The sequence below is a fragment of the Brenneria sp. g21c3 genome, from assembly GCF_040240345.1.
In the GTDB taxonomy this organism is placed as follows: domain Bacteria; phylum Pseudomonadota; class Gammaproteobacteria; order Enterobacterales; family Enterobacteriaceae; genus Brenneria.
Window position 1 is genome coordinate 57672 of the sequence record NZ_JBEIAB010000011.1, and the last position, 57538, is coordinate 115209.

Genomic DNA, 57538 nt, shown 5'->3' on the forward strand with positions numbered 1-57538 from the left:
GTGTTATCCACGGCATCGACGATGGATGTCGCTATCGCGGCGTCGGTATCGGAAAAAGGCGTCAGCTCGACCTGCCACATCAGATAGTCCTGAAGGGTCTGGGTGGTTTCACCCTGGTAGATCGGCAATTCCTCATCGCGATAATCGGTGCCGGTGCCGGACGGCGTGCCGGCGGAATAGATTTCATCCCAGGTCGCGTCAAGCGGCAACTCTTCCGGCATATCTTTTTGTTCGAGGGCTTCACCGGTATCCAGTGAATCGCTGTCCGTGGTCTCAAATGACTCTACTTCTTCGTGATTGTCCGTCTGCTCAAGTAACGGATTGCTTTCCAGCGCCAGTTGAATCTCTTGTTGCAGTTCAAGCGTGGACAGTTGCAGCAGACGGATTGCCTGCTGTAGCTGTGGAGTCATGGCCAGTTGCTGGCTAAGCCTGAGTTGCAAACCTTGCTTCATAAGTTGCGCTAAATTCCTTATATTCCGTTGTGTTTTCCGGTTATAGCGGCGCGTGTTCCGGTCTGAAATCCTGGAAAATCATGCGGTTGTCGCCTTGTTATACCTTGAAGAAAACGCCGGGAGCATTTTTTAACAACGCGCGGCGTCGGCCCCAGAAGACGGGCAGGGCAGCCCGCCATAGGACATGCAATAAAAACTCTACCCTATCAGAGTCTGAAGCCTTCGCCCAGATAGACGCGTTTTACCTGCTCGTCGGCCAGTATCTCCGCCGGTGAACCGTGAGCGATCAAATGGCCCTGACTGACGATATAGGCGCGCTCACAGACATCCAGCGTTTCGCGGACGTTATGATCGGTGATCAACACGCCGAGTCCGCTGTCACGCAGGTGTTCGATTATTTTTTTTATATCAATCACCGAAATGGGGTCAACACCGGCAAAAGGCTCATCCAGCAGAATGAATTTCGGATTCGCCGCCAGCGCCCTGGCGATTTCCACCCGGCGCCTTTCCCCACCGGAAAGCGATTGTCCCAGACTATCGCGCAAATGAATAATATGGAATTCTTCCATCAGTTCGTTGGCGCGATCCTGCTGCTGCTCGGCGGTCAGATCTTTGCGGATCTGCAATACCGCCATGAGGTTGTCATACACGCTTAAGCGGCGAAAAATCGAGGCTTCCTGCGGCAAGTAGCCGATCCCTCTGAGCGCGCGATCGTGCAGCGGAAGCAGACTGATGTCTTCGTCGTCAATCACGATCCGTCCTTCGTCGCGCGGAACGATGCCCACGACCATATAAAACGTGGTGGTCTTCCCGGCGCCGTTCGGGCCTAACAGGCCGACTATCTCACCGGAGTTGACGGTCAGGCTGACATCTTCCACCACCCTACGGCCTTTATACGCCTTAGCCAGGTTTTCTGCGATTAATGTTGCCATAAGTTATTCGGTGACTCGTGGTTTCTGTTGTTGAGAGTTGGGCGTTTGTCCCTTGTCGTCTTTCTGCTGCAACTGGGAAGGAACCAATACCGTGGTAACGCGTTTGCCCTTGTCGCTGAACGCCTCCATCTGCTGCTGCTTCACCAGATAGGTGATGCGATCGCCTTTGACGTTGCTATCCATCTGCTCCAGATAGGCGTTGCCGGTCAGGATCAGAAAATCATTGGCCAACTCGTAGCGAATCTTCTGGGCGCGGCCTTTTACCGGCTTGCCGTTGTCCTGCATTTGGTAAAAGGTGACCGGATTGCCGTAGCCTTCCACCACTTCGCGCCCCTGCGCGCCCTGCGGACGGGTGACCACCACCTTATCGGCTTTGACCTCAATCGTTCCCTGTTTGACCACCACGTTGCCGGTAAAGGTTACGGTGTTGCCTTGCATATCCAGAGATTGCTGCTCTGAATCAATGTGAATCGGCTGATTGCTATCTCCCGTCACGGCGAAGGCTGAAACGCTGGCGGCCAACAGCGAGCTGGCGAGCAGGGTGTTGCGCATCCGGTTATTTATTGTTTTGAATTTCATAAGAGGTTTTTACCTTTTCGATCAACTCGGCGGTCTTCTCACGCAGATTACCACGCATTTTCATTCCGTTAGAGGTGAAACTCGCGCCATACAGGGTGACCTCGTCGTCGGAAGAGACATCCTGCGTCGCCAGATTGACCTGAGCGTTGTCGGTTTTAATCCGCTCCAGTTGCGAATCATTCGTCAGGCTGTTGACCTCGACGTGACCATACAGATAGAGCATTTTGTCTTTGGTCAATTTGGCGCGATCGGCCCGCACCGACCAGGTGGCGGCGCCCTGTTCGTTAAACAGCGTGGCGACGGGCGTCGTGAACCAGCTCAACTGCTCTTCATCGAAGTACTCCGCTTTGTCGGCAATCAGTCGGTAGCTCAGCCTCCCGGCCGGGCTGTAAACCAGCGTGGTGGTTTTTTCGCTGGTGTAAACCGGTTTGACGTTAGCCGGGGTTTCCGGCGGCGACTCCGCATCCTGCCCGCTCAGATTCAAGCCGATCAAAATCAGCACCAGCAGTGCCAGCAAGGCCGTCAGCCAACGCTTTGCTTTACTCATATCGACAACCCTTTGGCATCTTCCAGCTTATCCTGCGAGAGCAGAATCAAATCGCAAAGTTCACGCACGGCGCCGCGTCCGCCGGCGATACGCGTGACATAATCGGCACGCGGCAGCAGCATCGGGTGCGCATCGGCCACGGCGACGCTTAAGCCCACCTGGGACATCACCGGCCAGTCGATCAGGTCGTCGCCGATATAGGCAACCTGAGCGGCTTGCACCGACAGTTTATCCAACAGATCGTTGAAGGCCAAAATCTTGTCCGACTGCCCCTGATAAAGATGCGTGATCCCCAGGGTCTTGCAACGATCGTCGAGCAGCTTGGCCGAACGGCCGGTAATGATGCCGACTTCGATCCCGGAAGTCAGCAAACAGCGGATGCCGTAACCGTCACGGACGTTGAACGCTTTCAGCTCTTCGCCCTGATTGCCCATGTAAATTAAGCCGTCGGACAGTACGCCATCCACATCGCAGATCAACAGACGAACATCACGGGCCTTATCCACTACCCGACGATCGACAGGTCCGTAACAGGTATCGATTTGCGCCCCGGTTTTACTCATTCAGGTTTATCCTTGGTTGTTTTTTATACGGCCGGGGCATCACACTACGCCGGCGCGCAGCATGTCGTGCATATGAACGATACCCAGCAGCCGGCTGTTCTCGGCGACCAGCAACGATGTAATATGGCGGGATTGCATCAGATTCAGGGCATCTACCGCCAGCGTTTGCGGCGTAACGCGAATGCCGCCCGCGGTCATCACATCAGCAATGCGCGCGCTGTTCAAGTCTATATTCATGTCGAAAATCCGGCGCAGGTCGCCATCGGTGAAGATCCCCTGAATGTTCATCTCCGCATCGCAGATTACCGTCATCCCGAGATTTTTGCGCGTAATTTCCAGCAGCGCGTCGCGCAGGGAGGCGTCCAGGGGAACGTGCGGGATCTCGTCGCCCGAGTGCATAATATCGCTGACGCGCAGCAAAAGTTTGCGTCCCAGCGCGCCGCCGGGATGGGATAAGGCGAAATCCTCCGCGGTGAAGCCGCGCGCCTGCAAGAGCGCCACCGCCAGGGCATCGCCCATCACCAGCGTGGCGGTGGTGCTGCTGGTCGGCGCCAACCCCAGCGGACAGGCTTCCTGCGGAACGTGAACGCATAAATGGATGTCGGCGGCTTTACCCATGGTGCTGTCGGGATTGCCGGTCATACAGATCAGGAATATTTTCTGGCGTTTCAATACCGGGATCAGCGACAAAATCTCATTGGATTCGCCGGAGTTGGAAATGGCGATCACAATATCATGCGGGGTGACCATGCCCAGATCGCCGTGGCTGGCTTCCCCTGGATGAACGAAAAAGGCCGGAGTGCCGGTGCTGGCGAAGGTGGCGGCCATCTTGCAACCGATATGGCCGGATTTCCCCATGCCCATCACCACCACTTTCCCCTGACAGTAGAATATCTTTTTACAGGCCTGGGTGAAGTTGTCGTCGATGTAGCGATCGAGCTGCGCCAGTCCGTCGCGTTCGATGTTCAGAACCTGTTTGCCCGCCTGTTGAAAATCAAAACCGGGTTGTAGTTCAAAATGTGACATAGCTGGATAATCCTGCTTGTTTTGATGTTCTGGTTAGGAAAAAAAGAACAATACCGAAAGGTAAACGACGAAAGCGCACAATAAAAGCGCGCCGGCGCCCTGTCCGATGCGGCGTTTCCTGCTGAGGCAAAGCGCGGTCAGCAGCGCGCTGGCCCCCAGCATCACCCAGTAATCGCGCTGGAATGCGAGCGGATTAAGCACGCCCGGAGAAAGCAGCGCCGGTACGCCCAGAACGATCGCGATGTTAAAAATATTCGAGCCGATCAGATTGCCCAGCGCAATATCATCTTCTTTTTTCAGCGTACCAACAATCGCCGTCGCTAACTCCGGCAGGCTGGTGCCGATCGCCAGCACGGTCAGGCCGATGGTCAGTTCGCTGATATTGAAATGGCGGGCGATCACGGTGGCGTTGTCGATCACCATGCGGGCGGCCATCGGCAGAATAATCAAGCCGAGGATGAGCCATAAAATGGCGACCGTCTGATTACTGTCTTCCTGCGGCAGCTCCGCCATTTGCTCCCGGGTCAGGCTGTCGGATCCTTCCTGCTGGGCCAGACGCGTCATTCTGAACATCAGCAAGACGAACAGCGCGGCGGCGATCAGCAGTATCACGCCGTCGATGCGGCTCAGGTAGCTATCATGCAGCAAAAAACCGCACAAGACGGTGACCAACAGCATAAGCGGGAATTCGCGGCGCAACAGCTCGGAATGAACCGTCAACGGACGAATCAGCGCCGCGCTGCCGAGGATTAACAGAATATTCGCTATATTTGAACCCAGAACATTTCCCACGGTCATATCGATCTGCTGGTTTAACGCCGCCGTGACGGACACAATCAGTTCGGGCAGGGAAGTGCCGAAACCCACGATGGCGATGCCGATAATCAGCGGGGAGATACCCAGGGAACGCGCCAGCACCGCGGCGCCATAGACCAGACGATCGGCACCATAAACCAGTAAAACTAAACCAACTATCAAGAGTACTGTTGCAAAAAGCATGCAGCGTCCTTTATTGAGGTATAATCACCGGTTTATTAGCCATATAAACCAGCCGTTCTGGACGAAATCTGAACGAAAAGGGTGCTTCTCATCATTAGCGCTAATTCTGACTGTGTGAGACGGAAAAGTAAAACCTATGGCGGTTTTGTTCCGCTCCTTTGGACAAGAACGCGCCGTAATTTTTTGTAAAACTCGGCCCACAAACAAGGTCAGCCGTTACGCTTTACAGTGGCGTTCACATTACAGTTATTCGTCAAACAGCGACGAATATACGTAACATGCTGATTGGTAAGGAACATAAGATAATGGACCATGAGATTACTAATCTGGTTGAAATTCGCGGTCTGAGTTTTCGTCGCGGGAAACGACAGATTTTCACCGATATCACGCTCAATGTCCCCAAGGGGAAGGTCACCGCCATTATGGGGCCGTCCGGTATTGGTAAAACCACGTTGCTGCGTCTGATTGGCGGGCAGATACCGCCGGATAGCGGCGAGATCTGGTTCGACGGCGACAATATCCCGGCGCTTTCGCGCTCGGCGCTGTATGAGTCCCGTAAAAAAATGAGCATGCTGTTTCAGTCCGGCGCGTTATTTACCGATTTGAACGTGTTCGATAATGTCGCCTGGCCGCTGCGCGAGCACAGCCGTTTGCCGGAGCCGCTGTTACGCAGCACCGTGCTGATGAAGCTGGAAGCGGTGGGCCTGCGCGGCGCGGCCGACCTGATGCCCGCGGAGCTGTCCGGCGGGATGGCGCGCCGCGCCGCGCTGGCGCGGGCGATTGCGCTCGATCCGCAACTGATTATGTTTGACGAGCCTTTCGTCGGGCAGGACCCGATAACCATGGGAACGCTGGTGAAGCTGATCGATGAGCTGAATCACGCATTGGGCGTCACCTGCATCGTGGTTTCACATGATGTGCCGGAAGTGATGAGCATTGCCGATTACGCCTACATCATTGCCGATCGGCAGGTCATCGCCGAAGGCACGGCGGCGCAGTTGCAAGTGAACGACGATTCGCGCGTTCGCCAGTTTCTGGACGGCGTTGCTGATGGGCCCGTTCCTTTTCGCTATCCGGCGGGTGATTATAAAACCGCGCTGTTAGGTTCGGTTGGGGGTTAAAAAATTCATGTTTTTACAGGCATTGGCGTCGCTCGGACGTCAGGGAATAGCGACCTGCGCTTCTTTTGGCCGCGCCGGACTGATGCTGTTTAATGCATTAGTGGGCAAGCCTGAATTCAGGCGGCAGTGGCCGCAGTTGATCAAACAGCTTTATAGCGTGGGCGTGCAGTCGCTGCTGATTATTATGGTGTCCGGCCTGTTTATCGGTATGGTGCTGGGGCTGCAAGGTTATCTTATTTTGAACACCTACAGCGCCGAGGCCAGCCTGGGCGTGATGGTGGCCTTGTCGTTGCTGCGGGAACTCGGCCCGGTGGTGACGGCATTATTGTTCGCCGGTCGCGCCGGGTCGGCGCTGACGGCGGAGATCGGCCTGATGAAGGCCACCGAGCAGTTGTCCAGTATGGAAATGATGGCCGTCGATCCGCTCAGGCGCGTGGTCGCGCCGCGCTTCTGGGCCGGCGCGATCAGCATGCCGCTGCTGTCGATCATCTTCGTCGCCATCGGCATCTGGGGCGGGGCGCTGGTCGGCGTGAACTGGAAAGGCATAGACAGCGGGTTTTTCTGGTCGGCCATGCAGGGAGCGGTCGAGTGGCGGCAGGACATACTGAACTGCGTGATTAAAAGCGTCGTTTTCGCCATTACCGTGACCTGGATTGCGCTGTTTAATGGTTATGATGCGATTCCTACTTCAGAAGGGATCAGCCGTGCAACGACCCGTACCGTCGTGCATTCATCATTAGCGGTATTGGGATTGGATTTTGTGCTGACAGCACTGATGTTTGGGAACTGAGTCGATGCAAACGAAAAAAAGTGAAATCTGGGTTGGCGCATTTATGTTGATTGCGCTGTGCGCCATCATCTTTTTGTGTCTGAAAGTCGCCGATCTCAAGTCAATCGGCAGTGAGCCAACGTACCGTTTATACGCGACGTTCGACAATATCGGCGGCCTGAAAGCCCGTTCGCCGATCAAGATTGGCGGCGTGGTGGCCGGCAGAGTCGCGGATATTTCGCTCGATGAGAAAACCTACCTTCCTCGCGTGGCGATGGACATTGAGCAACGTTATAACCATATTCCGGACACCAGTTCGCTGGCGATTAGGACATCGGGTCTGTTGGGCGAGCAATATCTGGCGCTGAATATCGGTTTTGAGGATGAAGAGATGGGAACCTCGATCCTGAAAGACGGCGGGGTTATTCAGGATACCAAGTCCGCTATGGTGCTGGAGGATCTCATCGGCCAATTCTTATATAAGAGCGGCGGCAATAACGAAGATAATGCCGGTCAGGAAAATTCTGCGCCGGCCGCTACGGCGACGCCGGCGCCGCAGAACCAACCCGTTACTTCACATCCATAAGAGGATAGCTGTATGTTTAAACGTTTACTGATGGCAGCTCTGCTGGTGGTTGCGCCGTTAGCCAACGCCGTGGATCAAACCAACCCTTATCGTTTGATGAGCGAGGCGGCGCAAAAAACCTTTGATCGCCTGAAAAACGAACAGCCGCGTATCAGACAAAACCCGGATTATCTGCGCAGCGTGGTGCGTGAAGAACTGCTGCCGTATGTGCAGATCAGATATGCCGGGGCGTTAGTGCTGGGCCGTTACTATAAAGAGGCGACGCCGGCGCAGCGCGATGCCTATTTCAAAGCGTTTGAAGCCTATCTGGAGCAGGCATACGGTCAGGCTCTGGCGTTATATCACGGGCAGACCTACCAGATCGCCCCCGATCAGCCGCTGGGCGACGCCAATATTATTTCTATCCGCGTCACCATTATCGATCAAGGCGGCCGCCCGCCGGTGCGTCTTGATTTCCAATGGCGTAAAAACAGCCAATCCGGCAACTGGCAGGCTTATGACATGATTGCCGAAGGCGTCAGCATGATCACCACCAAGCAAAATGAATGGGCGGCGACACTGCGTCAGAAAGGCGTCGACGGCCTGACTCAGCAGTTGGAAGCCGCTGCAAAACAACCGATTACGCTGGATAAGCAAAACTGAGCAGAGTAAGAACGAATGGATAATGCACTGAGCTGGCAGTCGCAGCAATCAACGCTGGTTTTAACCGGCGGGCTGGATCGTGAAACGTTGTTGCCGCTCTGGCAGCAACGCGACCCGTTACTGGCCGATAAGACAACGCTGGATGTGTCCGGGCTAAGCCGCGTCGACTCCGCCGGCCTGGCCTTGTTGATTCATTTTTATTATCAACGTTCCCAAAACGGGGGAGAATTGAAAATTATCGGGGCGGGCGATCGGTTAAAAACGCTGATAGCGCTGTATAACCTGAAAGAAATCATCCCTGTCGAGCCGGTTGCATAGCCAGTCTCTTATGCGTATCTCCTTCAGGCGTTAGACATCTATCCCATCGCTTTCAAGCCGCTGGCGGCCGACCCGCCTGCGGCTTGAAAGATGAAGGGGCGGGGCTTTTTCTTTGTTTAAGATAGCGCCGGTTTCATCTAATATACCAACCTGTTTATCATCCCCCCCAGACATAGAAATCGAGAGCGATGGAAAATAATGAAATTAAAGACGTGCTGATGAATGCATTGGCACTGGACGAAGCCCACGTATCGGGCGACGGCAGCCACTTTCAGGTGATTGTTGTGGGTGAGCTGTTCGCCGGAATGAACCGGGTGAAGAAACAACAGGCCGTTTATGCTCCGTTGATGGAATATATCGCCGATAACCGTATTCACGCTCTGTCGATCAAGGCGTATACGCCGGAAGAATGGCAGCGTGACCGCAAGCTTAATGGTTTTTAAGCCAGTGGCTTGTGATGCAATATTGAATTTAGAACACTGAGAAACAGCCGCTATGGATAAATTTCGTGTGCAGGGGCCAACCCGGCTTACTGGTGAAGTCACCATTTCCGGAGCCAAGAACGCTGCTCTGCCCATCCTGTTTGCCGCCTTGCTCGCGGAAGAGCCGGTGGAGATCCAGAATGTACCAAAGCTGAGAGACATTGATACGACAATGAAACTGCTCAGCCAACTGGGCGCGCGTGTTGAACGTAATGGTTCGGTACATGTCGACGCCGGCAAGGTTAATGTATTCTGCGCGCCCTATGATTTGGTAAAAACCATGCGCGCATCCATTTGGGCGTTGGGACCGTTGGTGGCGCGTTTTGGTCAGGGGCAGGTGTCATTACCGGGCGGATGCGCCATCGGCGCGCGTCCGGTTGATTTGCATATCAACGGCCTTGAGCAGTTGGGCGCCGAGATTGTGCTGGAAGAAGGCTATGTCAAGGCCTCGGTGAACGGTCGTCTGCAAGGGGCGCACATCGTCATGGATAAGGTCAGCGTGGGCGCCACGGTGACGATTATGAGCGCGGCCACGCTGGCCGAAGGCACCACCGTGATTGAAAATGCGGCGCGCGAGCCGGAAATCGTCGATACGGCAAATTTCCTGAATACGCTGGGCGCCAAAATCAGCGGCGCGGGTTCGGATAAAATCATCATTGAAGGCGTCGCGCGTTTGGGCGGCGGCGTATACCGCGTTTTGCCCGACCGTATCGAAACCGGAACCTTTCTGGTCGCGGCGGCGATTTCCGGCGGTAAGGTGATCTGTCGCCATACTCGTCCCGACACCCTGGATGCGGTGCTGGCGAAACTGCGTGAAGCGGGGGCGGATATTGAAACCGGCGAGGACTGGATCAGCCTTGATATGCACGGTCAGCGTCCGAAAGGCGTGACGATCCGTACCGCGCCTCATCCCGGTTTCCCGACGGATATGCAGGCGCAGTTCAGCCTGCTGAATCTGGTTGCCGAAGGAACCGGCGTAATCACCGAGACGATTTTTGAAAACCGTTTTATGCATGTGCCGGAGCTGATCCGCATGGGCGCGCAGGCTGAAATCGAGAGCAACACGGTGATTTGCCACGGCGTGGAAAAACTGTCCGGCGCGCAGGTGATGGCGACGGATTTACGCGCCTCCGCGAGCCTGGTGCTGGCCGGCTGTATCGCCGACGGCGTGACGGTGGTCGATCGTATTTATCATATCGATCGCGGCTACGAGCGTATCGAAGATAAGTTACGCGCGTTGGGCGCCAATATCGAACGCGTCAAAGAAAGCGACTAGCCAATGAAAGCGGACCGGGCGGCTTATCGCTACCCGGTTTTTTTCTGATTATCTGTCTATCCACGCGGTAAACGCGGTTAATTGACCGGAAACTCCTGGATCGTCATATTCAACGTTATCGATTTCTTATCTCTCTCGATAGTCACCGGAATGACGGTACCCGGATGTAATTCCGCCACCTGATCCATGGTTTCAATAACCGAGCGGGTGGGTTTATTGTTGACGCTCAGCAGAATATCATTCACCTGGATACCCGCTTTATCCGCCGGGCCGCCCGGATCGATGGTTTTAACCAGGATGCCGGCAAACCGGCCCTGACCGATGCCTTTCCTGTCGATATTTTCCATTTGTATACCATTGACGCCCATATAACCGCGGATGACGCGGCCATCGCGGATAAGTTTGCCCATGACCTTGGTCGCCAGGGCGACGGGAATGGCGAAGCTGATCCCTTCCGGCGTTTCTCCGTCGCTGCTTTTATCAAAAGATAAGGTGTTGATGCCGACCAGTTCGCCCAGCGTATTAACCAGGGCGCCGCCAGAGTTGCCGCGGTTGATCGATGCATCGGTTTGCAGCAGGTTTTGCCGACCATTCTGGCGGTTATCCTCGCCGGCGCCGCTAAGCCCGACGCGGCCGGTGGCGCTGATAATGCCCTGCGTAATGGTTTGTCCCAGATTGTAGGGGTTGCCGATAGCCATCACCACATCCCCGATATGCGCCGTGCGGTCTGGATTAATCGGAATGACGGGCAGATTGACGCCGTCAATTTGCAGTACGGCGAGATCGGTCAGGCTGTCTGACCCCACCACCATCGCCTCAAAGAGTCGGCCGTCCTGAAGTGCGACCAGAATTTGTTGCGCGTTATTAATTACGTGCTTGTTGGTCAGAATGTAACCTTTTTCACTCATGATCACGCCGGAGCCAAGCGTCTGGACATTGAGTTCTTTTGACTGTTCCGGATTGGGGACGCGGTTATAAACATTGACCACGGCGGGCGCCGCCCGGCGCACGCCCTGATAATAGCTTAACGGCGCGCTCTCGGCGGCGTTGTCGTTATTATCGTTACTGGACTTAAACAAAGCCGAACCTGTTCGCAGTACCGGAAGCGCGAACAGCAGAAGGCCGGCGACGATCACTCCAATCAGTATGGAACGGGATAATTTAACAAGCATGGGCATGTTTTTACGATAAAAGGAATATGACGTGAGAATATCATGAGATGATTGGATGCCGCATGATGCAGTACCCGATTTTTTACTCCGGCGTCGGGCCGTTTAATCAACGCGCCCGACGCCGGTTGGGTTAAAAAGAGCTTTTGGGGTTAACGCAATAACAGATAAATCGTATCGTCGCCGCGCACGATGTTGAGCGCCAGCACGGAGGGTTTCGCTTCCAGAATCTTGCGTAATTGCGTGATGTTTTCTACGCGTTCACGGTTAACGCCGACGATGATATCGCCTTTCTGCAAGCCCAACTGAGCGGCCGGCGAATCTTTGACGACGTTATCGATCTGGATACCTTTGCCGCCATCTTTCAACTGACCGTTAGTCAACGATGCGCCCTGTAAAGCCGGGTACAGCGTTTCCGCACTGGTCGTGGTCGTGCTGCTGTTATCCAATACCACGCTGACTTCCAACGGCTTCCCATCGCGCAGCAAACCCACTTTTACGGTTTTACCGGGCGCGGTGGTGCCGATTTTGGCGCGCAATTCAGCAAAGCTGCCGATCGGTTTGCCATCCAGCGAGGTCAGAACATCGCCTGCCTTGATACCGGCTTTGGCGGCGGCGGACTGTGGCAGCACTTCACTGACAAAGGCGCCGCGCTGGACGTCAACCTTAAAGGCTTTCGCCATTTCGGACGTCATTTCGCTGCCGCGGATACCCAGTACGCCGCGCCTGACTTCACCAAACTCCACTAACTGCTGAGCCAGGTTTTGCGCCATATTGCTGGGGATGGCAAAGCCGATGCCGATATTCCCGCCGCCGGGCGCCAGAATGGCGGTGTTAATACCGATCAGTTCACCGTTCAGGTTAACTAATGCGCCGCCGGAGTTACCCCGGTTGATTGAGGCGTCCGTCTGGATAAAGTTTTCCAGCCCTTCCAAGTTTAGCCCGCTACGGCCAAGCGCCGAGATAATACCGGATGTCGCCGTTTGTCCAAGCCCGAAGGGGTTGCCCACGGCAACGGCGAAATCGCCGACGCGCAGACGATCGGAGTCCGCCATTTTAACTTCGACGAGGTTTTTGGCATCGACTAGCTGAATCAAGGCGATGTCGCTCTGCTCGTCGCGGCCGATCAGTTTTGCTTCGTATTCACGTCCGTCATTCAGCTGCACGCGGATCTTGTCGGCATTGTTAATGACGTGGTTGTTTGTCAGAACGTAGCCTTTCGCCGCATTGATAATGACGCCGGAGCCCAACCCGGCGAAGGGACGGGCGCTTTGCTTGTCTTGCGGGATGTTGGGACCAAAGAAGAATTTGAACTCTTCCGGTATGCGTTGGTTCTGCGTTCTGGTGCCTTCGATATGCACGCTGACCACGGCGGGTAACACTTTTTCCAGCATGGGGGCCAGACTGGGAAGCTGCTGCTGCCCTGGAACGACCGCAGGCAGCGCGGCGTGCGCCATCGGGAGCGATAACAGACTTAAGCTTATGCTCATTGCCAATGCATTAAATAATAAAGATTTTTTCTTCATTGCTGATCAACTCTCTCACAACCTGCGGATGAATAAAATGATGATATATAAACTTAAACCTATGGTGAAGAGTCAGACGGGCAATCAATGTGTAAAGTTCACTGATGTTTCGTCAGTAGATTGTAACTATAGACGAGGCGATGGATTTTTATGGCTGGCGACGTGAGGCCGGACATGCCTCACGCAGTAAATCACAGGCGGGTTTACTTGCGGACCGGCGGTTCGCCGCGCAGCAAACCGGATGCGCCATCGGAGTAATCACGCGGCGGCATATCCACCGGCGCCTGATCGTTATCCGCTTCCGCCTCGGTTAAGCGATATTTAAAGGGATTATCCTGACCGGGAACGTCCGGCAATAAGTTGTTGGAGCTTTTGGCCATATGCTGGTAAAGCTGACGGTAATCATGCGCCATGTTGTCCAACAGCTCCGCGCTGCGGGCGAAATGCCCGACCAGTTCCTGACGATACTCTTCCAGCTCCGCTTTGTTTTTTTCCAGTTCATGTTGCAATGCCTGCTGTTGCCGCATCTTCCGATTGCCAAAACGCATGGCGACAGCGCCAATGATAATACCGGCAATTAAACCAATCAGCGCATACTCCCAGGTCATAATCACTCCTATTTTGACTTCATTGTTCCGTAGGGTTTTTCACTTACATAATAGTCACTATAACCGCTAACCTTGTCTGAGTGGAATCCTGAAGCGTGATGAGTGAGAGGAATGTTGACTCATCTCTGGCATCAAGGTAGTTAACTGCTACGATTACGGCTCAAATCGACGGCAACGCGCGACAAAACGCCATTAAATTTTTTCTCAGGGATAGCGACATTATGCAGCAAACGACACCGTTAGCGCTTTATCAGCAGGCTCTGTCAGCCGGAGAGTATCAACCCGACGACGTACAGCATCAGACGATGGTGCAGTTGGACAAGGTCTATCGGGAGTTGTGCGCGCGTTCTGCCGGCGATACCGCCGGACGCCAGGGAAAATGGCGCGCGTGGCTGGGCATGGGCGAAAAGCGCGCCCCGGTTCCTGTGCAGGGCTTATACCTGTGGGGGGGCGTAGGACGCGGCAAAACCTGGCTGATGGATCTGTTTTTTCACAGTTTGCCGACCGAGCGGAAATTACGCCTGCACTTCCACCGTTTTATGCTGCGGGTACATGAAGAACTGAACGGGCTTCAGGGGCAGGAAAATCCGTTGGAAAAAGTGGCCGATGGATTTAAAGCCGAAACGGACGTGCTGTGTTTTGACGAGTTTTTCGTTTCCGATATTACGGACGCCATGCTGCTGGCCGAGTTGTTGCGAGCCTTATTTAGCCGCGGCATCACGCTGGTGGCGACCTCTAATATTCCGCCGGACGATTTGTATCGTAACGGTTTGCAACGGGCGCGCTTTTTACCGGCGATCGCGTTGATTAAACAATATTGCGATGTGCGCAATGTCGATGGCGGCATTGATTACCGGTTGCGCACGCTGACGCAGGCGCATCTTTACCTGACGCCGCTGGACGAGAAAACCGAATCCGCAATGCGGCAGATGTTCACCCGCCTGTCGGGGCAGCAATGGGCGACGCCGGGGCCGACTCTTGAAATAAACCATCATCCGTTGCCAACCCTTGGCGCGAGCGAGGGCGTGCTGGCCGTCGATTTCGCCGCGTTGTGCGCGCAGGCGCGCAGCCAGAATGACTATATTGCGCTTTCCCGCCTTTACCACAGCGTATTGCTGCACAACGTGACGATCATGGGCGGCGCCGAGGAGAACACCGCGCGCCGCTTTTTGGCGCTGGTCGATGAGTTTTATGAACGGCGGATAAAACTGATTATTTCAGCACAGGTTTCCATGTATGAAATTTACCAGGGCGAGCATTTGAAGTTCGAATACCAGCGTTGTTTATCGCGCTTACAGGAGATGCAGAGCGAGGAATATTTGCGCCAGCCGCATTTAGCCTAAGCGGGCGCGGCTTCCTGGTGGAAATTAAGAAGAAAAAAGGTCGATTTTTGATAGCGACTTCTCTATAATCTTGCGACCCCACGTTACAACGAAGTTTTTTTCCCAAAAACTTTATAGTGCCGGCAATGGCTATTCGAAGGGGTAGGTTTGCTGGACTTGATGGTCGTGTGAGCCTCAACTGTTTTTGAGCGTTTGGGTGTTCACCAACGTGTAACTAATTATTGGGTAAGCTTTTAATGAAAACTTTTACAGCTAAACCAGAAACCGTAAAACGCGACTGGTACGTTGTTGACGCGAGCGGTAAGACCTTAGGTCGCCTCGCAACTGAACTGGCTAGTCGCCTGCGCGGCAAGCATAAAGCGGAATATACTCCGCACGTTGATACCGGTGATTACATCATCGTTCTGAACGCAGACAAAGTTGCCGTAACCGGTAACAAGCGCGCAGACAAAATGTATTACCACCACACCGGCCACATCGGTGGTATCAAACAAGCGACCTTTGAAGAGATGATTGCCCGCCGTCCTGAGCGTGTGATTGAAATCGCGGTTAAAGGCATGCTGCCGAAGGGCCCGCTGGGTCGTGCAATGTTCCGTAAACTGAAAGTTTACGCGGGTACTGAGCACAATCACGCGGCACAGCAACCGCAAGTTCTGGACATTTAATCGGGATTATAGGCAATGGCTGAAAATCAATACTACGGCACTGGTCGCCGCAAAAGCTCCGCCGCTCGCGTATTTATCAAACCGGGCAGTGGTAACATCGTTATCAACCAGCGTAGTCTGGAACAGTACTTTGGTCGTGAAACTGCCCGCATGGTAGTTCGTCAACCGCTGGAACTGGTAGACATGGTTGAAAAACTGGATCTGTACATCACCGTTAAAGGTGGTGGTATCTCTGGTCAGGCTGGTGCGATCCGTCACGGTATCACCCGCGCTCTGATGGAGTATGATGAGTCCCTGCGTGGCGAACTGCGTAAAGCTGGTTTCGTTACCCGTGATGCTCGTCAGGTTGAACGTAAGAAAGTCGGCCTGCGTAAAGCACGTCGTCGTCCTCAGTTCTCCAAGCGTTAATTTCTTGCTGCAACTGCTGCGAAATCAATGCGAAAAACCCGGTGCTTGTCGCCGGGTTTTTTTATGCCGGTCTCTCCCTGAGCGCCATCTTGCGGATCGCAACCGGCGATGTTGAAAATTTATGGCGGCATGTTGCCTCTACCCTTCGGCCGAGGCGGAAATTGTCTGGCCGCAAAGATTATCTTCATCGAAAAAAAATAGTCTTTATTTTCTGTGTGTTAATGATGAAGTTACGCTACCAGCCCCACAGAACGAACAAAATCTGATAAACTGTTCGCCGATTTTATGCCTGTTTGCCAGCAAGTGGTTTTTTTCTAAAACGACTAATTTTGCCAAGTGGTTTTTTATCCCGAATGACAAAATGTAAGAGATGGGTTTGCAGGATAATAGCAGATCGGCTATTCGCCGTATTTTTCGATAAACTTGGAGGTTTTCATGGCTGTCGCTGCCAACAAACGTTCGGTAATGACGCTGTTTTCTGGTCCGTCCGACATTTTTAGCCATCAGGTCCGCATTGTCCTGGCGGAGAAAGGTGTGAGTGTCGAGATTGAGCAGGTAGACATGGATAATCTGCCGCAGGATCTTATTGACCTCAATCCTTATGGTTCAGTTCCGACCCTCGTCGACCGCGAACTGACGCTCTATGAATCACGCATTATCATGGAGTATCTGGATGAACGTTTCCCTCATCCGCCGCTGATGCCGGTTTACCCGGTTGCGCGCGGCAACAGTCGTCTGATGATGCACCGTATTGAGAATGACTGGTACTCTTTGCTGAGGAAAATCATGCGTGGCAGCGCACAGGAAGCCGACGCCGCTCGCAAACAACTGCGAGAAGAACTGCTGGCGATTGCGCCGGTGTTCAACGAAGCGCCTTACTTCATGAGCGAAGAGTTCAGCCTGGTAGACTGTTATCTGGCTCCCCTGTTATGGCGTTTGCCGCAATTAGGGATTGAGTTAAGCGGTTCCGGCGCGAAAGAACTGAAAGGTTACATGACACGCGTATTCGAGCGTGATGCGTTCCTGGCTTCCCTGACGGAAGCTGAGCGTGAAATGCGTTTGCAAACCAGAGGTTAAACGACATGGCGTTGTCTCAACTGTCTCCGCGTCGTCCGTATTTATTGCGGGCTTTCTATGATTGGTTACTCGATAACCAGTTGACGCCTCACCTGGTGGTCGACGTGACTCTGCCGGGGGTTATGGTTCCGATGGAGTTTGCTCGTGACGGGCAGATAGTGCTGAATATCGCCCCCCGAGCCGTCGGCGGTCTTGAGTTAGCAGATGACAGCGTTCGTTTTAACGCCCGCTTTGGCGGCGTGCCGCGTCAGGTTTACGTACCGATGGCGGCAGTGCTGGCCATTTACGCTCGTGAAAATGGCGCAGGCACGATGTTTGAGCCAGAACCCGCGTATGAGTCGGCGGGAGAGTTTGACAATTTCCAGGATGAAACTGCCACATCCGGCACGGTGATGTCGATCGTCGATAATAATCCGCCAGTCGTGACGGATGAAGACGGTAATCCTGATGATGAACCTCCCGAGCCTCCCAAGGGGGGAAGACCCTCGTTGCGGGTCGTTAAATAGTTCATTCAAACAAGGGCACAGCGATTGTGCCCTTTCTACATCCTGAGTTGACGATCTACATTGTCAGATTATCATTGTTACCCTGATCTCTATATTCTGTAACGGAGGATATGATGAATAGGGGAACCTGCTTATGCGGCGGCGTGACGATTACGACCACGAAAGCGATTAAAGGGGTAACGGCCTGCCATTGCGGTATGTGCGAGAAGTGGAGCGGCGGGCCTTTTATGTCGGTGGATTGTCAGAATGATATATCGATAGCAGGTGAAGACAATATCACGTCATATCGCTCTTCAGAATGGGCTGAGCGGGCGTTTTGTAAGGTATGCGGCTCGCATCTGTTTTTTAGACTACTCTCGCCAGAGAACTATTTCGTGCCGGTTTCACTGTTTGACGACAATACCGAGAAAAAACTTGTCGCTCAGATCTATATCGACAAAAAACCCAACTATTATTCGTTTGCGGAGAAAACTCTGGAAATGACGGAGCAGGAGGTTGTGGATTTATACAACACCTGACGCTTCAGATAAGGCGCGGCGGGGAACAACCGGGCCTGCGGCCCGGCTACGCATCGATATGCGAGTCAGCGATTAGCTGAACACCATACCGCCATCGATCAGTAAGGATTGTCCCGTCATATAGTCAGAGTCAGGGCCGGCGAGATAAGACACGCAGGCGGCCACATCTTCCGGTTCGGAAAGACGGCCCAGCGCGATTTGCTTGGCAAATTCGCTAGTCGCATAACCTGCGGGCTTGCCCGCTTCTTCTGAAACGATGCGATCTCGTTCCCGCCACATCGGCGTATTCACTACCCCAGGGCAATAACCGTTTACGGTAATGCCATATTTCGCCACCTCGCGCGCGACGCTTTGCGTCAGGCCGCGAACGGCGAATTTACTCGCGCTGTAGACCGCCAGGTCAGGGTTGCCCAGATGGCCGGCCTGTGAACAGGCATTAACGATTTTTCCGCCGTGTTTGAGGGATTTAAAGGCTTCAATCGCGGCCTGCATCCCCCAGATAACGCCGTTGACGTTGATTTTATTAACGCGCTCAATGATTTCCGGCGGCGTCACTTCAAACTGCATATTGGGGGCGATACCGGCATTGTTGACGATGACATTGAAGTCGCCGAGCTGTTTCTTCGTTTCTTCTACTGCGGCAAAAACCGCATCGCGATCGGAAACATCAGCCTGAACAGCGATCGCTTTTCCGCCGGCTTGATTGATCTCTTCAGCCACTTTCTTCGCGGTATCGGCATTGTAATCCACGACGGAAACGGCAAAACCGTCTTTTGCCAGTCTCAGGGCGATAGCCTGACCAATCCCTTGTCCTGCGCCGGTTACCAGCGCTACTTTAGCTGTCATGTGATCTCCTTAAGATAAACTAAACTTATAGTTAATATCGATATAAAGCCATATAGCCATACTGGCTACTATGATAGCAGATGACAACTAGTTGATTATGATGATTAATGGCTATTAAGTGAGATAATGTAGCAGGATGTTACCTGAGCCGGAGAATCGGCTCAGGTAAGGGGAGGTTATACTTCCAGGTAGTTCATGATACCGTCGGCGGCTTTACGTCCTTCGGCAATGGCGGTCACCACCAGATCGGAACCCCGTACGGCATCGCCGCCGGCAAAGATTTTGGGATTACTGGTCTGGAAGGCGTTTTCAATGCTTTCCGGCGCGATAATGCGACCTTGCCCGTCCAGCTCCACGCCGTATTCCGCCAGCCAATCCATCTTATGCGGACGGAAACCGAATGCCATGACGATAGCGTCCGCTTCCAGCACATGCTCTGAACCTTCAACGATTTCAGGACGCCGGCGGCCGTTGACATCGGGCGCGCCCAGCGCGGTGCGCGCCATCCTGACGCCGCAAACCTGACCGGCGCCGTTGATTTCAATGCTCAATGGTTGCAGGTTGAATTTGAATTCCACCCCTTCCTCACGCGCGTTTTTCACTTCGCGTTTGGAGCCCGGCATGTTCGCTTCATCACGACGATAGGCGCAGGTAACGTGCGTCGCGCCCTGACGAATTGACGTCCGTACGCAGTCCATCGCGGTGTCGCCGCCGCCCAACACCACCACACGCTTGCCCTGCATGGAGATATAGGGTTCTTCAACCGATGCCTCAAAGCCCATCAATTGCTTGGTGTTGGCGATCAGGAAGGGCAGCGCGTCATAAACGCCGGACGCGTCTTCGTTTTCCAACCCGCCGCGCATGGATTGATACGTCCCCACGCCGAGGAATACGGAATCATATTCATCCAGCAGCTCTTTCATCTGCACATCTTTACCGACTTCGGTGTTCAGACGGAATTCAATGCCCATGCCGCTGAAAATCTCACGGCGCTTGACCATGACTTCTTTACCCAGCTTGAATGCCGGAATACCGAAGGTCAGCAGACCGCCGATCTCAGGATGACGATCGAACACCACCGCCTGTACGCCGTTGCGCGCCAATACGTCGGCGCAGGCCAGTCCCGCCGGGCCGGCGCCGATAATCGCCACGCGTTTGCCGGTCGGCTGCACGTTGGAAACATCGGGCTTCCAGCCCATCTCCAATGCCTTGTCGTTGATATAGCGCTCAATGTTGCCGATGGTGACGGCGCCGAATTCGTCATTCAGCGTACAGGAGCCTTCGCACAGGCGATCCTGCGGACACACCCGGCCGCAGACTTCCGGCAGGCTGTTGGTCTGGTGCGATAGCTCGGCCGCTTCGATAATCCGGCCTTCATTGGCCAGCTTCAGCCAGTTGGGAATATAGTTATGGACCGGGCATTTCCACTCGCAATAGGGGTTGCCGCATGACAGGCAGCGGTCCGCCTGCGCCTTGGACTGACTTTCCGAGAACGGCTCGTAAATTTCAACAAATTCAATTTTACGAATTTTCAGCGGTTTTTTGGGCGGATCAACGCGCTGTAGGTCGATAAATTGATACACATTCTGACTCATGATGACCTCTTACTGCGCCAAAACCCGCAGCTCGGCTGCGGAACGACTACGGTGACCCAACAATGCCTTCACATCACTTGACTTCGGTTTCACCAGAGCAAATTTCGATGCCCATGCCGGCCAGTTAGCGAGGATCTCTTCTGCGCGTTGCGAACTGGTATGCTGCACATGCTCGGTAATCAGTCCGCGCAAATGTTCTTCATGAATAGCCAGCTGTTCTACATCCAGCACTTCCACCAGTTCAGGGTTGACACGCTTACGGAATTCGCCGTCTTCGTCCAGCACGTAGGCGAAACCGCCGGTCATGCCCGCGCCAAAGTTGACGCCGGTGCGGCCCAGTACACACACGATACCGCCTGTCATGTACTCACAGCCGTTATCGCCGATACCTTCCACCACGGTGATGGCGCCGGAGTTACGTACGGCAAAACGTTCGCCCGCCCGGCCGGCGGCGAAGAGCTTGCCGCCGGTGGCGCCGTACAGGCAGGTGTTGCCGATAATGCTGGCTTCATGGCTGCGGAATGCCGAACCGACCGGCGGACGAATGGCGATACAGCCGCCCGCCATGCCTTTACCGACGTAGTCATTGGCATCGCCGGTCAGCGTCAGTTCAACGCCGCCCGCATTCCAGACGCCGAAGCTCTGTCCGGCGGTGCCGGAGAAGTAGACTTTAATCGGATCGCTTGCCAGCCCCTGGTCGCCGTGCCGTGCGGCGATTTCGCCGGACAAGGTCGCGCCGACCGAACGGTCGGTGTTGCGGATATCAAAGTAGAGCGCTTTGCTCTGTTTGGCTTCCACATGAGGCAGCGCCTGCGTCAGCAGCTCTTTGTTCAGCAGCCCCTTATCGAAGGGCGGATTGCTCTCGGTGCAGTACAGCGCTTTACCGGGCTGAGGCTGCGCGGTGTGCAGCAGCGGCGAGAGATCCAGTTTGTTCTGTTTGGCGGTGAAACCATCCAGTTCGACCAGTAGGTCGGTGCGGCCGATCAAATCCACCAGACGGCTTACGCCCAGTTCCGCCATCAGCGTACGGGTTTCGTGCGCGATAAAGCGGAAGTAGTTGGCGACCAGTTCCGGCAAACCGTGGTAGTGCTCGCGACGCAGCTTTTCGTCCTGGGTGGCGACGCCGGTCGCACAGTTGTTCAGGTGGCAGATGCGCAGGTATTTACAGCCGAGCGCGACCATCGGGCCGGTACCGAAGCCGAAACTTTCCGCGCCCAGTATCGCCGCCTTGATGATGTCCAGCCCGGTTTTCAGACCGCCATCCACCTGTAGACGGATTTTGTGGCGCAAACCGTTGGCGACCAGCGCCTGCTGCGTTTCCACCAGCCCCAATTCCCACGGGCAGCCGGCATACTTCACCGACGTTAGCGGACTGGCGCCGGTACCGCCGTCGTAACCGGCGATAGTAATCAGGTCGGCATAGGCTTTCGCCACGCCGGTGGCGATGGTGCCGACACCGGGTTCGGAAACCAGTTTTACCGAAATCATGGCTTTCGGATTGATCTGTTTCAGATCGAAAATCAACTGCGCCAGGTCTTCGATTGAATAAATATCATGGTGCGGCGGCGGTGAAATCAAGGTTACGCCCGGCACCGAGTAACGCAGTCTGGCAATGTACGGCGTGACCTTATCGCCAGGCAACTGTCCGCCTTCGCCGGGCTTGGCGCCTTGCGCCACTTTAATCTGAATGACGTCGGCGTTGACCAGATAGGCGGGGGTGACGCCAAAGCGGCCGGACGCGACCTGTTTGATACGGGAAACCTTGTTGGTGCGGTAACGCGCCGGATCTTCCCCGCCTTCCCCGGAGTTGGAGAAACCGCCCAGGCCGTTCATCGCTTCCGCCAGCGACTCATGCGCTTCCGGGCTGAGAGCGCCGATTGACATCGCCGCGGTATCAAAGCGTTTGAACATTTCTGTCGCGGGTTCGACATCATCGATGGAAATCGCGGCGCCTTCCTGTGGTTTCAACGCCAGCAGATCGCGCAGGGTGGCGGCCGGACGCTGATTAACCAGCTTGGCATAGTGTTCGTAATCGCCGTACTCGCCGCTCTTCACCGCGGCTTGCAAGGTGGTGACCACATCGGGGTTGTAGGCGTGGTACTCGCCGCCGTGTACGAATTTCAGCAGTCCGCCCTGATCCAGCGTTTTGCGCTTCAGCCAGGCGCGCTTGGACAGGTTCAGCAAATCCTGCTCGAAATCGCTGAAGTTGGCCCCGCCGATACGGCTGACCACCCCCTGGAAGCACTGGGTCGAGACATCCTGATGCAGGCCGACGGCTTCGAACAACCGGGAGCAACGGTAGGATGCGACGGTGGAGATGCCCATCTTGGACATGATCTTGTACAGCCCTTTGTTGATGCCGTTACGGTAGTTCAGCATCACCGCGCGATGCGGTTTTTCAATGGTGCGGTTATCCACCAGACGCGCCAGCGTTTCGTAGGCGAGATAAGGATAAATCGCCGTGGCGCCGAAGCCCAGCAGCACCGCGAAATGGTGCGGATCGCGCGCGCTGGCGGTTTCGACAATGAGGTTGGCGTCGCAGCGCAGGCTCTTCTCGACCAAACGGCGTTGAATGGCGCCGACGGCCATCGGCGCCGGCACCGGCAGGCGTTTTTCGCTAATGCCGCGGTCGGAAAGCACCAGCAGCACCGCGCCGTCGCGCACCTTATGTTCGGCGGCGTCGCACAGCGTATCAATGGTCTGTTGCAACGTTTGTTTTTCAGGCTCGAACGTCAGATCCAGCACATCCGCGCGATAGTGCTGTTGATCCTGAGAGATCAACTGCTTGAAATCGGAGTAGAGCAGGATCGGCGACTTAAAGCTCAGACGGTGCGCCTGACCTTCCGCTTCGCAGAAGACGTTCATTTCACGGCCGATACAGGTCGCCAGCGACATCACGTGCGCTTCGCGCAGCGGATCGATCGGCGGGTTGGTCACCTGGGCGAACTGCTGGCGGAAATAGTCATAAATAATGCGCGGACGGCTGGAAAGCACGGCAAACGGCGTGTCATCGCCCATGGAGCCGGTGGCTTCCTGGCCGTTTTCGCCCAGCACGCGCAGGATTTGATCCAGCTCTTCGGCGCTGTAGCCAAACTGCTTCTGATAGGTTTCCAGCAGAGTATCGTCGAATTCGCGGCTGCCGACCTGATCGTCCGGCAGATCTTCAAACGGCACCAGGCGCTGGACGTTTTTCTCCATCCACTCTTTATACGGGTGACGGCTTTTGAGATCGTCATCGGTTTCGGCCGAGTGCAGAATGCGCCCATGGCGGGTGTCGATAACCATCAATTCACCCGGCCCGACGCGGCCTTTTTCCACCACTTCATCCGGTTGATAATCCCAGATGCCCACTTCGGAGGCGCAGGTGATTAGCTTATCTTTGGTGATGACGTAGCGCGCCGGGCGCAGACCGTTACGGTCCAGGTTACAGGCGGCGTAGCGCCCGTCGGACATCACGATGCCGGCAGGGCCGTCCCACGGCTCCATATGCATGGAGTTGAAGTCAAAGAAGGCGCGCAGTTCCGGATCCATATCCGGGTTGTTCTGCCAGGCCGGCGGCACCAGCAGACGCATGGCGCGGATAATATCCATCCCGCCGCTGAGGAACAGTTCCAGCATGTTATCCAGCGAACTGGAGTCAGAGCCGGTTTCGTTGACGAACGGGGAGGCATCTTGCAGGTCGGGGATCAACGGGGTTTTGAATTTATAAGCACGGGCGCGCGCCCATTGGCGGTTGCCGGCAATGGTGTTGATCTCGCCGTTGTGCGCCAGATAGCGGAACGGCTGCGCCAGCGGCCAGCGCGGCACGGTGTTGGTCGAGAAACGCTGATGGAACAGACAGATGGCGGATTCCAGACGCAGGTCGGCCAGGTCGAGATAGAAGCGCGGCAGATCCGCCGGCATGCACAGGCCTTTATAGATCGTCACCAGATTGGAGAAGCTGCAAACGTAGAACTCTTTGTCCTGAATCCGTTTTTCGATGCGGCGACGCGCCATGAACAGACGGCGTTCCATATCGCTTTGCAGCCAGCCGGCCGGCGCGTTGACGAAGATTTGTTCTATACGCGGCAGTGAGGAAAGCGCGATTTCACCCAATACGTCAGGATTGGTCGGCACTTCACGCCAGCCAAGGACGGAAAGCGTTTCGTTTTGCAGCTCTTCTTCGACAATTCGGCGGGCGGCCTGGGCCAGCTCTTCATCCTGATTGAGAAACATCATGCCGACGGCGTAATTTTTGGCTAAGCGCCAGCCACGCTCTTCCGCCACCATCCGGAAGAAACGATCGGGTTTTTGCAGCAATAAGCCGCAGCCGTCGCCGGTCTTGCCGTCAGCAAGGATCGCGCCACGGTGCTGCATGCGGGCAAGTGCGTGAATCGCGGTACGCACTACCTTGTGGCTCGGCTCGCCTTCTATATGGGCGATTAAGCCAAAGCCACAGTTGTCTCTCTCTTGAGATGCATCGTACAACATAATAGTGAACCTCCCCGGGCTCTGTATGACTCTCGTAACCTACCGCAAGAAGGCGCTGTGGCGTCGAGCTGCGTATGCCTGCCGCTCTCTTTCTTTGGCCTCTCGTGACGGTCTCACAAGTGATGAATGACTTGTTTTAGAGGGAGTCTTCATTTACTGCATAAATATGACGAGTCGATGACTCATCGGGAAAGCTTCCAGCGGATCCCCAAATTAGCGAGAAAGCCTGTTCAGGTCAAATACCCGTGCAAAATAGGTTATTAAGGAATAATTTTTAGTTATATCTATGAAAGCTAATGATTTTTTTAGTTAAAATCTGCCGGCGGGGGATTGTCGGATTTGCCAGGACTGTGAGCTGTATCACTATACATATATCATAATATCTCCCCGACATGCTGCAATATTTCTGCTTTTTGGAATCTTATACTGCTTTGATTAAGTATTATAACTTATGCCACTGTTTTTCATTTTCGCGTCATCTTCTAATGAATCCCGGTGGGAAGATTAGAAAAATTAATCAAGGAAAATATGCGTTTATTTGCATTAAAACCGAATAATAATTCACTTTGTTCTAAGAAAGGGGATTGATCGGCGTCATCGCGACAAAGGAGGCGAAGGAGTAGGCTGCTCTTCCTAAAGAGGGCTAATCAGAATATGCAATTACAAAAATTAATCAACATGTTTGGTGGAAATCTTCAACGTCGCTATGGACAGAAGATCCACAAACTCACGCTGCATGGCGGTTTTAGCTGCCCGAACCGGGACGGCACGCTGGGACGGGGAGGCTGTACGTTTTGTAATGTCGCGTCGTTCGCCGATGAACAGATGCAGCAGAGCAGTATTGCGCAGCAGCTGGCCGCCCAGGCCGGGAAAGTAAACCGGGCGAGCCGCTATCTGGCCTATTTCCAGGCCTATACCAATACCTACGCCGAAGTGAATGTCTTGCAAAGCATGTATCAGGCGGCGCTGGATCAGGCGGATATGGTGGGGCTGTGCGTCGGCACCCGGCCTGACTGCGTGCCGGACGCCGTACTGGATTTATTGTCCGGCTATCATGAACGCGGGTATGAGGTCTGGCTGGAGCTGGGGTTACAGAGCGCCAGCGACAAAACGCTGCGCCGGATAAACCGCGGTCATGATTTTGCCTGTTACCAACAGACGGTTCGGCGCGCCCGCGAGCGTGGTCTGAAGGTTTGCTGTCATCTTATCGTCGGTTTGCCGGGAGAGGATGCGCAGTGCTGTTTCTCCACGCTCGATCGGGTGGTTGAAACCGGCGTGGAGGGCATCAAGCTTCATCCGCTGCACATTGTCGACGGCAGCATTATGGCGAAAGCCTGGCGTGCGGGCCGCTTGTCCGCGCTGTCGTTGCAAGAGTATGTGTCGACCGCCGGCGAGATGATCCGCCGTACGCCGCCGGAAATTATCTATCACCGCATTTCCGCCAGCGCCAGACGCCCGACCCTGCTGGCGCCGCTCTGGTGCGAAAATCGCTGGACCGGCATGGTGGAGCTGGACCGTTATCTACAGCAGTTCGGCGTTCAGGGTTCGGCGCTGGGTACGCCTTATCAGTACCAACCCATTTAGCGCCGTCGGGCGCGCAGGATAAAACGCAAATTCACCCGGCGGCGGGCAAACTATATGTGGCGCCGCTACCGCATGCGTCGCCATTTTACGATATGATTCGGTGGTTCGCGTTTAAGGAAACCACTATGAAGCAAATCCGCCTGTTAGCTCAGTACTACGTTGATTTAATGGTAAAACTGGGACTCGTTCGTTTTTCACTGCTGCTGGCTTCGGTGCTGGTGTTGCTGGCGATGGTGGTGCAGATGGCCGTCACCCTGCTGCTCAGCGGGAAAGTGGAAAATATTGACGTCGTGCGCTCGGTCTTTTTCGGCTTGTTGATTACCCCGTGGGCCGTCTATTTCCTTTCCGTTGTGGTGGAGCAGCTCGAAGAGTCGCGTCAGCGTTTGTCGAAGCTGGTGGAGAAGCTGGAAGAGATGCGTCATCGCGATCTTGAATTGAACGAACAGCTTCAGGAGAACATCGCTCAGCTTAATCAGGAAATCGCCGATCGCATCAAATCGGAAGAGGCGCGTTTGCACGTGGTGAGCAAGCTGAAAGAAGAAATGTCCCGCCGTGAACAGGCGCAGATTGAGCTGGAGCAACAGTCCGCGTTATTACGATCCTTCCTCGACGCCTCGCCGGACCTGGTTTATTACCGCAATGAAGAAAAAGAGTTTTCCGGCTGCAACCGCGCGATGGAGTTGCTGGTGGGTAAAAGTCAGAAACAGCTGATCGGCCTGACGCCGCAGGACGTTTATCCGCAGGATATCGCTGAAAAAGTGATGGAAACGGATGAGAAAGTGTTCCGCCACAACGTTTCGCTGACGTATGAACAATGGCTGGTGTATCCGGACGGGCGCAAAGCCTGTTTTGAGTTGCGCAAGGTGCCTTTTTACGATCGCACGGGCAAGCGGCACGGGTTGATGGGATTTGGGCGCGATATAACGGAACGTAAGCGTTACCAGGACGCGTTAGAGAACGCCAGCAGGGAGAAGACCACGTTTATCTCAACGATCAGCCACGAGCTGCGTACGCCGCTTAACGGCATTGTCGGACTAAGCCGTATTTTACTGGATACGCAGCTTGACGCGGAACAGCAAAAGTATCTGAAAACCATTCACGTCAGCGCGATTACGCTGGGCAATATCTTTAATGACGTGATTGAAATGGATAAACAAGAGCGTCGCAAGGTGCAACTGGATAACCAGCCGATAGATTTCACCGGTTTTCTGGCCGATCTGGAGAATTTGGGCGGTCTGCTGGCGCAGCCGAAAGGGCTGAAGTTAATCATGGAGTTGCACCAGCCGCTGCCGCAGAAAATTATTACCGACGGCACTCGTCTGCGGCAGATTTTGTGGAATCTGCTCAGCAACGCCGTGAAATTCACCCCGCAGGGAAAAATCGTGGTGCGCGTATGGCATGAGCAAGGCGACCGCCTGCGCTTCGACGTCGAGGATTCCGGCATGGGGATCCCGGCGGATGAGTTGGAAAAAATCTTTGCCATGTACTATCAGGTAAAAGACCAGAACGGCGGCAAACCGGCGACCGGCACCGGAATCGGTCTGTCGGTGTCAAAACGTCTGGCGCAAAACATGGGCGGAGATATCCACGTGACCAGCGTTCAGGGCAAAGGTTCTTGCTTTACCCTGACGGTTACCGCGCCGGGCATTGAAGACGAACTCGGCAATCCGGATGATGATGAAATGCCGCTGCCGGCGCTGCATGTGCTGCTGGTGGAGGATATCGAGCTGAATGTGGTGGTGGCGCGTTCGGTGCTGGAAAAACTGGGCAGCAGCGTGGAAGTGGCGATGACCGGGCAGGAAGCGCTGGATATGTTCGATCCCGATGAGTTCGATTTGGCGCTGCTGGACATTCAGCTACCGGATATGACCGGGTTGGACGTCGCCCGTGAAATCCGCAGGCGTTACGCCAACCGCCGATTGCCGCCGCTGGTCGCGCTAACGGCCAACGTATTGAAGGATAAAAAAGAGTACCTGAACGCCGGCATGGACGACGTGCTCAGTAAACCGCTGTCGGTGCCGGCGCTGACGACGGTCATTAAACAATATTGGGATCATCAGGTTAGGGATGACGATGCGCCCGTTGCCGAAAAAAACCGCGTCGCGGCAGCGGCTAACGAAGATCTGCTGGATATTGCGATGCTGGAACAGTATCTGGAGCTGGTCGGACCCAAATTGATTTACCAGGGCCTGGATATGTTTGAACAAATGATGCCGGGGTATCTGGCTATTCTTGATTCCAACATGACGGCGCGCGACCAGAAAGGGATTACCGAAGAAGGACACAAGATTAAAGGCGCGGCGGGATCGGTCGGGCTTCGTCATTTGCAGCAGGTGGCGCAACAGATACAAACGGATACGCTGCCGGCCTGGTGGGATAATGTCCAGGAATGGATTGACGAACTCAAGCACGACTGGCGTCATGATGTTCAGGTGCTGAGAGATTGGGTGGCGTGTAAAAACAGCGGGAAAGAGGGTTAACGGTCAGAGAAGCCAGGGATGGCGGTCATGAAAAAAAATGACCCCGACCGAAGCCGGGGTGCGCGAATTATGCGCCAACACCAGGGAAAACAGGCACCTGCATTTAGATATCAGGGTTTGTGGACTCGCAAGTGCGGATATTCATACCTTAATTATTCTACATCTTCATCAAGCAACAAAATAGCAAAAGCGGCAACGTTAGTTAGAAGAATCATTAAAATGTGTGATGTAGATTAGTGTTTGTCAATTAAAAAATCAATTAGTTGATGTAATGAAATGAGGGAAAAGATCATGAAAAGAGTCGGCATTGTTCTCAGCGGGTGCGGTGTTTATGATGGTTCGGAGATTCATGAAGCCGTGCTGACGCTGCTTGCATTGGATAGAGCCGGGGCTGAAGCGGTTTGCTTTGCGCCGGATAAGCCGCAGTCTGATGTGGTGAATCACCTGACCGGCGACGTAACCAATGAGAATCGCAACGTTTTAGTTGAATCGGCGCGGATCGCCAGAGGGAAAATCCAACCGCTTTCCGCCGCTGATGCGCAACAACTCGATGCGCTGATTGTTCCCGGCGGTTTCGGTTCAGCAAAAAATTTAAGCGACTTCGCCGCTCAGGGAGCGGCCTGCGACGTTGATGAAAACCTGGAAATACTTACTCGTGAAATTCATAAGCAAAATAAACCAATTGGTTTTATTTGCATCAGTCCCGCGCTGTTGCCGCGGTTATTGGGCGAGCCGGTAAGAATTACAATTGGTAATGATATTAATACTGCTGAAATCATTGAAAAAATGGGTGGTATTCACGTTGCTTGCCCGGTTGACGACATTGTGGTCGATGCGGAACGCAAAATTGTCACCACGCCCGCTTACATGTTGGCCAACTCAATCAGTGAGGCGGCAAAGGGCATTGATAAGCTGGTCGCCCGCGTACTGGACTTGATTGAATGAGATCGAACCGCCGCGGCAACGGCCTTCTGATGCGCGTCAAACGTTGGGTCGTGCGCTGCCTGCTGGCCGTATTGGGACTGTGGCTGGCCGGCATACTGCTGTTCTCTTTCTTGCCGGTGCCGTTTTCCGCGGTGATGGTCGACCGTCAGATAAGCGCCTGGTTGCGCGGCGATTTTTCCTATGTCGCCCGTTCCTCCTGGGTCGGCATGGATGAGATTGCCCCCTCGATGGCGCTGGCGGTCATCGCCGCCGAAGATCAGAAATTCCCCCAGCACTGGGGCTTTGATTTTGATGCCATTAATTCGGCGCTCAGGCATAACGAACGCAATACGCAACGGATCCGCGGCGCCTCGACGCTGTCTCAGCAAATGGTGAAGAATTTGTTTTTGTGGGATGGCCGCAGCTGGCTGCGTAAAGGTCTCGAAGCCGGCATCACTTCAGGGGTCGAATTGGTATGGAGCAAACGACGTATCCTGACGGTATATTTGAATGTCGCGGAGTTTGGACCCGGTACCTTTGGCGTGGAAGCCGCGGCGAGGCGTTATTTCAATAAATCCGCCCATAGATTGACCGCCAGCGAAGCGGCCTTGCTGGCGGCCGTATTGCCCAATCCGATCCGTTTTCGCGTCGATGCGCCGTCCGGGTATGTGATTCAGCGCCAGCAGTGGATTTTACGTCAGATGCGCCAGATCGGCGGTGAAGAGTTTTTGCGTTCCAATGGGCTGAACTGAATGGGCCGGCTCAACTGATGAAGCTAAGCCGGCCTTACGCCTGTTTACCGCGCTCAAGGCGAGTCGCGTCGCTCCCCGCGACCTGATCGACGGCTTACCCTGAATTCGGCGTGGAAACCGCTGATGTCGCCATCAGCGGTCAGATTGTCGACTAAACCGGCGCTTATTGCAGGTAAGTAAATGCGGTGGTGACGTGTTTCACGCCGCTGACTTTACTGGCGATTTCAGCCGCGGACGCGCCTTCGCGCTGGGTAACCAGACCTAACAGGAAGACTTCGCCGTTTTCGGTGGTCACTTTCACGTTGGACGATTTAACCGTATCGCTTGCCAGGATCTGGGAACGAACTTTGGTGGTGATCCAGGTATCCATTGAGGCCGTTCCCAGCGAAACCGGGTTGCCCTGACGTATTTCGTTATACACTTCGCTCGCGCCTTCCACGCCTAGCGCGATTTGTTTGGCGCGGTTTGACAGTTCGGTGGTGGGCGCTTGCCCGGTCAGCAGAACTTTCCCCTGATAAGCGGTGGCGACGATGCGGGCGTCTTTTTTCAATTGCTCATCTTTGCCGATGGCATTGGTCACCCGCAGTTCCAGGGTGCCGTCATCGACCTGGGTTCCCACCGTGCGGGGGTCGGTGGCGGTTTTGGTGGCAACCGCGGCACTGCCAACAACTACCGCGCCAACACAGCCTTGTAACAAGAGGGCGATAGACAGCACGGCAAATGCAGAACTTATCCTCATGTAGTGCTCCTTAATCGTTCTGGTGTGGGAAAAGTGTGTTATCAATTAAATCGCACAGACAGTTGACTGTCAGCATGTGCATTTCCTGAATACGGGCGCTACGGTGGGAAGGAATGCGAATTTCCACATCCTGTGGACCCAGTAGCCCGGCCAGTTCGCCGCCATCATAACCGGTCAGGGCGACAATGCTCATGTCCCGGGTGACCGCCGCTTCCACCGCTTTGACGATATCCCGACTGTTTCCGCGGGTGGATATCGCGAGTAATACGTCGCCGGTTTGTCCCAATGCGCGAACCTGCTTGGCGTAGATCTCTTCATGCAGCCGGTCGTTGGCAATCGCAGTTAAGACCACATTATCCGCATTAAGTGCAATCGCCGGCAAACTCGGGCGTTCCGCTTCAAAGCGATTAATCATGCTGGCGGCAAAATGCTGAGAATTGGCCGCTGACGTTCCGTTGCCGCAGCACAGAATCTTATTGCCGTTCAACAGGCACTGCACCAGTACGATAGCCGCACGAGAGATGGCATCCGGCAGGGCTTCCGCCGCCGCAATCTGCGTCTGAATACTCTCAGTAAAACAAACTTTTATTCTATCCAGCACGTTAATTTAACCTACTTTAATTAGAGTCCGTGAATTAAGCGCCCCCGTGGCCGGACAATGTCGCCATAACGGGCTGACGCGGCCGCTAATCATGCGCTGTCCGTAGGCGGCGGCTTGCGGGATTATCAATGGCATCTCTCATCCCTGCGCGTTGAAAGCGTTAGGCAACCAGTTAATCTGGTCGCCGGTCATCGCCACTACGTCGAAACGGCAGTCCGCCGTCTCGAAACTGGCTCCGCGTTGCGCCAGCCAGACGGCGGCGGCATGAAGCAGGCGCTGCTGTTTTCGTCGGGTGACGCTGGCGGCGGCATCGCCAAAGTCGGCATTGCGCCGATAGCGAACCTCGACAAAAACCCAGGTTTGCCGGTCGCGCATAATTAAATCCAGCTCGCCGCCACGCAACGTGACATTGGACGCGGCAAAGGTCAAGCCGGCGCGTTCAAGATAGCGCCGGGCCTGACGCTCATAATCCGCGCCTGTCGCCCGGGTGTTCAGGATGCCGGCACCAACTGACCCTGGCGATATTGCAGCCAGGTCATTTGTCGGTTAATTACGCAGTCGGTCGTTGCGCTCAGCGTACCGGTCGCGCCGGCGACCTGATGGCCAGGCATCTGGCGCAGTTCGGCAAAGTGGCTGGATAGCTTCCAGGCGTCCATGCCCATGGCATAGAGGCGCACCAGTGAGTAATCATTTTTGAACTGGTTGCTTACCTGCTGCATCAGGGCCGGGTTGGCGCCCGCCAGCAACGGGATCTCGCTGAATTGCAGACCTTCCATTTCCAGACGGAAATCAGGGCCGCTGCCTGCCTGGAAGCTGCGCGAACTGGCATAGAGCGCGGGGCGCGAGCGTGAGGTGGTGCGCATATCGATCATCGGTTTAATCAATGACAGTTCATCCGGGGTGGCAATGATGTAGACCGCATCAATATTACCGCTGATGGATGAATCGATCACCGGCTCCACCTGAGACGGAATGGTTAAACCGCCTATGGTGGCGCCCGACGGCGTCGTCTGCGGCGTCAGGTTGACGGGTTGCCCGCTGAGTCTCAGACCGGCGCCGCTGTTGATCGCCTGTTTCAGCTCAATAGTGCTGCCCAGACGCTGTTGCAGCAGGGTGCCGCCGCCTTGCTGGCTCCAGGCCTGCGCAAACGCATTGACGATACGATCGCCGAGGTTTCCGCGTGGAACCAGCAATAACGGCTGCTGTTTGCCTTGCTGATGAATAAACTTGGCGGCGTCCCTGGCCTCATCTTCCGGCGATAAGGCGAAGTAGCAGATATTAGGGCTATTCTGCACGTGTTCAGGCTGGTTGAGCGCCAGAATACTCAAGGGAGAGTGGTTGGCGGCCAGCTGTTCCACTTCGTTTTTCAATAACGGCCCGATGACGAGAGACGCGCCGTCCTGCTGCGCCTGAGTCAATACGTTCGCTAAAGGCTGTGATGATGTGTCATACACTTTGACCGGCAGCGAACTGGGCAGGGGCGTAGACGACTGCGCGGCGGGCGGATTAATCTCACCGCTGTATTCCGCCGGAGGCTCCGCGTTTTGTCCATATTGGTCGTTCTGAACAGCATGTTCATCCTGATCGCCGGCGCCCTCGGCGTTTGGAACCGGCGTCGCGCCGGGTTGATAGCCGCTGTCCGCTGCGGTTTGCGCCGCCGGCAGTGAATCGGCTATCGCGGCCTGACCGTTTTTAGCCGCGTTAAACCCTTGCTGGATGGCGTTGGCGAATACCTGCGCCTGACCGTTTAACGGCAGCAGCAGCGCGATACCACTGACCTGCGACGGGTGAAAATCGGTAAACTGCACCAACTGTGTCGGCAGCGTTTGCGCCGCCGGATGACGCGGATAACGGGTCCGCCAATCCTCAATCGCCGATTTTAGCTGATCGGGGGACTGGCGATTATTCTGATAAGTGCCAAGCAGATCGATCCAGCCCTGAAGAACGTTCTCATCGGCGTTAATCAGCAGAGCGCCTGACGCCTGGGGCGTCATCTGCACCAGCGCCAGCCAGGTTTGGTCGATATTCGATTGGCGGGCGGCGCTATCCTGCAACAAGGGTTCCTGAGCAATATAGGCGCGCAGCAAGGTCGCCGACGGCTGGCCCTGGTTCGCCAGAATTTGCGCATCATAGTAACGAAGCTGCTGTTGGGCGGACAACGCGCCCACCTCCAGTTGGCTTAACGCCTGATTGGCGGCGGCCATATTGCGCTGCGCCGCGGATAGCTCCGCGCTCAGTAATTGCCGTTCTTGCTTTTGCGCGGCGCTTAAATCGGTCGGCAATGCGCTAAACTGCTGGCTTGCCTGCGGCACTTTGCCTTCCTGCAATAAGGCGCGAATCGCGAGTAATTGCCAGGCAGTCTTGTTATTATCGCCGCTTTGCTGCATCTGTTGCAGATAATAATCGGCAGATGCGCCGGCCTTGCCCTGAACTTCGGATGGCGGGCTTTGCGGCGCCTGACTTGGACAGCCTGCAAGAAACAGCGCCGTTAACAGAACAGGAATAATGCGCCCTGCTTGAGTACGGACGAAACGAAAGGAAAGCATACTGTATCCAATGGTTTTTTTTAAAGATGCTCAATATTAAATCGGCAACCCGGATGAAACAATGAATCAAGACCAACAAGCAGATATTTCTGCATCAACCCTTTACATTGTCCCCACGCCGATTGGCAATCTGGGGGATATCACCCAGCGAGCCCTGGACGTGCTACGGCGCGTCGATTTGATTGCCGCAGAGGATACCCGTCATACCGGCCTGTTGTTACAACATTTTGCAATTAATGCACGGCTGTTCGCATTACACGACCACAATGAACAGCAGAAAGCGGAGTCGGTATTGGCAAAATTGCAGGCAGGGCAAAGCATCGCGCTGGTTTCCGACGCGGGTACCCCGTTGATTAACGATCCCGGCTATCACCTGGTGCGTCGCTGCCGCGAGGCGGGGATCCGCGTTGTGCCGCTGCCGGGCGCCTGCGCGGCGATTACCGCGCTTTCCGCCGCGGGTCTGCCTTCCGATCGTTTTTGCTATGAAGGTTTTCTGCCGGCAAAAACCAAGGCGCGTAAAGATACGCTGCGTGAACTGTCGGAAGAGCCGCGTACCCTGATTTTTTATGAGTCTACCCACCGGCTCCTGGACAGTTTGCAGGACATAACCGACGTGCTGGGGCCGCAGCGTTATGTGGTGCTGGCGCGCGAAATCACCAAAACCTGGGAATCGATTCACGGCGCGCCGGTAGGCGAGCTGCTGGCCTGGGTGAAGGAAGACGAGAATCGCCGCAAGGGCGAGATGGTATTGATTGTCGAAGGCCATCAAGCGGATGCCGAAGCGCTGCCGGCCGAGGCCTTACGCACTTTATCCCTGTTGCAGAAAGAACTGCCTTTGAAAAAGGCGGCCGCGTTAGCCGCGGACATTCACGGCGTGAAAAAGAACGCGTTGTATAAGTATGCTCTCGAACAGCAGGAAGGGTGACAGGTAAAGTAAAACACTATACAATCCGCGCCGGAGTTGACCAGACAGTCGCCGCTTCGCTGCCGTCCCTTCGGGGAGACAGGCGGAGGGGAGGAAAGTCCGGGCTCCATAGGGCAGGGTGCCAGGTAACGCCTGGGAGGCGCAAGCCTACGACAAGTGCAACAGAGAGCAAACCGCCGATGGCCCGCGAAAGCGGGATCAGGTAAGGGTGAAAGGGTGCGGTAAGAGCGCACCGCGCGGCTGGCAACAGTTCGCGGCACGGTAAACTCCACCCGGAGCAAGGCCAAATAGGGGTTCGCATGGTACGGCCCGTACTGAACCCGGGTAGGCTGCTTGAGCCAGCGAGCGATTGCTGGCCTAGATGAATGACTGTCCACGACAGAACCCGGCTTAACGGTCGACTCCCTTCATTTCATGACGCCCCGTTTCGGCGGGGTCGTCTTTGATCGAACAGGCGGTGATGCATGACTGTCCACGACGCTATTGCTGAAAGCGTGGGGCTTCACGGTTAACGCCAGCTATTTTTATACGGTCAGCCTGTATTTCACCAAGCAAGTTGACCGTTTTTTTATCTCTCCGCTTCCCTTCAAATTTATTGATGTTCTTCATCACGGATATCTGACTTTTTCTCATGCGTAAAAGGCGTACAGTAATCGCCATAACGTGCTGTTGCACGACGCCGATATGATTAAGGATACTGTTATGAATAACGCTTCCCGTATGCCCGCGCTGTTCCTCGGTCATGGCAGCCCGATGAACGTGTTGGAGAACAATCCCTATACTCAGGCATGGCAGACGCTGGGGAAAACATTACCGCGCCCTAAAGCCATTGTTGCCGTTTCCGCGCATTGGTACACCCGCGGCACGGCGGTGACGGCGATGGAAAAGCCCAGGACAATTCATGATTTCGGCGGTTTTCCGCAGGCGTTGTTTGATACGGAATATCCGGCGCCGGGTTCGCCTGAACTGGCCGAAAAAATTCAACACCTTCTGGCGCCGATCCCGGTGGCGGCGGATCGCGGCGAATGGGGACTGGATCACGGTTCCTGGGGCGTGCTGATAAAAATGTACCCACAGGCGGACATTCCGGTGGTGCAGCTTAGCGTGGACGGCACGCAGCCTGCCGAGTACCACTATCAACTGGGGCGTAAGCTGGCGGCGCTGCGTGACGAGGGGATCATGATCGTCGCCAGCGGCAATGTGGTGCATAACCTGCGGATGGTCAAATGGGACGGCGCGGCGGAGCCTTATCCCTGGGCGATCTCGTTCAATCAGTTTGTCCGAGATAACCTGACCTATCAGGGAGACAATCACCCGCTGATAAACTTTATGCAGCATGAGGGCGCGGCATTGTCCAATCCGACGCCCGACCACTATCTGCCGCTGCTGTACGTGCTGGGAAGCTGGGATGGCAAAGAAGCGATGAGCATTCCGGTGGACGGCATTGAAATGGGGTCGTTGAGTATGCTGTCGGTGCAGGTGGGTTGAGCATTGATGCGCAGACAGGCACGGGGCAAACCGTGCCTTAACGTCGTCAGTCCAGAATGATGTGCGGATAGAAGCGCGACAAATCCTGGGTAATCAGATCCCGATCCTCGCGCATACCGATGCCGCAAGGTTGATCATTCACCAGCCAACTGCCGATCAGCGTATAACTGTCGCCGAATTTCGGCAGTGGATGATACTGCTGGATAATTTTGCCTTCTTCACCATACGGCCCGCCGACGGCGGCAATCTCCTTGCCGTTTTCCACAATTTGAATATTGGCGCCTTCGCGTGAAAACAGCGGCTTGATGACGTAATTCTCCAGCGCCGGGTGCTCATCTTCGGTGAAGTAAGCGGGGAGCAGATTCGGGTGATTCGGGAACATCTCCCACAGCATGGGCAGCAACGCTTTATTGGAAATAATGCTCTTCCAGGCCGGTTCCAGCCAGCGTACACCGGCATCTTCAAGCTTGGTGGAAAACATCTCTCTGAGCATGAATTCCCACGGGTAGAGCTTAAACAGGTTGCTGATGACCTGATTTTCCAGATCGGTAAACTGGCCTTTTTCGCCGAGGCCAATCTCATCGATATAAAGGAACTCGCTCGGCAAGCCGGCTTCCAGCGCGCAATCCTGCAAGTATTGCACCGTACCGCGATCTTCCTCGGTATCCTTACAGCAGGTGAAATGCAGCAGATTAAACCCGTGATTAAGTTTCAGATCTTCAAATCGTTCGATCAGTTTTTCCTGAATGCTGTTGTACTGATCGGCGGTTTGCGGCAGTTGCCCGGCTTTGATTTGATCTTCCAGCCACAGCCATTGGAAAAATGCCGCTTCATAGAGCGACGTCGGCGTATCGGCGTTGTTTTCCAGCAGCTTGGCCGGCGTCTTGCCATCATAGGCCAGATCAAGACGCGAATAGAGCGATGGCTGATGGGTGCGCCATGACTGTCGGACGAATTCCCATGTGTGTTTGGGAATGCGGAATTTGCTCAGCAGTTGTTCGCTATCGATGACTTTCTCCACCACCTGCAAACACATCTGATGCAGTTCCGCGGTGGTGTCTTCCAGCTCTTCAATTTGCGCCAGCGTGAACTGATAATAAGCCTCTTCGCACCAGTAACGTTCCCCATACATGGTATGAAACTGGAAGCCGAACTCCGTAGCCTTTTCACGCCAGTCCGGGCGCTCTTTTATTTCAATCCGTTTCATTAAACAGGTCCTCAGCCCCCCATGGAGCGGGTAGAGCCGGAAGCGCTGCTGCGCTGCATGGTAGCCTGTTTGGCTACCGTTTCGCCAAATCCGCCGCGGGTGATGGTGGAGGTGGTGGCCGGCTTCGGCGCCAGCGCCGTTTTCGGCACGTTAATCGTGCGGCCCGTGGTCGCGTTGCCGTAGTTTTTACCGCTGGCGTCAACAAATTGACCGTTGGCCGGGCTGGTCGGCGATTTTGAGGTAAACAGCGGCTGTTGCGCATAACCGGCGCCGCCGCCCATCATTCTGCCCATCATGTAACCCGCCATCAGCGGCATCCAGAAACTGCCGCTCTGTTGCGATTCCGCGGCCGCGCCTACCCCGGCCTGCGCGGGCGCCGGCGCCTGGGTACATTGCGCTTCGCCGAACTCGGCGACGCAGTCTTCACGGGTGGCGTATTTAGGCGCGGTTTTTTCCGCTTCTTTCAGCGCGTTATTGTAAGCCGTGGTGCATTGCTCGCCTAAGGAGGGATTGGCGCGCGAACAGTCATCGGCATTCTGATAAAGAGAAACCGTTTCATCAGCCTGCTCACAGCCGGCCAGGACAAATACCGTACTGACCGCAAGCGCGACGGGCGCCAGACGATACATCCGCCACCCCTTACGGAACGTTTCCTGATTGATATTTTTGGTACGTTTCATCGTGTTATCCCAGAGAAAAGACATCAAGCCCAATGATTGACAATTGCGCTTAAGAATAGGGGAAGGCGGTCTGAATTTAAAGCGTCAATGGCGGTAACCCGGCGACTCTTTACGTTGCTATACATTCGGTTGTGCGGTGCTTCGCTTTATCGGCCGGACGGGCAGGATAACCCGCCATAAAAAAGGGGAACACCCGGTTCCCCTGATTCGCAATGCTTAACGATTACTGACGCGGCGCAGCGGATGTCGTTTGGAGCAATGACGCGCTGCCGCTGCCGTCTGTGACCGGCGGCGTGGTTGAAACCGGCTGACCTAAAGCGGCATTCAGCGCTTGCAGATCGCTTTCATTCAACGTGCCCAGCGCGGATTTAATGTTCAACTGATTAATCAGGTAATCATAACGGGCGCTGGAAAGCTGTTGTTTGGCGTTATATAGCGTCGTCGTGGCATCCAGCACATCGACAATGGTTCGCGTACCGACCTGATAGCCCGCTTCCATCGCATCGAGAGAGCTTTGCGCCGAAACTTCAGCCTGCTTATACGCGTTGATGCTGCTGATAGACGCCGAAATGTTATTAAATGAAGAGCGTACGGTCTGAACCACTGAACGGTGGGCGCTTTCCAGCAGTTCGCTGGCGCTGACGAAACTGTGCTGCGCCTGTTTCACCTGCGAACTGGTCGCGCCGCCGCTGTAGAGCGGGAGGTTAAAGCTGACGCCGACCTTATTCTGCCCGATATCGCTGTCGTTATAGGAATTGCCGCGGGCATTCGAACCGGAATAGCGGGTATCGCTGACGCTGCTGGAGGCGGTCAGATCGAGCGTCGGCATGTGACCCGTCTGGGCATAGCGGATTTGCTCACGCGCCAGATCCTGACTCAGACGGGCGGACAACAGGTTCAGGTTGCGGTTTTCCGCTTCTTTCAACAGAACGTTGACGCCGCCGGGCGTCTGGGTGGAAAACCGTTTGATGTCCAGGCCCGCCAACTGCGGGTAAAAATTACCGCTGACCTGACGCAGCGCTTCCAGATTATTATCCAGCGTATTGCGGGCCAGCACTTCGTTGGCAAGGACGTTATCATATTCGGCGCGGGCGTTTTGCACGTCGGTAATCGCCACCAGCCCGACATTATAACGCTGGGTCGTCTGATCCAACTGGCGATAAATCGCCTGCTTCTGAGCGCCGATGTAAGACAGGGAATCAATGGCGCGCAGTACGTTGAAATAGGCGGTCGCCGTATTCAGGATAAGATTCTGCTGGGCCGTCTGGAAGGTGACGTCTTCAATCCCGGCCTGTTTTTCCTGCAAGGTCAGCGCGCGCCATTTAGACATATCAAACAGCGTCTGGGTTAACTGTAATGATGCGCTTTTGACATCATTGTTAATGCCGTTGCTATCTCGAAAACCATCGGTATAGGTATAATCCGCGCCTAAACCCAATTGCGGCAGCAATGGGCTTCGTGCTTCATTGATCTTTTCAAACGCGGCATCGCGGGTGGCTGCTGAGCTACGTAAGTCTGGATTGGTATTTTTCGCTTGTTGGTATACCTGTAACAGGTTTTCCGCCTGACTCATTAAGCTAAAACCGCTCAGGCTCAAACCAATAAGAAGAGGGAGCAATTTCTTCATTTGCGTTCCTTGTTGTACAGCAATGTCGCTATGATAACGCCGTCTATAGACGAATAGTTTTCGATTCTATCAGAATCTGCCAATAGGATGAGGTAACTGAACGTGCCATATTTCCTGAAGTCAGCCCCGATTAGGAGGGCTTCTGCGCCATTCGGAGCCGATGTCGCAGCGCCTTTATGCACATCAGTTTGCACCTGCCGCACGACAACGGTCCAGACTAAATCGCCCTGTTGGGAAAGATTCCGGAATTATGTAAATTTACCACAAACAAGCGCGAGTATGATGACAGGGATTTTCGCCCTACAATGATCGGTTCCATCGATACCCGTTACAGGAGTTTAATCATGGCGTCTTCAGTATCCAGTCCGGTTACCTTTAGTAAAGATGATGTAGAAATTATTGCACGTGAAGAATTATACAAAGGTTTTTTTTCACTGATACGCTATCGTTTCCGTCATCGCCTGTTTAATGGTGAAATGAGCGGCGAGGTCAGCCGCGAGATACTCGAGCGCGGACACGCGGTCGTTCTGTTGCCCTATGACCCGGTGCGCGACGAGGTGGTCTTGGTTGAACAGATTCGTATCGCCGCGTACGACAGCAGCGTGTCCCCCTGGCTGCTGGAACTGGTGGCGGGCATGATTGAACCGGGTGAAAGTCTGGAAGATGTCGCGCGGCGGGAAGCGCAGGAAGAGGCGGGTCTGGTCGTCGGCCGTTGCCGGCCGATCGTCAACTATCTTGCCAGCGCGGGTGGCACCAGCGAGCGTCTGGCTGTTATGGTAGGGGAAGTGGATACCCGAACCGCGGCGGGGATCCATGGCCTGGCGGAAGAAAATGAAGATATCCGGGTGCATGTGGTCAGCCGTGAACAGAGTTATCAATGGGTTGAAGAAGGGATTATCGATAACGCGGCGTCCGTCATTGCCTTGCAATGGTTGGCGTTGCACCATAAAAAACTGAGAAACGAGTGGGTGGATTGAATTTATGAAGCGCTATACCCCGGATTTCCCGGCAATGATGAGGCTATGCGAAACCAATTTCATGCAATTACGGCGTTTGCTGCCCCATATAGACGAAGTCGGTGAAACCGCGGTTTATCGCGTTCATAATGCCGTTTATCGCTTAACTATCCTTGAGTCAACCCGTTACACCTCGTTGGTCAAGATTCAGCAGACCGCCCCGGCGGTGAGCTACTGGAGTCTGCCAATGATGACCGTCAGGTTGTATCATGACGCGCTGGTTGCGGAAGTGTGTGCGAGTCAGCAGATCTTCCGCTTCAAGGCACGTTATGATTATCCGAATAATAAGTTACATCAACGTGACGAAAAGCATCAAATTAATCAGTTTCTTGCTGATTGGCTAAAATATTGTTTGGCGTATGGTTCGATGTCGATCCCAGTTTTTGATACCCAATAGATTCAATGTGTAAAGCCAGCGCATCTGCGACTTGAAAGATGACGGGTATAGACAGATTTAAGTAACCAAGGACACCATCATTTGGAAAGCCTGTTGACACTTCCTGTGGCGAGTGGCGCCAGAATCAGGATTTTACAAATAACAGATACCCACCTTTTTGCCGGTGAACATGAAACGCTGCTTGGTGTTAACACATACCACAGTTATCACGCCGTGCTGGATGCGATACAGGCGCAGCAACATGCGTTCGATTTGATCGTCGCCACGGGCGATTTGGCGCAGGATCACTCGCTGGAGGCCTATCGCCACTTCTCTCGCGGCATCAGACAGTTGTCCGCGCCTTGCGTGTGGCTGCCGGGCAACCACGATTTTCAGCCGGCGATGTTCGATACGCTGGCTGAAGAGGGGATTGCGCCGTCCAAACATGTGCTGGTGGGCGATAAATGGCAGATTATCCTGCTGGACAGCCAGGTGTTCGGCGTGCCGCACGGCGAACTGAGCGATTATCAACTCGAATGGCTTGAGCGCAGTCTGCAAAGCCAGCCGGATCGTTTTACCCTGCTATTACTGCACCACCATCCTCATCCTTCGGGCTGTACCTGGCTCGATCAACACAGCTTGCGCAACGCGCATAATCTGGCCGCGGTGTTGGCCCGCTATCCGCTGGTGAATACCGTTTTATGCGGGCATATTCATCAGGAGCTCGATCTCGACTGGCACGGCAAACGCCTGCTGGCCACGCCGTCCACCTGCGTTCAGTTTAAACCGCACTGCACGAATTTCGCCATTGACGATGTCGCGCCCGGCTGGCGTTATCTGGACTTGCTGCCGGATGGCGGGCTGGAAACCGAGGTGTTTCGTCTGGAAGGCAATGATTTCTTGCCCGATATGGATTCGGACGGTTACTGATGCCGGCTTTACTCTATCTGCATGGCTTCAACAGTACGCCCGACTCGGCGAAAGCGACGGCGCTGAAGACGTGGCTGGCGCGCCGTCATCCCGATATCGAGATGCTGGTGCCGCAGCTGCCGCCGTATCCGGCCGACGCGGCCGAGCTGATGGAGTCGCTGGTGATGTCGCGGGCCGGTAGTCCGCTGGGCATTGTTGGCTCTTCTCTCGGCGGTTATTATGCCACCTGGCTGTCTCAATGCTTTACCTTACCCGCCGTGGTGGTGAATCCGGCGGTGAAGCCGTTTGAGCTATTGCTTGATTATTTGGGCGAATATCAGAACCCCTACACCGGCGAACAATATGTGCTAGAGTCTCGGCACGTTTACGATCTGAAGGTCATGCAGGTTGAACCGTTGGAGTCGCCCGATTTGTTGTGGCTGCTGCTTCAGACCGGGGATGAAGTTCTGGATTATCGGCAGGCCCTGGATTATTACCGGGACTGTCGCCAAACGGTGGAATCAGGGGGCAATCATGCCTTTGTCGAATTTGAGCGCTTTTTTTCACCCATAGTGAATTTTTTGGGGCTCGCGACGGACTGAGCATCAGGGTGCCGGCAGCGACGATCGCGACAGCGTAACATGGCGGTTGTCGGTCATTCGTTTGTGAATAACGCGCATCGGTACCGTTCGCCACTTTTCATTTAAAACAACGAATTAAATCAAACCATGACGCAATCAAGTTATAACGCTGATGCGATTGAAGTACTCAGCGGTCTGGAACCGGTGCGCCGTCGTCCGGGCATGTACACCGATACTTCGCGCCCTAACCATCTGGGGCAAGAGGTCATAGACAACAGCGTCGATGAGGCGCTGGCAGGCCATGCCCGCCGTATCGATGTGATTCTGCACGCCGATCAGTCGCTGGAAGTGATTGACGACGGCCGCGGGATGCCGGTGGATATCCACCCCGAAGAAGGGGTGCCGGCCGTCGAGCTGATCCTGTGCCGGTTACATGCCGGCGGTAAATTCTCCAATAAAAATTACCAGTTTTCGGGCGGCCTGCACGGCGTGGGGATCTCGGTGGTCAACGCGCTGTCTTCACGCGTTGAAGTCACGGTGCGGCGCGATGGTCAGGTGTACGACATGGCGTTCGAGAACGGCGATAAAGTGCAGGATCTCACCGTTACCGGCACCTGCGGTCGTCGCAATACCGGTACCCGCGTGCATTTCTGGCCGGATGAAAAATTTTTCGATAGCCCGCGCTTTTCCGTTTCCCGTCTGACGCACCTGCTGAAGGCCAAGGCGGTGTTGTGTCCCGGCGTTGAAATCGTTTTTAAAGATAAACTCAATAATACCGAGCAGCGCTGGTGCTATCAGGACGGGCTGAAAGATTACCTGTGCGAAGCGGTGAACGGTTTGATCACCCTGCCGGAAAAGCCGTTTCTGGGCGCGATAGCCGGCGATACCGAGGCGGTGGACTGGGCGCTGCTGTGGTTGCCCGAAGGCGGGGAACTGCTGACGGAAAGCTACGTCAACCTGATCCCCACCCCGATGGGCGGCACCCACGTCAACGGTTTGCGCCAGGGGCTGCTGGACGCCATGCGCGAATTCTGCGAATTTCGCAATATTCTGCCGCGCGGCGTGAAGCTGAGCGCCGACGATATCTGGGAGCGCTGCGCCTACGTGCTGTCGGTAAAAATGCAGGATCCGCAGTTTGCCGGACAGACCAAAGAGCGGCTGTCCTCGCGCCAGTGCGCGGCATTTGTTTCCGGGGTGGTGAAAGATGCGTTCAGCCTGTGGTTGAACCAGAATATCCAGACGGCGGAACAGTTGGCCGAACTGGCGATAGCCAGCGCTCAGCGCCGTATGCGCGCCGCCAAAAAAGTGGTGCGTAAAAAGCTGACCAGCGGCCCGGCGCTGCCCGGCAAACTGGCGGATTGCACCTCGCAGGATTTGAATCGCACCGAGCTGTTCCTGGTGGAAGGGGACTCGGCGGGCGGGTCGGCCAAGCAGGCGCGGGAACGTGAGTTTCAGGCCATCATGCCGCTTAAGGGCAAAATCCTGAACACCTGGGAAGTCTCTTCCGATGAGGTGCTGGCCTCGCAGGAAGTTCACGACATTTCGGTCGCGATCGGCATCGACCCCGATAGCGACGACCTGAGTCAGTTGCGCTATGGCAAGATCTGTATTCTGGCGGATGCGGACTCCGATGGGTTACACATCGCCACGCTGCTGTGCGCCTTGTTCGTGCGCCATTTCCGTTCGGTGGTGAAGGGCGGGCATGTGTATGTGGCGATGCCGCCGCTGTATCGCATCGACCTCGGCAAGGAAGTGTATTACGCCCTGGATGAAGAGGAAAAAGCGGGCGTGCTGGAACAGCTCAAGCGTAAAAAAGGCAAGCCCAACGTACAGCGTTTTAAAGGGTTGGGTGAAATGAACCCGCTGCAATTACGGGAAACTACGCTGGATCCGAATACCCGTCGCCTGGTGCAGTTGACGATTAACGACGACGACATCGACCAGACGATGGCGATCATGGACATGCTGCTGGCGAAGAAACGCGCCGAAGACCGCCGCAACTGGTTGCAGGAAAAAGGCGATAAGGCGGAAATCGAAGTCTGATGCTGACCCGCGTCATTCAGCCGCTACGGGTTGACGCGACGGGCGGATAACTGGCGTCGCGGTCTCAGGGGGAACGTTGATGAAAGTGACGCTTGAGGAGTTGCAGGCTTTTGTGGCGGTGGTCGATACCGGTTCGATTACCGCCGCGGCGGAACAGGTCGGTCAGACGACGTCCGGCATCAGCCGGGCATTGCGACGCCTTGAGGGCAAACTGGGTACCACGCTGCTGCATCGCACCACCCGGCGGCTGGCGCTGACGGAAGAAGGCGCCATGTTTCTTCAGCATGCGCGCGACGTGATCCGCGCGGTGGAACATGCGGAGGAGCAGGTGGCGTTGCGCCGCGATCAACCCTGCGGCCGGTTGCGCATCAATGCGGCTTCGCCGTTCATGCAGCACGTGATTATTCCCCTTATTCCCGAATTTCGTCGTCGCTACCCGCAGATCATGCTGGAACTGAACAGTGACGATTTCATTATCGATTTACTGGAGCAGCATACGGATATCGCCATTCGCATCGGCGTTTTAAAAGACTCCAGTATTCACGCCCGCGCATTGGGCGCGACGCGCTTGCGCGTGCTGGCCAGCCCGGATTATTTGCGCCGTCACGGCACGCCGATGAGCGTCGACGATCTGTCTTCGCATAGCTGCCTGGGCTTTACACAGTTGGAATGGCTGAATAACTGGCCGCTGCGGGACGGCAGCCGCGAATTTTATCCCATCTCGCCGGCGTTGGCCGCCTCAAACGGCGAAATGCTGCGTCAGTTGGCGCTGCGTGGCGAAGGCATTGTGCGACTGTCGGATTTTATGACCCATGAGGATCAGGCCGCCGGGCGTCTGGTTCAGGTTCTGACGCCTGAAACGGTGGACGTGCGGATGCCGATCAACGCGGTTTATTACCGGCATACGGCGTTGGCGGCGCGTATAAGCTGCTTTTTGGATTTCCTCAGTGAGAAAATAGCGCAACAGCCGCTTTAGGCCGCGGATGTCACGCCGATGTCGAAGACGCGCCGTCAGGCAAAAACGTTTGCCAGATGCCGGCGATAGCGGGCGATATTGTTCTCCACATCCGGGGATTTGATCACATCGTTGCAGATAAACGTCGGCAGCGGCGATAGGCCGATAAACTGATTAGCCTTATGGAACGGCAGATACACGCCGTCCACCCCGACGCCGTGGAAAAACTGTTGCGGGTCGGTAAAGGCTTCCAGCGGCGCATTCCAGGTCACGGAAAGCATATATTTTTTACCCTGCAACAGGCCGCCGGAACCATACTTTTTGCTGCTGTCGGCGCGGGTGCGGCCGTCGCTGGCATACAGCAAGCCGTGGCCGGTGGTGAAAACCTCATCGACGTATTTTTTCAGTATCCACGGCACATCCATCCACCAGCCGGGCATCTGATAAATGACGGCATCGGCCCACAGGTAATTCTGGATTTCCTGCTCGATGTCGTAACCCTGATCGACCCAGGTGACCCGCACATCGCGGCCTTGCCCCTGTAACTCGGTAATCGCGGCCTCGGTCAGGGTTTTGTTGAGTTTGCCGGTGGAGTGGCCGAATGCTTTTCCTGCATGAATAATCAATATGTTATGCATCAGTGACTCGCTTGTCGTTGGTCTTGCCCGCAACGGGGAATAGAGATTAAGTCTGGCTGATTTTTAGCGCCGGAAATAGATGCGCCATGTCACAACACTCTTGACTGCGGCGCAACAATCTCGCTGGCGGTCGATGGCAAGCGGGAAAGAGGAAAGCACGCCGCGTGATGCGGAATAAGGGACAGGCATGCGGCGCATCGCTTATTCCTGTGGAGAAGAAGGGAGGAAACCGATCGGTTCCCTCCCTCGGGGGTTAATCAGAAATCGACATTGACGCCCAACTGGAAGGTGCGGCCCGGCGCGATGGATAGCTGCTGGTTGTAGTAGTTGATATCGCTGGCGCTGTTGCTGGCAGGCGCTTCGATATTACGGCTGGTTTGATAATCCCAGTATTTGCGATCCGTCAGATTGTAGATGCCGCCGCTAAGCCTCACGTTTTGGGACACGCGATAGTAAGCGGTCAAATCCACCAGCGCATAACCCGGTATATGCATAAAAGTATAATCCTCAGAACCCAGGTTGTTCCCGCTGGAGGGGAGTTTGCGGCCAGTCGCGTAGGTGGCGGTTTTGCCCTTGTTGAAGGTGGCGATCAGCGCGGCGCCGTAGGTGCTGGACGGATCGTCATAGGCGATCCCCACTACGGCTTTTTGTGGCGTTACCGAGTCGAGATTGATGTAAGAGTCCCCGTTGGCGCTGGATTTTGACGCCCCATCGGTATAACCATAGGCCAGACGGGCGCTGAAGCCGTTCGCCTGCTCGAACCAGGTGCCGAGGTTGAATTTGGCGCTGATTTCACCGCCATAGATATAGGCTTTATCACGGTTCTCGGTCAGATAAAGCGTGCTGAGGCTACTCGGCACGTTGGCGAACAGGGCCGGATTATCGGCGCGGCGGTAGTAACCGTTGGCGATAAAGTTTTTGTAATCACTGTAGAAGGCCGACGCGCTCAGCGTAACCCCTTCCACAATCTGGCCTTTCAACCCCAATTCGTAGTTATCGCTGGTTTCGGTTTTCAAGTCCGGATCGCTCAGCACGGCGTAGCTGCTGGAGGTGCCGAAATAGCCGAGCGCCCAGGAACCGTACAGTTGCCCGTCGGTAGGGAACTGGGCGCCGCGCCGGTATTGGAGGTAGGCCATCAGATCGGGCGTGAGGTTGTACTGGAAAGCGATGGACGGCATAACCTGACCGTCGGCATTGGTGCCATACATGCCGGCGGCTTCATCTGACGTCACATTGCCATTGGTGTTGGTAAACAGATTGGAAGCATTTTTCGGTTCGGCGTGCTGCCAGGCGAAGCGTATCCCCGGCACTACCGAGAATTCGCGGCCGGCCAGCTCCCAGGTGATTTTGTCCTGTACGAAAGCCCCCAGATTGATGATCTCGCTGTCCGCTTGCGGACGCCCCAGGTCAATGTTCAATCCGTCTGTCGCCAGATTTTCCGCGGTGAATGGACGTTCCGTTTCCGACTGGCGGGCATTGAAGCCGTAGCTGAAACTGTGGTTGCGCCACTCCTTAGTCGCTTTGCTTTCCAGACCAAAGGTTTTGGTGTCATAGTCGCTCCAGACGGAAGTCGGCGTGGAGGCATCGGTGACGGTATAGTCGTGCGCTTCGGTCTGGCTATAGAACAGTTTGGTGTTCAGGCTGTCGAACAGCGCGAAATCTTCCGGCGTATAGAGATCCGCCAGACTAAATCCCCAGCGACGGGTCTGATTGTCCTGATATGAAGTACTGCCATCAAGCGAAGAGACGCCCCTTGAGTTCATTGTCCAGGTTGGGTAATTAGCGTGATTGGTTTTATGGTAATAATCTACGGTGGCGGTGAACTGGTGCGCATGAGTCGCTTGCCAGATGCCGGACGCCAGCACAGCATTGGAGTGCCAGTTGGCTGGGGTACTGTCGATTGTGGCGTCGCGCTGGTTTTCGGTTTCATTGCCATCGCGACGGCTGACGACGATAACGCCGCGCAGATAGTCGTCGCCGCCAACTGCGGTAATGCCGTTGTGAAAGCTACGGTTGGAAGAATCATAACCGCCCTGGTAACCGAAATAGCTGTGCTTGTCTGAGTTGAGATAATCATTGGCGGATTTTGGTTTGAAAGAGACCGAACCGCCTAGCGCGTTGTTGCTGTTGGCGACCGACGTGGCGCCGGACTCGATCTCCACCGAACCGTACAGGTACGGGTCAAGATAGTCGCCGCGGCCAATGCCGGTGCTGCCCGTTTGGCGGCGGCCGCTCACCGTGGATGTGCCGCGATCGGTGGCTGATGGTAGTTCAACGCCGTCGATATCAATGGAAACCCGGTTGTTTTCCAAACCCCGAATGTTGTAGCCGCTGGCGCCGCCGCGGTCATAGCTGCTTTTGCCCGCGCTGACGCCGCTGGTGACGCCCGGCGCGCTAATCAGCGGCTGGTAGCGCATAATGGCGCCGAAATCATTGCCGCCTTCTTTCTGCATATCGCTGGCGGTGATGGTGGTCTTGGTGCCGGCTTCTTTCTCGACTTTGGGAGAATACACCGTCATCGTCTCGCCTGTTGATTCGGATTCGCCGGCCGCATCTTTAGCCGACGTTCGGTTATCCGCGGCGGCGCTGTTTAACGCCGTGCCTGCCAGGATCCCGGTGAGCATGATTTTTCTAAGATTCTTATTGATTAACATAGTGATACTCTATTGGTAGGCAACTGTCCGACCAGCGACCAAAGCCTGATAACGCTGGCAATCAACTTCAGCAGGAATGACGTCAGAGTTTGTTAACGACGCAAAAAAATGTCGTAATGATAACTGTTATCAAACAGTAAAAGTTATCATTCGCTTTTTCAATTATGGTTTTATTAAAAACTCTTAATGAAAATCTCTTGTTGCCGATATTTTCTGGCATGCGCGCTCTTCAGGCATTCAGGCGAACGCGCCGCATTACCGGCCGTCTTTAAGATTGCCGGCCTTTGTTCTCTGTGACAGAAGCCCGCCGGATAAGGTACTATTCCCGCCAAACATACCGCTGTGTAGCGTGTCGGAAAGAGCAATAATCGCGCTGCGATGTGAGGAAATAAGATAAATGAGTGAGATGACGCATGATGGCGCTGAAAGCCTGGCGCTGCACACGTTTACTGAAAATGCGTACCTGAACTACTCCATGTACGTCATCATGGATCGGGCGTTGCCGTTTATCGGCGATGGCCTGAAGCCGGTACAGCGCCGTATTATTTACGCCATGTCGGAGCTGGGGCTGAATTCCAGCGCCAAATTCAAGAAATCAGCCCGTACCGTCGGCGACGTGTTGGGTAAATATCATCCGCACGGCGACAGCGCCTGTTACGAAGCGATGGTATTGATGGCGCAGCCGTTCTCCTACCGTTATCCGCTGGTGGATGGTCAGGGGAACTGGGGGGCGCCGGACGATCCGAAATCATTCGCCGCGATGCGTTATACCGAATCCCGGTTGTCTAAATACGCGGAAACCCTGCTCTCCGAACTGGGTCAGGGTACGGTTGACTATGTGCCGAACTTCGACGGTACGATGCAGGAGCCGAAAATGCTGCCTGCCCGTCTGCCGAACATACTGCTTAACGGCACCACCGGCATTGCCGTCGGGATGGCGACCGACATCCCGCCGCACAATATCCGCGAAGTCGCCGCCGCCGCCGTCGCCTTGATTGATAAACCCGGCGCCTCTCTGGATGACTTGTTGCAGTTCGTTCACGGGCCGGATTTCCCGACGGAAGCGGAAATCATTACCCCGCGCGAGGAAGTGCGTAAAATTTACCAGAACGGCCGGGGTTCGGTGCGTATGCGCGCCGTCTGGAAGAAAGAAGACGGCGAAGCGGTGATTACCGCGCTGCCCCATCAGGTTTCCGGCGCCAAGGTATTGGAGCAGATCGCCAGTCAGATGCGCGCTAAAAAGTTGCCGATGATTGAAGATCTGCGCGATGAATCGGATCACGAGAATCCGACGCGTTTAGTGCTGGTGCCGCGCTCCAACCGCATCGACCTGGATCAGGTGATGAACCATCTGTTCGCCACTACCGATCTGGAAAAAAGTTACCGCATCAATATGAATATGATCGGTCTGGATGGCCGCCCCGGCGTCAAGGGGCTGGTGGAAATCCTGAGCGAATGGTTGGTGTTCCGCCGTGATACCGTGCGTCGCCGCTTGAGTTATCGGCTGGAGAAGGTGCTCAAACGTCTGCATATTCTGGAAGGGTTGCTGATCGCATTTCTGAATATTGATGAAGTGATCCACATCATCCGCACGGAAGATGAACCCAAGCCGGTATTGATGCGTCAGTTCAGCCTGAGCGAAACCCAGGCCGAAGCGATCCTGGAACTGAAGTTACGCCATCTGGCCAAGCTGGAAGAGATGAAAATCCGCGGCGAGCAGGACGATCTGGCGAAAGAGCGCGACCATTTGCAGGCCTTGCTGGCATCCGAACGTAAGCTGAGCAACCTGCTGAAAAAAGAAATTCAGGCGGATGCCCAGACCTATGGCGACGACCGCCGCTCGCCGCTGAAGGAACGCGCTGAAGCGAAAGCCATGAGCGAGCATGATTTTGTGCCGTCGGAACCGGTCACCATCGTGTTGTCGGAAATGGGGTGGGTGCGCAGCGCCAAAGGGCATGACATCGATCCCGCAGGATTAAATTACAAAGCGGGCGACAGCTACCGTTCCGCCGCCAGGGGTAAAACCAACCAGCCGGTGGTATTCATCGACTCGACCGGCCGCAGCTATGCGCTCGATCCGCTGACGCTGCCGTCCGCGCGCGGCCAGGGGGAACCCTTGACCGGCAAGCTGACGCCGCCGCCCGGCGCGACTATTGAGCATGTGCTGATGGCCGCGGACGATCAGCCGCTGCTGATGGCCTCTGACGCCGGCTACGGTTTTGTCTGCACCTTTAACGACCTGGTGGCGCGTAACCGCGCGGGCAAAGCGATTATCACGCTGCCGGACAACGCTAAGGCGTTGACCCCGATTGAAATCCACGGCGAGGATAATACCTTGCTGGCGATCACCGCTTCCGGCCGGATGTTGCTGTTCCCGGTGTCCGACCTGCCGCAGTTGTCGAAAGGGAAGGGCAATAAGATCGTCTCTATTTCATCAGCGGATTTCGCCAGTGGCAAGGATCGTTTGAGTTGGCTGCTGCTGTTGCCGCCGCAGTCGTCGGTAACCTTGTACTTCGGTAAGCGCAAACTGATTCTGCGCCCGAACGACCTACAGAAATACCAGTCTGAACGTGGCCGTAAAGGCACGCTGCTGCGCGGCCTGCAACGTATCGATCGCATTGACGTCGATGCGCCGAAGCGAGCCGGCGACGGCAGCAGCGAAGAATAACCCTCCGCCTAAGGTTCGGGCGGCAATCTTTATTGATGCCGCCCCTCCGCCAACCACAATGGTAAAACTGATAATTGCGTTCAAGGAATCACCGTGTGTTTTATAGCAAAATAGCTATACTAGCGGCGGCAGTTGGCTAATTGAGGTTGTTATGCTATTCATTCTTCGTTTTATTGTGGTGATTGTCTTTTCGATTTTAGTTTGTATTTTCGGATCTATTTACTGTCTTTTCAGCCCTAAAAATCCACGTCACGTAGCGACATTCGGTCACCTTTTTGGTCGCCTGTCCGTAGTTTTTGGCTTGAAAGTCGAGGTGCGGGTCCCGCCGGAGGCCGCGCATTACGGCAACTGTATTTATATCGCGAATCACCAGAATAATTACGATATGGTCACCGCCGCCAATGTGGTGCAACCGCGCACCATTACCGTGGGTAAGAAAAGCCTGTTATGGATCCCTTTCTTCGGCCCCCTGTATTGGTTGACGGGGAACCTGTTGATCGATCGCGACAATCGGGCCAAAGCGCACGGCACCATTGCTCAGGTGGTCAAACACATCAAAGAGGAAAATATTTCCATTTGGATGTTTCCTGAAGGCACGCGCAGCCGGGGCCGTGGATTACTGCCGTTTAAGACGGGGGCATTTCACGCCGCCATCAGCGCGGGCGTGCCGGTCGTGCCGATTTGCGTTTCCACCACCAGCAATAAAATAAAACTGAATCGCTGGAATAATGGTCATGTCATCATAGAAATGCTGCCGCCGATTGACACCAGTTCTTATAGCAAAGAGCAAGTGCGCGAATTGACGACCTACTGCCATGATATTATGGCCGCCAAACTGGCGCAGTTAGATGCGGAAGTGGCGGAACGCGAAGCAGCGGAAAAAAATAATTGAAAACGGCACCCCCCTCTTTGCTGTCCGGTAAGAGGGCTATTTTTCTAATCGAAAGTTAAATCTTTTATACGGTTTAATCGATTTACGGAGTCACTATGTCACTCAGCCGGCGTCAGTTTATTCAGGCATCGGGGTTTGCGTTATATTGTGCGGGCAGCACGCCATTATTGGCCAGGGTAAGCGGTACTTCGACCGTGTTGCCGATCCCGCCATTGCTGGAGTCGCGTAGAGGGCAGCCTCTGTTTCTGACGATGCAACGGGCGCACTGGGCTTTCACCGATACGCGTAAAACGTCGGTCTGGGGCATTAACGGACATTATCTGGGGCCGACGGTACGGGTATTTGACGGCGATGACGTTAAGCTGATTTATAGCAATCGGCTCAATGAACCGGTATCGATGACGGTCAGCGGATTGCAGGTTTCCGGGTCGTTGATGGGCGGCGCGGCGCGTATGATACCGCCGGGTATGGATTGGTCTCCGGTATTGCCGATCCGACAGCCGTCGGCCACCTGCTGGTATCATGCCAATACGCCGAACCGCATGGCGCCGCATGTGTATAACGGGCTGGCGGGACTCTGGCTGGTGGAAGATAGCGCCGCGAAATCATTACCTATCCCCAATCATTATGGCGTGGATGACTTCCCGCTGATTATTCAGGATAAACGCCTGGATAGCTTCGGCGTGCCGATTTATAGCCCGGCGGGCAACGAGGGCTTCGTCGGCGATACGCTGCTGGTCAACGGTGCGCAGAACCCTTATGTCGAAGTGTCGCGCGGCTGGGTGCGGTTACGGCTGCTGAATGCGTCAAATGCCCGTCGTTATATTATGCGGATGAGCGACGCACGGCCGATTCATGTGATCGCCAGCGATCAGGGCTTGCTGCCCGCGCCGATGGCGGTTAACCAGATCTCGCTGGCGCCCGGCGAGCGGCGGGAAATTCTGATTGATATGACGCAGGGCGAGGAAGTGACGCTGACGGCGGGCGAATCAGCCGGGATAATGGACCGGCTGCGCGGGCTGTTTGAACCGTCCAGCATTTTGATTTCAACGCAGGTATTAACCCTTAAGCCGACCGGATTATTGCCACTGGTGACGAGCAATCTGCCGATGCGTTTGCTGGCGGATAATATTATTGAAGGCAGCATCAGCCGTACGCGCGAGTTTCGCCTGAGCGATAGTCCGCCGAGCATCAACGGCGCCATGTGGGATATGACGCGTATCGACGTGCAGACCCAACTGGGCCGCTGCGAACGTTGGATTCTTCATGCCGATACCCCGCAGCCATTCCATATGCAGGGGGTGAAGTTTTTGGTGCGCAGCGTCAACGGCGGCGCGGTACCGGTAGAGGACAGCGGCTGGAAGGATACGGTGTGGGTGGACAGCGATGTCGAACTGCTGGTCTATTTTACCCAGCCGTCCTCGCAGGCGTTTCCTTTTCTGTATTACAGCCAGACGCTGGAATTGGCCGATCGCGGCCTGACCGGTCAACTGGTGGTGCAGCCTTCGGCCTGATCGGGAGCAGGCCGGCAACGCGCTTATTGCCGGCGGGATGCCGGGAAGCGCCGGCGCAGGGTATCCCAGTCCGGCGCGGCCGCCGCGCCCCGACCGGCGACGACGCAGGCCGCCACCCGATTCGCCAGATCGACGGCGTCCGCCAGCGGCCAGCTCGCGGATAACCCGGCCAGCAAACCGGCGCAGTGCGCGTCGCCGGCGCCAATGGTATCGACAACCTGCGCCGGATAAGCCGCGACGGCCGTCGCCTCGCCGTTCGGCGGGCAAATCCAGGCGCCTTCCTTGTCCAGTCGGCAAATCAGCGTTAAGCCGCTGCGCCGTGCGTAGCGCAGCGCCTGTGAGACCCCATCGCCTTCTCCGCACAGTTGGCGGGTTTCATCGCGGTTCAGGGTTAGAATGGTATTGCTGCCGGCCAGCGCGTGAATAAATTCTCCCGGAATAAAAGGGAGGCGCGGGCCGAAATCGATCAGCTTCTGCTGCGTCTGTTCCAGCGTCCATTGGCGCAGATCCCGTCCGCCTTCGCCGAACAGTTCATATCCGTTAACGTACAGCAGCGCGTTGTCAGGCATCGCTAACTGTTGCAACATTGCCCGGCTACAGTGCGCCTCGCAACCGGTAATGCCGATAAACGTCCGTTCACCGTCAGGCTCCGTCATCGCCAGGCACCAGCCGTTATCCATTTCGCTATGGCGCAATAGCACCGGCAGGTTCATCTCGTTCATCGCGGCTTCGACGGTTTTTCCCCACGGCCCGTTGCCGACCGGCATCCCGTTGATCATCGGCACGTTGAGGCGGTATAAGGCGCGGGCGACGTTAAACGCGCAGCCGCCGATCTGCCGACCGAGATCCTGGCCTTCGATATCTTCGCCGCTGACCGGCAGGCGCGGCAGCGCCAGCAGCATATCGCCGCAGGCGCCGCCGACCACCGCGACGGGGCGTTCGGGCGTAAAGGCTTTCATCGCAATCTCTCCCGCGGTTTAACCAGCAGATAGAGCCGGTAGGCGATCAGACTGATGGCGAATGAGATAAACAGCCCTAAACTGGAGTCGGCGAAAATACCCACCGCCAGCGGTCCGTCGATAAAGCCGGTTTTCGTCACCATCAGACCGGCGACGGCGCCCAGCAGCCAGCAAAATAGCGGCGCCCAGCGTACGCCCAGATTCCTGCCGTGTAAGCCAAATACCAGATCGTCGCTGTAGCCGTGACGGCGACGCAGCAGGAAGTAATCAAGGATGAACACCGCGGACCAGGGGCCGAGGAACAAACCGCAGAAAATCAGGAAGGAGATAAAGGGCGTCAGGAAGTCGCCGGAAACAAACAGCACATAGATGGCGACGCCCACCACCAGTACGGCGTCAATGGCCACCGCGACCGGCTGAGGCACTTTGACGCCGATGGTCAACAGGTTAAGGCTGGCGGAATACAGGCTTAATACGGCAATCGTGATAATGCCCGCCGTGGCGGTTAATAAATAGGGAACCGCCATCCAGGTCGGCAGTACCGTACCGATCAGCGCAATGGGGTTGGCCGAACTGGCGAGCTCGGGCAACTGGGATGACAGCAGAATACCGGCCAGCATCAGCAATATCAGCGGCAGGGCGGAACCGCCCACGACGGCGGCGAACACGCTGCCGCGACGGGAAGCGGGGCTCTGATAACGGCTGTAATCCGCGCCGGCGATAGTCCAGCCTATGCCGGTACCGGCGGCAATGACCGACACGGCGGGGAGAAAGCCGGTTAGCCAGTCGCCGGACGGCAGCGACAACACCTTATGCCACGGCGTATTGAACAGAACATAAATCACCACAATCAGCGTCATGGTGCCGAAAATTCGCGTGATCCAACTTTGCAGCAGGATCAGTGTGTTTTGTCCCAGAATACTGACCGCAATGGTCAGGCCGCCGAACAGCAGTAAACAAACCGCTGTCAGCGTGGCGCCGCCGTTCAATCCCATGGCGGTAAACAGGGCGGATAGCGTCAGCGTGCCGGTGATGAGGTTAACGGCCTCCCATCCCATCAGCGTAAGCCAACTGAATGCGGTCGGCGCGATATTGCCTTTCAGGCCGAAAATGGCGCGAGAGAGCGTCAGGGTGGCGGTGCGGCCGATTTGGCCGGCAAACGAGGTAAAACCGACGAGTGCGAAGCTGGCGACGCCAAGCATGGCGGCAAGGATTGATTGTATAAAAGAGAGGCCGAACGAGACGATGATGGCGCCATAAACAATGCCGAGAATACCGATGTTGGCCGCGCACCAGATCCAGAATAATTCCAGGGGCTTACCGGTGCGCTCCGCTTCCGGGATGCGATCGATGCCGGCGCTTTCCACTTTCCAGGTTTTGTTTTGCGGTTGCCTGTCTTGATGTTGATGGTGTTGTATCTCACCCATAGCGGCATTGCTCCTTTTAGCCTTGGTTGACAACGAATGGCGGCAAAGGGGGAAATCAATCGGGTTATCCTGATTGATGGTGATAAACCATGCCGCGGGGAAAGTACGAATGCCGTTTCATTCGCCGCCCATCGCTGTGGTGAGGGTTCCGATGGTATCCGTACCAGCCGATAAGGGTAGCAGATAAGAGCGCGTCACGCCGAACATTCGGGCGGCCTCGCATGCGGGATGACTGATGTTTTATCCGATGCGCTCAGGCTGGCGCGGTATAAAAAAGAGACGCGTTGGCCCGAACGCATTATCAGATTCGTTAATGTATTTATCGTTAAA

Annotated in this window: 53 protein-coding genes and 1 other RNA gene (2 of these 54 only partly in view); 30 read left to right on the forward strand and 24 right to left on the reverse strand. The window is 55.3% G+C overall.

Annotation, left to right across the window (positions count from 1 at the left end):
* The 7 genes from rpoN to ABRZ28_RS16140 form a co-directional block, all read right to left on the reverse strand.
* Positions 1–452, reverse strand: the beginning of a protein-coding gene (gene rpoN, locus ABRZ28_RS16110; RefSeq protein WP_319605162.1) for an RNA polymerase factor sigma-54. 982 nt of this gene lie to the left of the window's left edge; 452 of the gene's 1434 nt are visible here — the first part of the coding sequence; it begins with the start codon at positions 450–452; the stop codon falls past the left edge of the window.
* A 206-nt stretch (positions 453–658) separates the two neighbouring features.
* The gene (lptB, locus tag ABRZ28_RS16115; RefSeq protein WP_319605163.1) at positions 659–1384 is read right to left on the reverse strand and encodes an LPS export ABC transporter ATP-binding protein; all 726 of its coding nucleotides are present in this window, start codon (positions 1382–1384) and stop codon (positions 659–661) included.
* Positions 1385–1387: 3 nt separating this feature from the next.
* Positions 1388–1963: a lipopolysaccharide ABC transporter substrate-binding protein LptA gene (lptA, locus tag ABRZ28_RS16120; protein ID WP_319605164.1), complete on the reverse strand. Its 576-nt coding sequence runs from the start codon at positions 1961–1963 to the stop codon at positions 1388–1390.
* Positions 1941–2510, reverse strand: a complete 570-nt coding sequence (lptC, locus tag ABRZ28_RS16125; protein WP_330520900.1) for an LPS export ABC transporter periplasmic protein LptC — start codon at positions 2508–2510, stop codon at positions 1941–1943. Before lptC ends, lptA begins: the two co-directional genes overlap by 23 nt.
* Positions 2507–3073 (reverse strand): 3-deoxy-manno-octulosonate-8-phosphatase KdsC, encoded by a 567-nt coding sequence (kdsC, locus tag ABRZ28_RS16130; protein ID WP_319605166.1) that lies wholly within the window; start codon positions 3071–3073, stop codon positions 2507–2509. Before kdsC ends, lptC begins: the two co-directional genes overlap by 4 nt.
* A 39-nt stretch (positions 3074–3112) precedes the next feature.
* On the reverse strand, positions 3113–4099 hold the full coding sequence (gene kdsD / locus ABRZ28_RS16135) for an arabinose-5-phosphate isomerase KdsD (protein ID WP_319605167.1): 987 nt from the start codon (positions 4097–4099) through the stop codon (positions 3113–3115).
* 33 nt (positions 4100–4132) lie between these two features.
* Positions 4133–5098 (reverse strand): calcium/sodium antiporter, encoded by a 966-nt coding sequence (locus ABRZ28_RS16140; protein WP_319605168.1) that lies wholly within the window; start codon positions 5096–5098, stop codon positions 4133–4135.
* A 305-nt stretch (positions 5099–5403) separates the two neighbouring features.
* Here ABRZ28_RS16140 and mlaF point away from each other — a divergent pair, with 305 nt between their 5' ends.
* The 7 genes from mlaF (at position 5404) to murA (ending at position 10292) form a co-directional block, all read left to right on the forward strand.
* On the forward strand, positions 5404–6219 hold the full coding sequence (mlaF, locus tag ABRZ28_RS16145; protein ID WP_330520901.1) for a phospholipid ABC transporter ATP-binding protein MlaF: 816 nt from the start codon (positions 5404–5406) through the stop codon (positions 6217–6219).
* 7 nt (positions 6220–6226) lie between these two features.
* Positions 6227–7009 carry a lipid asymmetry maintenance ABC transporter permease subunit MlaE gene (mlaE, locus tag ABRZ28_RS16150; protein ID WP_319605170.1) on the forward strand — a complete coding sequence of 261 codons (783 nt, stop codon included), beginning with the start codon at positions 6227–6229 and terminating at the stop codon, positions 7007–7009.
* A 4-nt stretch (positions 7010–7013) separates the two neighbouring features.
* Positions 7014–7574 (forward strand): outer membrane lipid asymmetry maintenance protein MlaD, encoded by a 561-nt coding sequence (gene mlaD / locus ABRZ28_RS16155; protein ID WP_319605171.1) that lies wholly within the window; start codon positions 7014–7016, stop codon positions 7572–7574.
* Between the two features lie 12 nt (positions 7575–7586).
* Positions 7587–8216: a phospholipid-binding protein MlaC gene (mlaC, locus tag ABRZ28_RS16160; protein WP_319605172.1), complete on the forward strand. Its 630-nt coding sequence runs from the start codon at positions 7587–7589 to the stop codon at positions 8214–8216.
* Between the two features lie 15 nt (positions 8217–8231).
* Positions 8232–8534: a lipid asymmetry maintenance protein MlaB gene (gene mlaB / locus ABRZ28_RS16165; protein WP_319605173.1), complete on the forward strand. Its 303-nt coding sequence runs from the start codon at positions 8232–8234 to the stop codon at positions 8532–8534.
* Positions 8535–8722: 188 nt separating this feature from the next.
* Positions 8723–8977 carry a BolA family iron metabolism protein IbaG gene (gene ibaG, locus ABRZ28_RS16170; protein WP_319605174.1) on the forward strand — a complete coding sequence of 85 codons (255 nt, stop codon included), beginning with the start codon at positions 8723–8725 and terminating at the stop codon, positions 8975–8977.
* Positions 8978–9029: 52 nt separating this feature from the next.
* Positions 9030–10292: a UDP-N-acetylglucosamine 1-carboxyvinyltransferase gene (murA, locus tag ABRZ28_RS16175; protein WP_319605175.1), complete on the forward strand. Its 1263-nt coding sequence runs from the start codon at positions 9030–9032 to the stop codon at positions 10290–10292.
* Between the two features lie 77 nt (positions 10293–10369).
* Here the strand turns inward: murA and degS are convergent, their stop codons facing one another.
* The 3 genes from degS to zapG all read right to left on the reverse strand — a co-directional run bounded on the left by degS (position 10370) and on the right by zapG (position 13595).
* Complete coding sequence (gene degS, locus ABRZ28_RS16180) at positions 10370–11464, reverse strand: outer membrane-stress sensor serine endopeptidase DegS (protein ID WP_319605176.1); 1095 nt, start codon at positions 11462–11464, stop codon at positions 10370–10372.
* A gap of 149 nt (positions 11465–11613) precedes the next feature.
* Positions 11614–12987 carry a serine endoprotease DegQ gene (gene degQ / locus ABRZ28_RS16185; RefSeq protein ID WP_319605177.1) on the reverse strand — a complete coding sequence of 458 codons (1374 nt, stop codon included), beginning with the start codon at positions 12985–12987 and terminating at the stop codon, positions 11614–11616.
* Between the two features lie 203 nt (positions 12988–13190).
* Positions 13191–13595: a Z-ring associated protein ZapG gene (gene zapG / locus ABRZ28_RS16190; protein ID WP_319605178.1), complete on the reverse strand. Its 405-nt coding sequence runs from the start codon at positions 13593–13595 to the stop codon at positions 13191–13193.
* Positions 13596–13816: 221 nt separating this feature from the next.
* On the opposite strand from zapG, the gene zapE reads away from it, so the two are divergent.
* From zapE to ABRZ28_RS16220, 6 genes are all read left to right on the forward strand, one after another.
* Positions 13817–14938 (forward strand): cell division protein ZapE, encoded by a 1122-nt coding sequence (gene zapE, locus ABRZ28_RS16195; RefSeq protein WP_330520903.1) that lies wholly within the window; start codon positions 13817–13819, stop codon positions 14936–14938.
* A gap of 236 nt (positions 14939–15174) precedes the next feature.
* Positions 15175–15603: a 50S ribosomal protein L13 gene (gene rplM, locus ABRZ28_RS16200; protein WP_319605180.1), complete on the forward strand. Its 429-nt coding sequence runs from the start codon at positions 15175–15177 to the stop codon at positions 15601–15603.
* Between the two features lie 15 nt (positions 15604–15618).
* On the forward strand, positions 15619–16011 hold the full coding sequence (gene rpsI, locus ABRZ28_RS16205) for a 30S ribosomal protein S9 (protein WP_048636503.1): 393 nt from the start codon (positions 15619–15621) through the stop codon (positions 16009–16011).
* Between the two features lie 435 nt (positions 16012–16446).
* Positions 16447–17088: a stringent starvation protein SspA gene (gene sspA, locus ABRZ28_RS16210; RefSeq protein WP_319605181.1), complete on the forward strand. Its 642-nt coding sequence runs from the start codon at positions 16447–16449 to the stop codon at positions 17086–17088.
* Between the two features lie 5 nt (positions 17089–17093).
* Positions 17094–17594, forward strand: coding sequence for a ClpXP protease specificity-enhancing factor (gene sspB, locus ABRZ28_RS16215; RefSeq protein ID WP_319605182.1), 501 nt, complete (start codon positions 17094–17096; stop codon positions 17592–17594).
* Between the two features lie 110 nt (positions 17595–17704).
* Complete coding sequence (locus tag ABRZ28_RS16220) at positions 17705–18112, forward strand: GFA family protein (RefSeq protein WP_330520904.1); 408 nt, start codon at positions 17705–17707, stop codon at positions 18110–18112.
* 72 nt (positions 18113–18184) lie between these two features.
* Here ABRZ28_RS16220 and ABRZ28_RS16225 read toward each other — a convergent pair whose 3' ends face one another.
* The 3 genes from ABRZ28_RS16225 to gltB form a co-directional block, all read right to left on the reverse strand.
* The gene (locus tag ABRZ28_RS16225) at positions 18185–18958 is read right to left on the reverse strand and encodes a (S)-acetoin forming diacetyl reductase (protein WP_319605184.1); all 774 of its coding nucleotides are present in this window, start codon (positions 18956–18958) and stop codon (positions 18185–18187) included.
* Positions 18959–19134: 176 nt separating this feature from the next.
* Positions 19135–20553 (reverse strand): glutamate synthase small subunit, encoded by a 1419-nt coding sequence (locus tag ABRZ28_RS16230; RefSeq protein ID WP_319605185.1) that lies wholly within the window; start codon positions 20551–20553, stop codon positions 19135–19137.
* A 9-nt stretch (positions 20554–20562) separates the two neighbouring features.
* Positions 20563–25023 (reverse strand): glutamate synthase large subunit, encoded by a 4461-nt coding sequence (gltB, locus tag ABRZ28_RS16235; RefSeq protein ID WP_319605186.1) that lies wholly within the window; start codon positions 25021–25023, stop codon positions 20563–20565.
* A 654-nt stretch (positions 25024–25677) separates the two neighbouring features.
* On the opposite strand from gltB, the gene mnmL reads away from it, so the two are divergent.
* The 4 genes from mnmL (at position 25678) to mtgA (ending at position 30763) form a co-directional block, all read left to right on the forward strand.
* Entirely contained in the window at positions 25678–26607 is a 930-nt protein-coding gene (mnmL, locus tag ABRZ28_RS16240) for a tRNA modification radical SAM protein MnmL/YtqA (protein WP_330520905.1), read from the forward strand.
* Between the two features lie 125 nt (positions 26608–26732).
* On the forward strand, positions 26733–29087 hold the full coding sequence (gene arcB / locus ABRZ28_RS16245) for an aerobic respiration two-component sensor histidine kinase ArcB (RefSeq protein ID WP_319605188.1): 2355 nt from the start codon (positions 26733–26735) through the stop codon (positions 29085–29087).
* 291 nt (positions 29088–29378) lie between these two features.
* On the forward strand, positions 29379–30032 hold the full coding sequence (gene elbB / locus ABRZ28_RS16250) for an isoprenoid biosynthesis glyoxalase ElbB (protein WP_330520906.1): 654 nt from the start codon (positions 29379–29381) through the stop codon (positions 30030–30032).
* Positions 30029–30763 (forward strand): monofunctional biosynthetic peptidoglycan transglycosylase, encoded by a 735-nt coding sequence (gene mtgA / locus ABRZ28_RS16255; protein WP_319605190.1) that lies wholly within the window; start codon positions 30029–30031, stop codon positions 30761–30763. The genes elbB and mtgA overlap by 4 nt, the downstream gene beginning before the upstream one ends.
* Before the next feature lie 163 nt (positions 30764–30926).
* Here the strand turns inward: mtgA and dolP are convergent, their stop codons facing one another.
* From dolP to ABRZ28_RS16275, 4 genes are all read right to left on the reverse strand, one after another.
* Positions 30927–31502 carry a division/outer membrane stress-associated lipid-binding lipoprotein gene (dolP, locus tag ABRZ28_RS16260; protein ID WP_319605191.1) on the reverse strand — a complete coding sequence of 192 codons (576 nt, stop codon included), beginning with the start codon at positions 31500–31502 and terminating at the stop codon, positions 30927–30929.
* A 10-nt stretch (positions 31503–31512) separates the two neighbouring features.
* Positions 31513–32103, reverse strand: coding sequence for a DnaA initiator-associating protein DiaA (gene diaA / locus ABRZ28_RS16265; protein WP_319605192.1), 591 nt, complete (start codon positions 32101–32103; stop codon positions 31513–31515).
* Between the two features lie 138 nt (positions 32104–32241).
* Entirely contained in the window at positions 32242–32598 is a 357-nt protein-coding gene (locus ABRZ28_RS16270; protein ID WP_319605246.1) for a YraN family protein, read from the reverse strand.
* Positions 32595–34649 (reverse strand): penicillin-binding protein activator, encoded by a 2055-nt coding sequence (locus tag ABRZ28_RS16275; RefSeq protein WP_319605193.1) that lies wholly within the window; start codon positions 34647–34649, stop codon positions 32595–32597. Before ABRZ28_RS16275 ends, ABRZ28_RS16270 begins: the two co-directional genes overlap by 4 nt.
* A 61-nt stretch (positions 34650–34710) precedes the next feature.
* On the opposite strand from ABRZ28_RS16275, the gene rsmI reads away from it, so the two are divergent.
* The 3 genes from rsmI to ygiD all read left to right on the forward strand — a co-directional run bounded on the left by rsmI (position 34711) and on the right by ygiD (position 37062).
* Positions 34711–35574 carry a 16S rRNA (cytidine(1402)-2'-O)-methyltransferase gene (gene rsmI / locus ABRZ28_RS16280; protein ID WP_319605194.1) on the forward strand — a complete coding sequence of 288 codons (864 nt, stop codon included), beginning with the start codon at positions 34711–34713 and terminating at the stop codon, positions 35572–35574.
* Between the two features lie 32 nt (positions 35575–35606).
* Positions 35607–35983: RNase P RNA component class A (gene rnpB, locus ABRZ28_RS16285), an RNA gene on the forward strand.
* A gap of 293 nt (positions 35984–36276) precedes the next feature.
* Complete coding sequence (gene ygiD, locus ABRZ28_RS16290) at positions 36277–37062, forward strand: 4,5-DOPA-extradiol-dioxygenase (protein WP_330520907.1); 786 nt, start codon at positions 36277–36279, stop codon at positions 37060–37062.
* Between the two features lie 46 nt (positions 37063–37108).
* On the opposite strand, the gene ABRZ28_RS16295 is transcribed toward ygiD, so the two are convergent.
* The 3 genes from ABRZ28_RS16295 to tolC form a co-directional block, all read right to left on the reverse strand.
* Positions 37109–38269, reverse strand: coding sequence for a glutathionylspermidine synthase family protein (locus ABRZ28_RS16295; protein WP_319605196.1), 1161 nt, complete (start codon positions 38267–38269; stop codon positions 37109–37111).
* An 11-nt stretch (positions 38270–38280) separates the two neighbouring features.
* Entirely contained in the window at positions 38281–38949 is a 669-nt protein-coding gene (locus ABRZ28_RS16300) for a DUF1190 family protein (RefSeq protein ID WP_319605197.1), read from the reverse strand.
* A gap of 223 nt (positions 38950–39172) precedes the next feature.
* Positions 39173–40576, reverse strand: coding sequence for an outer membrane channel protein TolC (gene tolC, locus ABRZ28_RS16305; protein ID WP_330520908.1), 1404 nt, complete (start codon positions 40574–40576; stop codon positions 39173–39175).
* Positions 40577–40920: 344 nt separating this feature from the next.
* On the opposite strand from tolC, the gene nudF reads away from it, so the two are divergent.
* The 6 genes from nudF (at position 40921) to ABRZ28_RS16335 (ending at position 46477) form a co-directional block, all read left to right on the forward strand.
* A complete protein-coding gene (gene nudF, locus ABRZ28_RS16310) occupies positions 40921–41553 on the forward strand; it encodes an ADP-ribose diphosphatase (protein ID WP_319605199.1) in 633 nt (210 codons plus the stop codon).
* A 4-nt stretch (positions 41554–41557) separates the two neighbouring features.
* Positions 41558–41989: a DUF1249 family protein gene (locus ABRZ28_RS16315; RefSeq protein ID WP_330520909.1), complete on the forward strand. Its 432-nt coding sequence runs from the start codon at positions 41558–41560 to the stop codon at positions 41987–41989.
* An 81-nt stretch (positions 41990–42070) separates the two neighbouring features.
* Complete coding sequence (gene cpdA, locus ABRZ28_RS16320; protein ID WP_319605201.1) at positions 42071–42898, forward strand: 3',5'-cyclic-AMP phosphodiesterase; 828 nt, start codon at positions 42071–42073, stop codon at positions 42896–42898.
* A complete protein-coding gene (gene yqiA / locus ABRZ28_RS16325) occupies positions 42898–43479 on the forward strand; it encodes an esterase YqiA (protein ID WP_319605202.1) in 582 nt (193 codons plus the stop codon). Before cpdA ends, yqiA begins: the two co-directional genes overlap by 1 nt.
* A 126-nt stretch (positions 43480–43605) precedes the next feature.
* The gene (parE, locus tag ABRZ28_RS16330; protein WP_319605203.1) at positions 43606–45501 is read left to right on the forward strand and encodes a DNA topoisomerase IV subunit B; all 1896 of its coding nucleotides are present in this window, start codon (positions 43606–43608) and stop codon (positions 45499–45501) included.
* A gap of 79 nt (positions 45502–45580) precedes the next feature.
* Positions 45581–46477 (forward strand): LysR substrate-binding domain-containing protein, encoded by an 897-nt coding sequence (locus ABRZ28_RS16335; protein ID WP_330520910.1) that lies wholly within the window; start codon positions 45581–45583, stop codon positions 46475–46477.
* Positions 46478–46512: 35 nt separating this feature from the next.
* Here the strand turns inward: ABRZ28_RS16335 and ABRZ28_RS16340 are convergent, their stop codons facing one another.
* Both ABRZ28_RS16340 and ABRZ28_RS16345 read right to left on the reverse strand, forming a co-directional pair.
* The gene (locus ABRZ28_RS16340; protein WP_330520911.1) at positions 46513–47094 is read right to left on the reverse strand and encodes an NAD(P)H-dependent oxidoreductase; all 582 of its coding nucleotides are present in this window, start codon (positions 47092–47094) and stop codon (positions 46513–46515) included.
* 257 nt (positions 47095–47351) lie between these two features.
* Complete coding sequence (locus ABRZ28_RS16345; protein WP_330520912.1) at positions 47352–49748, reverse strand: TonB-dependent hemoglobin/transferrin/lactoferrin family receptor; 2397 nt, start codon at positions 49746–49748, stop codon at positions 47352–47354.
* A 397-nt stretch (positions 49749–50145) separates the two neighbouring features.
* Here ABRZ28_RS16345 and parC point away from each other — a divergent pair, with 397 nt between their 5' ends.
* The 3 genes from parC to ftsP all read left to right on the forward strand — a co-directional run bounded on the left by parC (position 50146) and on the right by ftsP (position 54822).
* Positions 50146–52416 (forward strand): DNA topoisomerase IV subunit A, encoded by a 2271-nt coding sequence (parC, locus tag ABRZ28_RS16350; RefSeq protein WP_330520913.1) that lies wholly within the window; start codon positions 50146–50148, stop codon positions 52414–52416.
* A gap of 151 nt (positions 52417–52567) precedes the next feature.
* Positions 52568–53308 (forward strand): 1-acylglycerol-3-phosphate O-acyltransferase, encoded by a 741-nt coding sequence (locus tag ABRZ28_RS16355; protein ID WP_319605208.1) that lies wholly within the window; start codon positions 52568–52570, stop codon positions 53306–53308.
* A 95-nt stretch (positions 53309–53403) separates the two neighbouring features.
* Positions 53404–54822: a cell division protein FtsP gene (gene ftsP / locus ABRZ28_RS16360; protein ID WP_319605209.1), complete on the forward strand. Its 1419-nt coding sequence runs from the start codon at positions 53404–53406 to the stop codon at positions 54820–54822.
* 23 nt (positions 54823–54845) lie between these two features.
* Here ftsP and ABRZ28_RS16365 read toward each other — a convergent pair whose 3' ends face one another.
* Positions 54846–55781, reverse strand: coding sequence for a PfkB family carbohydrate kinase (locus tag ABRZ28_RS16365; protein WP_330520915.1), 936 nt, complete (start codon positions 55779–55781; stop codon positions 54846–54848).
* Complete coding sequence (locus ABRZ28_RS16370) at positions 55778–57208, reverse strand: purine-cytosine permease family protein (RefSeq protein ID WP_330520917.1); 1431 nt, start codon at positions 57206–57208, stop codon at positions 55778–55780. The genes ABRZ28_RS16365 and ABRZ28_RS16370 overlap by 4 nt, the downstream gene beginning before the upstream one ends.
* Positions 57209–57436: 228 nt before the next feature.
* Here ABRZ28_RS16370 and ABRZ28_RS16375 point away from each other — a divergent pair, with 228 nt between their 5' ends.
* Positions 57437–57538, forward strand: partial view of a hypothetical protein gene (locus tag ABRZ28_RS16375; protein ID WP_319605212.1) — the 5' portion only. The gene runs 228 nt beyond the window's last position; 102 of the gene's 330 nt are visible here — the first part of the coding sequence; it begins with the start codon at positions 57437–57439; its stop codon lies beyond the right edge, outside the window.

Excerpts from the sequence above, each read along its gene's own strand:
- lptB (WP_319605163.1), bottom strand. The coding sequence starts at position 1,384 with ATGGCAACATTAATCGCAGAAAACCTGGCTAAGGCGTATAAAGGCCGT.
- lptA (WP_319605164.1), bottom strand. The coding sequence starts at position 1,963 with ATGAAATTCAAAACAATAAATAACCGGATGCGCAACACCCTGCTCGCC.
- lptC (WP_330520900.1), bottom strand. The coding sequence starts at position 2,510 with ATGAGTAAAGCAAAGCGTTGGCTGACGGCCTTGCTGGCACTGCTGGTG.
- kdsC (WP_319605166.1), bottom strand. The coding sequence starts at position 3,073 with ATGAGTAAAACCGGGGCGCAAATCGATACCTGTTACGGACCTGTCGAT.
- kdsD (WP_319605167.1), bottom strand. The coding sequence starts at position 4,099 with ATGTCACATTTTGAACTACAACCCGGTTTTGATTTTCAACAGGCGGGC.
- ABRZ28_RS16140 (WP_319605168.1), bottom strand. The coding sequence starts at position 5,098 with ATGCTTTTTGCAACAGTACTCTTGATAGTTGGTTTAGTTTTACTGGTT.
- mlaF (WP_330520901.1), top strand. The coding sequence starts at position 5,404 with ATGGACCATGAGATTACTAATCTGGTTGAAATTCGCGGTCTGAGTTTT.
- mlaE (WP_319605170.1), top strand. The coding sequence starts at position 6,227 with ATGTTTTTACAGGCATTGGCGTCGCTCGGACGTCAGGGAATAGCGACC.
- mlaD (WP_319605171.1), top strand. The coding sequence starts at position 7,014 with ATGCAAACGAAAAAAAGTGAAATCTGGGTTGGCGCATTTATGTTGATT.
- mlaC (WP_319605172.1), top strand. The coding sequence starts at position 7,587 with ATGTTTAAACGTTTACTGATGGCAGCTCTGCTGGTGGTTGCGCCGTTA.
- mlaB (WP_319605173.1), top strand. The coding sequence starts at position 8,232 with ATGGATAATGCACTGAGCTGGCAGTCGCAGCAATCAACGCTGGTTTTA.
- ibaG (WP_319605174.1), top strand. The coding sequence starts at position 8,723 with ATGGAAAATAATGAAATTAAAGACGTGCTGATGAATGCATTGGCACTG.
- murA (WP_319605175.1), top strand. The coding sequence starts at position 9,030 with ATGGATAAATTTCGTGTGCAGGGGCCAACCCGGCTTACTGGTGAAGTC.
- degS (WP_319605176.1), bottom strand. The coding sequence starts at position 11,464 with ATGCTTGTTAAATTATCCCGTTCCATACTGATTGGAGTGATCGTCGCC.
- degQ (WP_319605177.1), bottom strand. The coding sequence starts at position 12,987 with ATGAAGAAAAAATCTTTATTATTTAATGCATTGGCAATGAGCATAAGC.
- zapG (WP_319605178.1), bottom strand. The coding sequence starts at position 13,595 with ATGACCTGGGAGTATGCGCTGATTGGTTTAATTGCCGGTATTATCATT.
- zapE (WP_330520903.1), top strand. The coding sequence starts at position 13,817 with ATGCAGCAAACGACACCGTTAGCGCTTTATCAGCAGGCTCTGTCAGCC.
- rplM (WP_319605180.1), top strand. The coding sequence starts at position 15,175 with ATGAAAACTTTTACAGCTAAACCAGAAACCGTAAAACGCGACTGGTAC.
- rpsI (WP_048636503.1), top strand. The coding sequence starts at position 15,619 with ATGGCTGAAAATCAATACTACGGCACTGGTCGCCGCAAAAGCTCCGCC.
- sspA (WP_319605181.1), top strand. The coding sequence starts at position 16,447 with ATGGCTGTCGCTGCCAACAAACGTTCGGTAATGACGCTGTTTTCTGGT.
- sspB (WP_319605182.1), top strand. The coding sequence starts at position 17,094 with ATGGCGTTGTCTCAACTGTCTCCGCGTCGTCCGTATTTATTGCGGGCT.
- ABRZ28_RS16220 (WP_330520904.1), top strand. The coding sequence starts at position 17,705 with ATGATGAATAGGGGAACCTGCTTATGCGGCGGCGTGACGATTACGACC.
- ABRZ28_RS16225 (WP_319605184.1), bottom strand. The coding sequence starts at position 18,958 with ATGACAGCTAAAGTAGCGCTGGTAACCGGCGCAGGACAAGGGATTGGT.
- ABRZ28_RS16230 (WP_319605185.1), bottom strand. The coding sequence starts at position 20,553 with ATGAGTCAGAATGTGTATCAATTTATCGACCTACAGCGCGTTGATCCG.
- gltB (WP_319605186.1), bottom strand. The coding sequence starts at position 25,023 with ATGTTGTACGATGCATCTCAAGAGAGAGACAACTGTGGCTTTGGCTTA.
- mnmL (WP_330520905.1), top strand. The coding sequence starts at position 25,678 with ATGCAATTACAAAAATTAATCAACATGTTTGGTGGAAATCTTCAACGT.
- arcB (WP_319605188.1), top strand. The coding sequence starts at position 26,733 with ATGAAGCAAATCCGCCTGTTAGCTCAGTACTACGTTGATTTAATGGTA.
- elbB (WP_330520906.1), top strand. The coding sequence starts at position 29,379 with ATGAAAAGAGTCGGCATTGTTCTCAGCGGGTGCGGTGTTTATGATGGT.
- mtgA (WP_319605190.1), top strand. The coding sequence starts at position 30,029 with ATGAGATCGAACCGCCGCGGCAACGGCCTTCTGATGCGCGTCAAACGT.
- dolP (WP_319605191.1), bottom strand. The coding sequence starts at position 31,502 with ATGAGGATAAGTTCTGCATTTGCCGTGCTGTCTATCGCCCTCTTGTTA.
- ABRZ28_RS16275 (WP_319605193.1), bottom strand. The coding sequence starts at position 34,649 with ATGCTTTCCTTTCGTTTCGTCCGTACTCAAGCAGGGCGCATTATTCCT.
- rsmI (WP_319605194.1), top strand. The coding sequence starts at position 34,711 with ATGAATCAAGACCAACAAGCAGATATTTCTGCATCAACCCTTTACATT.
- ygiD (WP_330520907.1), top strand. The coding sequence starts at position 36,277 with ATGAATAACGCTTCCCGTATGCCCGCGCTGTTCCTCGGTCATGGCAGC.
- ABRZ28_RS16295 (WP_319605196.1), bottom strand. The coding sequence starts at position 38,269 with ATGAAACGGATTGAAATAAAAGAGCGCCCGGACTGGCGTGAAAAGGCT.
- ABRZ28_RS16300 (WP_319605197.1), bottom strand. The coding sequence starts at position 38,949 with ATGAAACGTACCAAAAATATCAATCAGGAAACGTTCCGTAAGGGGTGG.
- tolC (WP_330520908.1), bottom strand. The coding sequence starts at position 40,576 with ATGAAGAAATTGCTCCCTCTTCTTATTGGTTTGAGCCTGAGCGGTTTT.
- nudF (WP_319605199.1), top strand. The coding sequence starts at position 40,921 with ATGGCGTCTTCAGTATCCAGTCCGGTTACCTTTAGTAAAGATGATGTA.
- ABRZ28_RS16315 (WP_330520909.1), top strand. The coding sequence starts at position 41,558 with ATGAAGCGCTATACCCCGGATTTCCCGGCAATGATGAGGCTATGCGAA.
- yqiA (WP_319605202.1), top strand. The coding sequence starts at position 42,898 with ATGCCGGCTTTACTCTATCTGCATGGCTTCAACAGTACGCCCGACTCG.
- parE (WP_319605203.1), top strand. The coding sequence starts at position 43,606 with ATGACGCAATCAAGTTATAACGCTGATGCGATTGAAGTACTCAGCGGT.
- ABRZ28_RS16335 (WP_330520910.1), top strand. The coding sequence starts at position 45,581 with ATGAAAGTGACGCTTGAGGAGTTGCAGGCTTTTGTGGCGGTGGTCGAT.
- ABRZ28_RS16340 (WP_330520911.1), bottom strand. The coding sequence starts at position 47,094 with ATGCATAACATATTGATTATTCATGCAGGAAAAGCATTCGGCCACTCC.
- ABRZ28_RS16345 (WP_330520912.1), bottom strand. The coding sequence starts at position 49,748 with ATGTTAATCAATAAGAATCTTAGAAAAATCATGCTCACCGGGATCCTG.
- parC (WP_330520913.1), top strand. The coding sequence starts at position 50,146 with ATGAGTGAGATGACGCATGATGGCGCTGAAAGCCTGGCGCTGCACACG.
- ABRZ28_RS16355 (WP_319605208.1), top strand. The coding sequence starts at position 52,568 with ATGCTATTCATTCTTCGTTTTATTGTGGTGATTGTCTTTTCGATTTTA.
- ftsP (WP_319605209.1), top strand. The coding sequence starts at position 53,404 with ATGTCACTCAGCCGGCGTCAGTTTATTCAGGCATCGGGGTTTGCGTTA.
- ABRZ28_RS16365 (WP_330520915.1), bottom strand. The coding sequence starts at position 55,781 with ATGAAAGCCTTTACGCCCGAACGCCCCGTCGCGGTGGTCGGCGGCGCC.
- ABRZ28_RS16370 (WP_330520917.1), bottom strand. The coding sequence starts at position 57,208 with ATGGGTGAGATACAACACCATCAACATCAAGACAGGCAACCGCAAAAC.